The sequence below is a fragment of the Halococcus sp. IIIV-5B genome, from assembly GCF_003602035.1.
Classification (GTDB): Archaea; Halobacteriota; Halobacteria; order Halobacteriales; family Halococcaceae; genus Halococcus; species Halococcus salsus.
In genome coordinates this window covers 1-55,047 of sequence record NZ_QZWE01000006.1, presented here as the reverse complement: position 1 = coordinate 55,047, position 55,047 = coordinate 1, and the positions used below count along the sequence as shown (strand labels likewise).

The following is a 55,047-nucleotide window of genomic DNA, read 5'->3' as shown; positions in this document are numbered from 1 at the left end:
GGATGAAGTACGACCGCCAGCGAAAGCAGAACCAGTTTCTGGGTGGGAAGGCCTTCGAGATCGTCAACAACGACGACCCCGCTCACGCCTTCCTTCAGGAGTCGAACTCCCTCGCGGACCAGAAAGCCGTGATCACCCACGTCGAGGCCCACGCCGACTTCTTCGCCCACAACCAGTGGTTCGGGCTGTTCAGCGGTGGGCGGACCCCGAACGCCGCGGCGATGCTGGCGCGCCACGCCGACACCATCGCCGGCTACATGGCCGACCCCGAGATCGAACGCGAGGCCGTCGAGCGCTGGATCGACACCATCCAGTGTCTCGACACCAACATCGACCGACATCGCCCCTTCGCGAGCGCGAGCGCCAACGAACCCGCCGACATCGAGATCGACGACATCGCCGACCAGCTCGCGGAGCTCGACCTCGAATCGACGGTGGTCGAGGAGGTCTTCGACGACGAGTGGCTCGACGCCCAGCGCGCCGAGGAGGAGTCGGCCACGATACCGCCCGAACCCGAGGCGGACCTGCTGGCCTTCTTCTGGCGACACGGGATGGCCTACGACGAGGAGTCGGGGAAGGCCGTCGAGATGACCGACTGGCAGCGCGACGTGCTCGAACTCCTCCGGCGCGAGGCCTACTACTTCGCGGCCCAGCGGATGACGAAGGTGATGAACGAGGGCTGGGCGGCCTACTGGGAGTCGATGATGATGGGCGAGGAGGCCTTCGCCGGAACTGATGAATTCCTGAGCTACGCCGACCACCAGGCGCGGGTGCTCGCCTCACCGGGGCTCAACCCCTACAAGCTCGGCAAGGAGCTCTGGGAGTACATCGAGAACACCGTCAATCGTCGCGAGGTCTGCGAACGCCTGCTGCGGGTCGAGGGGATAACCTGGCGGAACTTCCACGACGTCGTCGATTTCGCGGCGGTTCAGGACGGCCTCGAACCCGACCCGATGGTCGCGGCGGTCGACCCGGACCGCCTCGACGCGCTCGACCCTGCCGACCCGCGGGTCGACGACGAAGCGCTCGCGGAGGCGAGATCCGGTGGGATAGACGTCGAGCGCTACCCGTGGAAGCTGTTCACCTACCGGGGGATGGCCGAGCGCCACTACTCGCTGGTCAAACCCCAGAACCGGGGCTTCCTCGCGCGGACGAGCCGGGAGGAGCTCGAACGGATCTCGCGCTACCTCTTCGACGATTCGCGCTACGCAAGCGTCGCCGAGGCGCTCGCGGACGTCGAGTACGCCGCGGGTTGGGACCGGCTGTTCGAGATCCGCGAGAGCCACAACGACGTGACGTTCCTCGACGAGTTCCTGACCCAGGAGTTCGTCGACGACAACGACTACTTCACCTACGAGTTCACCCGGACCACGGGCGACTACCGGGCGACCTCGACCGACTACGAGGACGTGAAGAAGAAGCTCCTACTCCAGTTCACCAACTTCGGGAAACCGACCGTCACCGTTCACGACGGCAACTACAACAACCGCAACGAGTTACTCCTCGCTCACCACTACAACGGCGTGATGCTCGACCTCGAACAGGCGCGTCAGACCGTCGAGCGCGTGTTCGACCTCTGGGGGCGACCGGTGAAGCTCAAGACCATCGTGAAGGAGCTCGACGACCACGACCTCGAGGTCGCCAAACGCCGCCAGCGCGAACCGGAGCCGACCGAGCGCGGCAAGCTGATCCGCTACGACGGGATGGACTTCTCCGTCGAGGACCTCCCCTGGGAGGCCGTCGAGGACATCGCCGCCACCGACGTCGACTACGACACCAAACCCGACGAGTGGTTGGCCTGATCCACGCTCGACGCTAACTCGTTGGTGCCGTAGTCGGTGTCAGACCCAGTCTCGGTAGCTCGGCTCGAACACGTTCGGCGAAAGCACGGCAACGTCGAGCCGTGCCCCACAGGACGTTTGTCCGGGAACGAGTGGTACGCCGAACGCGACCTTATCGGAGGCTTGCGCCGTCGAACTCGCCGCGGTCGTAGTCGACGTCCATGTAGTCGAGCAGCGTCGGCGCGATGTCGAAGAGGTTGGTGTCGTCGCCGATCGAGACACCGGGTTCGTCGACGAACAGCGAGGTGTTGTCGAAGCTGTGCATCCCGTTTCGCGGGCCGGTGGCGAAGACCGAGTCGTGCCCGGAGAAGCCGGCCTTGAGGTCGAAGCCGTGGCTCGGGATCGCCACCAGGTCCGGCGCGATGTCGTCGTGGTCGCCGCGGAAGGCCTCCTCCTTCTCGACGACGCGCTCACAGACCTTCTTCCCGTCGGGCCCTTCGAGCACTTCGAGTTCCGCCTTGAGTTCGGCACGTTTCTCCTCGTACTGGTCCTCGGGAACACCACCCCGGGGCTCGCGACCTTCGAGGTTGATGTAGAAGCGACCGGGGATGAAGGCGTAGGCCTCGGCCTCTTCGGAGATGTCGGCGAGGCTGTCGTGGTCGTCGTCCTCGTAGGAGAGCCATCCCTCCTGTTCGAGCCACGCGTTGAAGTGGACCTCGTGGTCGAGGGTGGTGAAGCCGTGGTCGGAAGCCACGACCATCGTGACGTCCTCGGGGAGCATCTCGCGGAGCCGACCCAGGTAGTCGTCGACCTTCTTGTAGAAGTCGAGGAACTCCTCCTTGTACTCGCCGTCGCGCTCGTAGTCCTTGAACAGGAAGTGGTTGACGCGGTCGGTGGTCATGAAGACGCCGAAGAACAGGTCCCAGTCGTCCTGTTCGATGTAGTGGCTGAAGCCCTCGAAGCGCCCGTCGAGCACGTCGTGGGCGTCCTCGATGAACTCGGTCTTGTCGTCGTCGTGACCGAGTTTGGCGTTGTTGTCGATCCGGTAGCCGGTGTTGTTGAGGGTGTTGCGCATCTCGTCGGGGTAGGCGGCCTCGTCGACGCCCGGCGAGAGGAAGCCCGAGACCATCCGCTGGACGTCGCGCTGGGGCGGGAAGGTCACGGGGACGTTCATGACGGTGGCGTCGCGACCCGCGTCCTCGACGCGGTCCCAGACGCGGTCCGCCTGAACGTCGCGCCCCATCGGGACGTAGGTCTCGTACGAGCCGACCTCGCGGTCCTGGAAACCGTAGACGCCCGTCTCGCCCGGGTTCACGCCGGTCGTGAGCGAGGGCCAGCACGCGCTGGACTCGGGCGGCACGATCGACTCGATCGCGTTCGAACTCCCCTCGTTCGCGATCGCGGTGAGGTTCTCGAAGACGTCCGGGTTGTCCTCGATCAGGCTGTACGGAACGCCGTCGATACCGAAGAAAGCGACCCGTGGGGCGTCGTCGTCGCCGCGGATCCGGTCGAACAGTCCCATGGAGGCCTAACTCCGGAGGGACACAAAGATGGTTCGTTTTCGGTCGTCGTTTTCGGAGCTGTGAGGCCGGAAAAAGAACCGCTCCGAGGACTACCCGAACTGCTCCTCGTAGAGCTCTTGGGCGTGCTCGATCGCGTCGTAGGCCGCCTGCTTGTCCTCCCAGCCGAGGGTCTCGACCTGCTTGCCCGCTTCGAGGTTCTTGTAGGTCTCGAAGAACTCCTCGATCTCGTCGAGTTGCTGCTGGGGGATGTCCTCCAGGTCCTCGATGTGGTCGAATCGGGGGTCCTCGACCGGGACGGCGATGACCTTGTCGTCCTGCTCGCCGTCGTCGTCCATCCCCATCAGCGCCACCGGCCGCACCTCGATGACGCAGCCGGGGAAGGTCGCGTCCTCGACCAGCACGAGCACGTCGAACGGGTCGCCGTCGTCGTAGTAACACTGCGGGATGAAACCGTAGTCGTGTGGGTAGTGGACGTTCGAGTGGAGCACCCGGTCGAGCACCATCCCGGGGATCTCCTTGTCGTACTCGTACTTGTTGCGCTCACCCTTGAGACACTCCACGACGGCGTGGATCGTCTCGGGCGCGTCCGGGCCGGTTTCGAGGTCCGTCCAGAGGTTCACCATCGTCCCCCCCTCCGGAAGGCAGCCAAAAAGTATTTTCTATCCGGACGTCTGCTCCACGGTATCGCGTTCGTGAGCGGGCGACGGCTTCGGTTCCCGGTCGGATCTCCCCGTTTTCCGATATAGTTAGGAAGTATTAAATAGTTAGATGACATCTGTCGGCCCGATGTCAGAGACACGAACGGTAACGGACCGAAGCGTCGCCCGCGACCTCACGGCGTTCCAACAGAACATCCTCGCGATACTGTCGGACGACGCGATGTACGGGCTGGCGATCAAACGCGAGCTCGAATCCTACTACGACTCGGAGGTCAACCACGGGCGGCTCTACCCCAACCTCGACGACCTCGTCGAGCTCGGGCTGGTCGAAAAGAGCGAGCTCGACAAACGAACCAACCAGTACGAGCTGACCGACGAGGGCTACGACGCCGTCATCGACAAGCTCGAGTGGACCCTCTCGAAGTTCGTCACCGACGACGACCGCGCGGAGACGGTGCGCGACCTCGTCGAGACCCAGTAATCGGACCCCGCTTCGGGGTCACTCGTCCTTTTCGAGAGCGGTAGCCACGTCCGCGACCAGCGACAGCGAGGTCTCGACCGCCGCCCGCTGGTCGTCGGTGGGCCACGCGTTCCGCACGAAGTACTCGGTTCGGAACTCCGTCCGGTCGGCCTCGGTCGCCGTCCCGACCCGGCGGGCGCGGTGGTTGCTCATGAAATCCGCGAAGACGCGTGCGTTCGCGCCGTGGACCGGGCCGTGGGCGTCGGCGACGCGCTCGGCGACGCGGTTGTTGTGCGTCGCGAGCGCTTCCCAGTCCCCGCCCGGCTCGGTCCCCGAGAGCCGGCGCTCGACCGCCCGGTCCGTGTCTTCGATCCGGTCGGTCCGAACCTCCCCGTCCACGATCCACTCGCTCGGATAGCAGACCAGGACGTCGCCGTCGGGGTCCTCGCGGACCCGTGCGGTGAACCCGTGCTCGGCGAGGCGGTCGTCGCGGCGCTCGCGGCGGGCGGCGCGCTCGTCGGGGTCGGTCGCCGTCCGCGCGAGCCGGGTGAGCCGTTCGGCTTCGTCGGCGACCTCGGTCGGGAGCTCAGCCATCGAAGGCCTCGTTCGCCAGCCGGTCGGCGCGTTCGTTGACCTCGCGCGGGACGTGTTCGATCGACCACTCGTCGAACCCGTCGAGGAGTTCGCGCGCCCGAACGCGGCGCTCGCGGAGCCCGGGGTCGTTGGTATCCCAGGCCCCCCGCACCTGCTCGACGACGAGTTGTGAGTCACCACGGACGTCGACGGTCGAGAAGCCGTACTCCCGGGCGAGTTCGAGCACGCGGAGCAGGGCCTCGTACTCGGCACGATTGTTGGTGGTCTCGCCGATCCGCTCGCTGCCCTCGGTGACGATCCCCGAGCTGTCGACGATCACCCAGCCGACCGCCGCGGGACCGGGGTTGCCGCGCGACGCGCCGTCGAAGTAACAGTGGGCGCGGCCGCCGGCCTCGCGAACGATCGCTTCGAGTTTCGCCGGGTTCGCGCCCTGGATCACGAGCTTTCCCTCGTAGGCCACCGCGGTCGCCCCCTCGTGGGTGGCTCGCCAGCGCTCGTGGTCGGTGTTCCCCGGCTCGACGGCGATCCCGGCGGTTTCGAGGCGCTCGCGGGCGTGCTCGGTGTCGCACTCCATCACGGGCATCACCCCGAGTCGAGCCAGCGCGGCCAAAGCGATTCCGGTCGGTCACCGGACGCCGACCCGGACCGAAACGACGACGTTCGGTCGGCGAACACCGGCAAAGCCGCCGGACAGCGCGGGAAAAGCGGGCCGAACGCGAACCCGCACAAGATTTATAAACTGCCACGATACTACTATAAAAGTGCAATGACACGGTCCACTCGTCAGCGGGAGCGGCAGGCCGAGACCGAAACCGAAGACGACGAACGAGAGGGCGTGCGGGGGTGTCCGGAGTGTGAGTCCGAGAACCTGGTCAAGAGCGCGGACCGGGGCGAGCTCATCTGTGAGGACTGTGGACTCGTTGTCGAGGAGGAGAACATCGACCCCGGTCCGGAGTGGCGGGCGTTCAACCACGCCGAGCGCCAGCAGAAGAGCCGCGTGGGTGCGCCGACCACCCAGACGATGCACGACAAGGGGCTGACGACGACCATCGACTGGAAGGACAAGGACGCCTACGGTCGTTCGATCTCCTCGAAAAAGCGCTCCCAGATGCACCGCCTCCGGAAATGGCAGGAACGGATCCGGACGAAGGACGCTGGCGAACGCAACCTCCAGTTCGCCCTCTCGGAGATCGACCGGATGGCGTCCGCGCTCGGGGTTCCCCGCTCCGTTCGCGAGGTCGCTTCGGTGATCTACCGCCGCTCGCTCGCCGAGGACCTCATCCGCGGGCGCTCGATCGAGGGCGTCGCCACCTCGGCGCTCTACGCCGCCTGCCGGAAGGAGGGCATCCCGCGCTCGCTCGAAGAGATCTCCGAGGTCTCCCGTGTCGAACGCAAGGAGATCGGTCGGACGTATCGCTACGTCTCCCAAGAGCTCGCGCTCGAGATGCGACCCGTCGATCCCAAGAAGTACGTCCCGCGTTTCTGCTCGGAACTCACGCTCTCGGAGGAGGTCCAGTCGAAGGCCAACGACATCATCGAGACCACCGCCGAGAAGGGCCTGCTCTCGGGGAAGTCCCCGACCGGCTACGCCGCCGCCGCCATCTACGCCGCCTCGCTGCTCTGTAACGAGAAGAAGACCCAGCGCGAGGTCGCCGACGTCGCGCAGGTGACCGAGGTCACCATCCGGAACCGGTACCAAGAACAGATCGAGGCGATGGGCATCCACAGCTAACCACCCACTTTTTTCCACGGGGGCATCGCGCTCGCTCCGCTCGCGCTCAACCCCCGCGCAAAAACCTGGACTAAAAAGGGCCGCTCGCTCACCGTCGGCTCGCTCGCGGTACAACTACTAACCACTCCCGCAACAGCTACACACCGCCAACCGCTCCGCCACGGCCACGAGCCTCCCCAGCCGATTGCGCTCCTCGATCGCTCGCTTCGCTCCCTCTCTGCGGTGCTCATCCCTCGCACGCCGGTTCGCGCCCGGTGCTCACTATCGTTCGCACACGGGCGACGAGCGCGCGCCGGCCCAAGGGTTCAAATTCACGAGGGTTCAATCCAAAGCTAAGACGACTCGGTCGCTGACCCGACGAAACGAACCCATGTCCCACAACAGAACGACGATCCGGACCGGACTGAAGGGCGCGCTCGGCGGCGTTTTCGGGGCGCTCGTCGGTGGCGTCGTGTTGTTCTCGTGGTTCGGTCCTCCGTCGAAAGCGCCGCAGTCGCCGCCCTCGTCACGGCCGTGTTCGCTGCCATCGGCGCGGGCATCGGTGCCACCCTGCGCGAGCAGGAAACGTAGCGGTACGCGTCGCCCTCGGGCGATCTTGTCGGCCGGCACTGTCCACCCAAGCGTTCAAAGCCGCTCGCCCCCTCCCTTCTCACGATGCGACTCGACGAGTACTTCGAGGAGATCGAACGCGACGAGGCCGCCGAGCGTCGCGAACTGGTGAAGGAGAAGTCCTACGCCATCACCGACTACCTCGACGACGTCGAGTACGAGTTCAACAAACGCGTTTCGGGTGACGCACTTCTCGGAAGCACCTCACCCTCCATCTTCGTCGGTCGGTCGTCCTACCCCAACGTCTCGACCGGACTGCTCTCGCCCGTCGGCCACGAGGAGCGCGCCGCCGACTTCGAGACCAGCGGCCAGTGGTACGACCAGGGTTTCTCGATCGAGGACGTCTTCCAGCACCGTACTGGCCTCGTGAACACCTCCCAGAAGACCGACGTCGGCAACGTCGCCGACGCCTGGAACGGCTTTCTGGGAACCCAGCGCGAGATCGCCATCGCCGACAAACCGGTCGACATCGAGGTCGGCCTCGACGGCCCGCTCGACGTGGACTTCTCGGTCTCGGAGGCGGACGTCTCCTCGCCGACCGGCCCGCGCGCCCACGCCACGAGCGCGACCCTCACCGAGAACCCACACGTTCCGCGCCCGGTGAAGAAGACGCTCGAAGACGACGACTGGCGCGCCGAGGGCGCGATGAATTACCTCTACAATCGGGGCTACGACGTCTACGACATCAACACCATTCTCTCGGCAGGCGCGCTCGGCGAGACCGAGACCCGGCGGCTCGTTCCCACCCGCTGGTCGATCACCGCGGTCGACGACACCGTCGGGAAATTCCTCCGCGGCGGGATCCACAACGCCACGGCGGTCGACAAGACGGAGGTCTACTACAACGAGTACCTCGGGAACAAGTTCTGGGTGCTCCTCACGCCCGGCGACTGGGAGTTCGAACTCGTCGAGCTCAAAGCCCCGGGCAGCGTCTGGAACCCCGACCCCGACAGGGGAATGTGGATCGCCGCCGACCGCGAGGGCTACGACGGCCGAACGGGCTACGTGGCCGAGACCGCGGGTGCGTACTACGCAGCTCGGTTGGGTGTGCTCGAACACCTCAAGGAACGCGGTCGTCAGGCCTCTGTGCTCGTCCTCCGGCACGTCACGCCGGACTACTGGGGCCCCACGGGCGTCTGGCAGGTCCGCGAGACGGTTCGCAACGCCTTCGACGCCGAGGGCGGGGAAGCCGAGTCGTTCGGGAACGCGCTCCGCGACCTCGAACCACAGCTCCCGGTCTCGCTCGGGCGGCTCCGCCGGAAGTCGACGATGGTGGCCGGCGTCCAGTCGCGACTCGACGCGTTCGCGTGAGACGATACCCGGATTTTTGACCCCCCGCGACCGACTGCCGTCATGGTAACGACAGCCGGACTGCTGGGCCGTCTCCGGGCGATCGTGGTCGCCGTGTTGGTCATCGTCGCCGGATTCATCCTCGGGGGGATACTCAGCCTCGCCGTTCTGTTGGGGCTCCCCGCCCTCGGCGTACGACTCTCGTTGACCGCCGAGACCGTCCTCGGACTGGTCGTCCTCCAAGGTATCGCCTTCCCGCTCACCACGCTCGCGTATCTCCGGCTTCGGGGTGTCCGATTCGGCTCGTTCGTTCGAACCAGAACGCCGACGCTCCGCGATATGGCCTGGACCGTCGGTGGCTACTTCCTCGTCCTCCTATTGGTCTTCACGCTGTTGTTCGCCGCCGTCGCGGTCGGCGCGCCAATGGCCGAACGGACCGACCAGGCCGCCCTCCAGGACCCGGGAACCCTGCTGTGGCTCATCCCGCTCGCCTTCCTCCTGATCGCGCCCGGCGAGGAACTGCTGTTCCGCGGTGCCGTCCAGGGACGCCTCCGCGAATCGTTCGGCCCGGTCGGGTCGGTCGTGCTTTCGAGCGCGAGCTTCGCACCGGTCCACATCCTCGCGCTGAGCGGGTCCGTGCGGGCGCTCATGGTCACCGTCGCGGTTCTGTTCGTCCCCGCACTCGTCTTCGGCGCGACCTACGAACGCACGAACAACCTCCTCGTCCCGATACTCATCCACGGGGCCTACAACGCCACGCTCTTCGGGATCGCCTACCTCGCGTTCAGCTACGGTGCGCAGGGAGCCACCGTGCTACAGCTACTGGTCGGCTAAAGAAAGGTAGTCAACAAACGGATCCCTCTGGGGGTTCCACGGTCGTCTTCTCAAACGAACGGACGACGGCTCTGTCCGCGCAGCTGCTGGATGAGTTCGGTGCTCTACGAGTCGTCGTCCGCCGTCGGCACGGGCCCGGTTCCGACCACCTCGCGCACGCTGGCTTCGAACTCCTGGCGGCGCTCGAAGTAGGTGATGTCGACGTCGCTCAGGGCGTCGCTCACCGTTCGGGGGCCGTCCGGGGTTCGGATCTCGATGTCGCCCACTCTGCGTTCGAGGTCCGACCGGGTGATACCCCACGTGAGTCGCGCGGCGACCCGCGCGAGCGGTGCACCCTCGACGGCGTTTCCCTCGCCGAGCTCGACGACCGGCTCGTTTTCTTCTTCCTCGTCCGCCTCGTCGTCGGCCATGCGCCATCCTCGGACGGGACCCGATTAGAGCTTTCGGACCCACTTTTTTACAGGGGGTCCTCCGTCGCGCCTCCGGCGCTCCGTCGAACCCCCTGCAAAAACCTGGACTAAAAAGGCCGCTCATTCACCCCTTCGGGGTTCATTCGCGGTGAACCACACTCGCTTCGCTCGTGTGGACGCTATCACGTTCCGCGACCGCACCGCACGGCACCGCCAGCGCCGAAGCCCTCGCGCCCTCCGGGCGCTCGCCCTTCATCCACCAGGACAGCACCGCTCTCCTGAGCCTCGGCTCGCTCCCGCTCGCCGAGACACCAGGCCCGCACCGCAACCGCGGCCGCACCGACCGCACAGCGGCCGCTATCCGAGACATCGAGTATAACCGTCGGCAGGGGCTGGGGGCGATATGGCAGACACCGAAGCCGCCGTCGAGACGTTCCTCGACAAGGCCGACGCCGTGTTCGCGGACTACGAGAACGGTTACACCGACCCCGACGACGCGCTCGCGGTCCTCGAAGCCCACGTCGACGCGCTCCGCGACGACCTGGAGTGACGACGAACATCAACAGTTATCGCCGCGCGGCCGTCCTGTAGAACCATGACCGACTTCTCCGACCGCGTCGAACGGATCGCCATCAGCGGCATTCGCGAGGTGTTCGAGGCGGCGGGCGGCGACGCCATCAACCTCGGCCTCGGCCAGCCCGACTTCCCCGCACCCGAGAACGCCCGCGAAGCCGCGATCGCGGCCATCGAATCGGGAGCCGCCGACGGCTACACCTCGAACCCCGGTGTCCGACCGCTCCGGGAAGCGATCGCCGACAAACACGCTCGCGACAACGGGATCGACCTCCCTCCGGAGAACGTCATCGCGACCGCGGGCGGCAGCGAGGCGCTCCACCTCGCCATCGAAGCCCACGTCAGCGCCGGCGAGGAGGTCATCATCCCCGACCCCGGTTTCGTCTCCTACGCCGCACTGACCCACCTCGCGGGTGGCGTCCCGAACCCCGTCGGCCTCCGCGAGGACCTCACGATGAGTCCCGAAGCGGTCGAGGCGGCCATCACGGACGACACCGCGGCGTTCGTGGTCTGCTCGCCCGCGAACCCCACCGGTGCCGTCCAATCCGAGGAGGACATGCGCGAGTTCGCCCGGATCGCCGACGAACACGACGTGCTCTGTATCTCCGACGAGGTCTACGAGCACATCGTCTTCGAGGGCGAACACCACAGCCCGATGGAGTTCGCCGAGACGGACAACGTCGTCGTCGTGAACGCCTGCTCGAAGACCTACTCGATGACCGGCTGGCGGCTGGGCTGGGTCGCCGCCTCCGAGCGCCGCGCCGACCGGATGCTCCGAGTCCACCAGTACGTCCAGGCCTGTGCCTCCGCACCCGCCCAGTACGCCGCCGAGGCCGCCATCTCGGGCCCCCAGGACCGCGTCCACGAGATGGTCGACGCCTTCGAGGAGCGCCGCGACGTTTTGCTGGATGGGCTCGCCGACGCCGGCCTCGAAACCCCGACCCCCGAGGGCGCGTTCTACGCGATGCCGAAGGTCCCCGAGGGCTGGGTCGACGAGTGCCTCGCGCGCGACATGGTCGTGGTCCCCGGCGACGCGTTCGGCGAGCGCGGTGCGGGCTACGCCCGGATCTCCTACGCGACGGACGTCGAGGAGATCAAGGAAGCGGTCGAAGTCATGGACGACGCCGCGGCGGCGGTTCGCTGAACGCAGTCGCCCGGCGAGCGATCGCGCTCCCTGGGAAGCGACGAGCCGATCCACGGTCATCGATCGTTTTGAAGAGAGCGCAACCTACACAGTGACGAACCGGTTAGGCAGTGTGTGGAGAGACCTCCCGTAGTCAGTATCGACGACGGTCGGTGTTTTGTGGCGAAACGACGGACGCACGGTCGCCGTGCGGCCGGCGGTGGACGATGAGTTTCCTCGACAGGCTGGCGAACGCCGACCGGGAGCACCCCCGGTTCGTCTACGTCATGGCGTTCGTCGGTGCGCTCAACGGCCTGCTGTTCGGGTTCGACACCGGCGTGATAGCGGGGGCCCTGCCCTACATCCAGGAGTCGTTCACGCTCTCGACGTTCCTCCAGGAGGTGGTCACCGTGAGCGTCCTCGTCGGCGCGATGATCGGTGCGGCGACCGGCGGACGGCTGGCCGACCGGTTCGGTCGCCGTCGGTTGACACTCGTCGGTGCGGTGATCTTCTTCGTCGCGGCGCTCGGGCTCGCGACCTCGCCGTCGGTCGAGTGGTTGATCGGCTGGCGGATCGTGCTCGGCGTCGCGGTCGGGATCGCGTCGCTGATCGGGCCGCTCTACATCTCCGAGACCGCGCCCGAGGACATCCGGGGCACGCTCGGCTTCCTCCAGCAGCTGATGATCGTGGTCGGGATCCTCGTGGCGTACATCGTGAACGCGCTCTTCGCACCGTCGCTGCTGGGGGTCATCGGGTGGCGCTGGATGCTCGGGTTCGCCGCGGTGCCCGCGGTGATCCTCGGGGTCACGATGTTCTTCCTGCCCGAGAGCCCGCGGTGGCTGGTCGAACACGACCGGCGCGACGAAGCCCGGGACGTGCTCTCGCGTATCCGGAACGAGGCGGACTTCGAGAGCGAGATCGAACGGATGGAGGAGATCAGCGAGCGCGAGTCCCAGGGGAGCTGGCGGGACGTCCTCGAACCCTGGATCCGGCCCGCGCTCACCGTCGGGGTCGCGCTCGCGGTGCTCCAGCAGGTCACCGGGATCAACACCGTGCTCTACTACGCCCCGACGATCCTCCAGAACATCGGTCTCGGCTCGGCCGCGTCGCTGTTCGGGACGATCGGCATCGGGATCGTGAACGTCGCGCTCACGATCGTCGCGGTCTACTACGCCGACCGGATCGGCCGGCGACCCCTCCTACTCGTCAGCGTCGGCGGCATGACGGTGATGCTCGGCGCGCTCGGCCTCGGCTTCTACCTCCCCGGTCTCTCGGGCGTCGTGGGCTACTTCACGCTCGGCAGCATGATCCTCTACGTCGCCTTCTTCGCGCTCGGCCTCGGACCGGTGTTCTGGCTGCTGACCTCCGAGATCTTCCCGCTCCGCGTCCGGGGGACCGCCGAGGGGATCACGACCTTCTTCAACTGGTCGGCGAACCTCATCGTCTCGCTCACCTTCCTCTCGCTGATCGAGCGGTTCGGCCAGACGGTTTCGTTCTGGGCTCTCGGGGTCTTCGGGGTGCTCGGCTTCGTCTACATCTACTTCCGCGTCCCCGAGACGATGGGTCGTTCGCTCGAAGACATCGAGGACGACCTCCGGTCGAACGCCATCATGGGGAGCGACGCCGAGTCGTCGGACTGACCGGCTACGCGCCCCGAATCGGTTTCGGTGCGTTTCGTGGACCGACCAGAACCTTCATCTCGGTCGCTTTCGACCCCAGAGCGTGCGACAGATACGGACCCGGGTGCCGGGCGAGTCGCGGTCGGCGGTCACGACCGCGCTGACCGACGAGGACATCGATTATCACCTCACCGAGGAGGTGAGCGGTCGCGGCGCGGTGATGCTCGACGTCCCGGTGCCCGGCGGCGGGGTCGAACCGGTCCTCGACCTGCTCTACGACGCGGGGCTACCCGAGGACGCTCACACCGTCGTCACCGAGGTCGAGACGCGGGGGGCGACGACCCAGGACGTCGACGACCTCGCGGACCGGTTCGTCGCGGGGCCGAAGGGCGATTCGGGGATCTCCTATTCGGAGATCCGCGAGCGCGCGGCCGACCTCCAGCCGGACCGCCCGACCTACATCGCGTTCGCGGCGCTGAGCGCGGTCGTCGCGGTCGCGGGGCTCCTCCTCGACTCCGCGATCGTGATCGTCGGCGCGATGGTGGTCGCGCCGTTCGCGGGCTCGTCGCTCTCGGCCGCCGTTGGCGCGGTGATCGACGACCGCGAGATGGTTGTCGAGAGCGTCGTCTCCCAAGTGCTGGGTCTGGTGGTCGCCTACGTCGGCGCGGTGGCGATGAGCTTCGTGCTCCGTCGGACCTTCTTCGTCCCCGCGTCGCTCGCGATCACCAGCGTCGACCAGGTGTCGGCCTTCCTCACCCCGAGCCTGCTCGCGGTGGTCGTCGCGCTCGCGGCGGGCGCGGCGGGTGCGCTCGCGCTCGCGACCGACCTCCCGGTCTCGATCGCGGGCGTCGCGGTCGCGGCGGCGATCGTTCCCTCGGCGGGGACGGCGGGCATCGGTACCGTCTGGGGGCAGCCGCTCGTGGTGGCGGGTGCGTTCGCGTTGCTCTTCATGAACGTCGTCTTCATCAACGTCAGCGCCTACGTCGCGCTCGTCGCGCTCGGCTACCGCGAGTCGGTCGTCGGGAGCGTCCGCGAGAACCTCTCCGTCTCGCTTCGGACGGGTGCGTACGCCCTCGTCGTGCTCGCGTTCGTCGCCAGCATCGTCGTCGTGAGCGCCGCGACGGCGAGCTACGTGAGCTTCGAGGGCTCGGTCAACCAGGAGGTCCAAACCGCGATCGACGGCCCGGCCTACGATGGGTTGGACCTCACCGACGTCTCGACGAGCTACGACGCGGGCGACGTGTTCGGCGGCGAGGTGACGGCCACGGTGACGCTCGACCGAACGACCGGCACGGCGTACCCGGGGCTCGCGGAAACCCTTCAAGAGCGCATCAGCGCGGCCACCGACCGGCCGGTCACGGTGGAGCTCAGATACGTCGATTACGAGTCGGCGTCGCCCGGCGACTGAGCCGTCACCCACCGACGGTCGTTTCGGCGCTCGGCGTACCGAGGAAAGGTTCGTTCGCGAGACGTCGATCCACAGCCGTAAGACGCCTGCGTGTGCAGGCCATCTCGTGCGGCTCATCAAGCTCGTCGTGCCCGATGGACAGCGTGAAACCGTCCTCGACGTTCTCCGGACCGAGAACATCGATCGGGTGGTGACCGAGGACGCGAGCGAGCGCGACGCTTCGACGCTGGTCGAGTTCCCGCTGCCGACACAGGCCGTCGAGTACGTTCTCGGCGAGCTCCGCGAGGCCGGGCTCGACGACACGAACTACACCGTGATCGCCACCGCCGAGACCGCGAAGACCACCCACTACAACGAACTGGAGAACCGGTTCGTCGCGGGCGTCGAGGAGGACGACAGCGTCGCCCACGAGGAGATCCGGGCGAAGGCGCTGGACATGCACCGGAACCCGCTGACCTACTACGCCATGACGCTGTTCAGCGCGGTGGTGGCGGCCGCGGGACTCCTCCTCAACTCCGCCGCGATCGTCGTCGGTGCGATGGTGATCGCTCCACAGGTCGGATCGGCGATGATGAGCAGCGTCGGGATCGTCCTCAACGACCGCAAACTCATCGGTTTGGGACTCAAGTCGCTGGCGGGCGGGCTGACGGCGGCGGTTCTCGCGGGAACGGTGCTGGCGTTCGCGCTGAAGGCCGGTGGGGTGGTACCCACGGCTCTCGACGTCTCGGCGGTGGCCCAAGTGAGCCAGCGAACGTCGCCGGGACTGTTGGCGCTCGCGGTGGCGGTCTGTGCCGGCGCGGCTGGCGCGTTCGGGCTCTCGACCGGGCTCTCGGAGGCGCTCGTGGGCGTGATGATCGCCGCGGCCCTGATCCCGGCCGCGGCAGCGGTGGGTATCGGGGTCGCGTGGGGACTCCCGGCGGTGGCGCTCGGTGCGCTCGCGCTCTTAGTCGTGAACACCGTCGCGGTCAACCTCGCGGGCGTGCTCGCGCTCGTCTACCTCGGCTACCGACCCTGGATGGGGAACGGCACTCGAAGCGGGTTCCGACGGCTCGCGCCCGCACTCGGCGCGCTCGCGGTGTTGCTCGCCGTGTTCGCCGTCTCGGGAACCGTGATGGCGGGCCAGGTCTCGTTCGACCGGGATATCAACGACGCCGTGGAGACGACCCTCGATCGGCCGGCCTACGCGGCCGTCGACCTCGAAACCGTCCGGACACAGGTGATACTCACGAGCCTGTCCGACGACCGACGCGAGGTCGCCGTGGTCGTGAGCCGACCCACCGGCGAGTCGTATCCCGGCCTGCCGCAGGCACTCGCTGAGCGGATCGAGACGCGAACCGGCCACGCCGTCGACATCGAGCTCACGATCCACGACCGCCGTCGGTTCTCGCCGGACTGAACCGTTCCCGTTCGGCTTCCGGACGGTCACGTGACCTCCATCGGTAGCCGCACATCTATGTGACTGGCAACCGAACGAGGGACATGGCCGTCGCACGCCACGATTCGGGGACCGGGGCGGCGCTCTCCGCGCTCGCCTCACAGGTCCACCCGGTGTTCATGCTGCCGCCGCTCGCGGCCTCGGTCTTCGGTGCGGTGCTCGCGCCGACGGCCGTGCCAGCAGTGGCGGCCGTCCACGTGGCGGCGATGTTCTTCGCCGTCTACACCGCCCACGTCAAGGACGGCTACGTTGACTTCTACGTTCGCGGGGAGGACGACGACCACCCGCTCACGGCCGGTGGCTGCCGCCTCGGGCTCGTCTGTGCCACCCTCGGCTTCGCGGCGTGCTGTAGCTGGCTCTGGCTGACCGTCGGTCCCGGTGCGGCGCTCGTCACCCTCCCGACGTGGCTGGTCGCCTACCTCCACGCACCACAGCTCGACATGCACCCCGTGAGCGCCACGATGGGCTACCCGCTCGGGATCACGCTCGCCATCCTCGGTGGCTACTACGTCCAAGCCGCCGGGTTCTCGGTCCCGGTCCTCGGTTTCGCCGCCGTCTTCCTCGTGTTGCTCTCGGGGATCAAGGTCATCGACGACGCGAAGGACTACGACTACGACCGCTCGATCGACAAACGGACCGTCGCGGTCGTCCTCGGGCGGGCCCGCGCCCGCCGGAGCGCCTACCTCCTGTTGGCCCTCGCGCTTCTCGGAACCCTCGCCGGCGCGCTTCTGGGGACCTTCCCGCCGAGCACCGGGCTCGCCGTCGTCGCCTTCGCCGGCGTGGCGCTCACCACCCGACGGCTCGACTCCCGGCGCGCGACGGAGGTCCTGATGCGGGGGTCGTATCTGTTCCTCGGACTGCTCTTCCTCGCAGTCCTGATCGAGCCGTTCTCGTGGATCTGATCAGGATGGGTGTGGTCGGCGCGCGGGAGCGCGTCGGAGACGCGCGACTCGCGCGAGGGATGACTGAGCGAGTGAACGGAGTGAACGAGCGAAGGAATCGGCTGGGGAGGCTCGTGGTTTGCGGTTCTCGTTTGCACCGGGCGAGTCGCCGTTGACGCGATAGCGGACCGAGAAATCGCGCGCCCAAGTCGTGCTATCTTAGCCTACTTCGCAAACACGAGCGGCTAACGAAACGAACAAACCCTCGTCGTCAGGTCGCCGTGCTCACGATCTTCACCACGTCGCCCTCCGAGAGCTCGTGGTCCTCGCCCACCCGCCGGTTCGAGCGCGCGTCCACCGCATGAAGATAGCCATCCCCGATGTCCGAGTGGACCGCGTAGGCCAGATCGCGTGGGGTCGAACCCCGAGGAACGAGAAACGCGTCGGGCAGGACGTTGCCCTGGCCGTCGGTCCACTTCGTCTCGTTCTGGACGGGGTACACAGTGATGTGATCGAGCAGGTCGTAGACGGCGGTGTCCAGCGCCGTCTGGATCCCGGTGCCGCCGTGGTCGGCCATGAGTTCTCGGACCTGGTCGAGCCCCGCGCGCTGGCCGTCGGTGAGGTCGCCGGTGATGGAGAAGTCGGGGTCGCCGGGGCGGTAGTCGATCGCGCCCGCCTCCGCGCCGCGCCGGAGCGCGAGTTCGCCCTCCGCGGTCGCCGGGATCGCCTCGCCCGCGGCCTCACGGAGCGCGTCGAGCGCGCCTGCGGGCGCGATGTCGGCCTTGTTCGCCACCACGACGAGGGGTTTGGTTCGCTCGCGGACCTGGCGGGCGAGGGCGATTCTGTGCCCGTCGGTCCACTCGCGCGGGTCCGTCGGATAGTCGAGCTCGCGGAGGGTCGCGGTGATGGCTGCCTCGCCGACACCGATCCCCGAGAGCATCTCCCGGAGCGCCTCGTCGATCGAGAAGTTCGGCGCGCGCGACCCGCGGGCGATGGTCTCCCAGTTCCGGTCGACGATACCGGCGAGCCACTGCTCGATCTCCTCGGTGATGAAGTCGACGTCCTCCGTGGGGTCGTGCTCGCCCACCTCGACGGGTTCGCCCTCGGCGTTGGTCCCCCCCGACGAATCCACGACGTTCAGGATGACGTCGGCGTTCGTGAGTTCGTCGAGGAACTGGTTACCCAGCCCGCGGCCCTCGTGGGCCCCCGGTACGAGGCCCGCGACATCGAGGAGTTCGACGGGCACGTAGCGCGTGCCGTCGTGACAGTGTTCGTCACCACAGCGCTCCTCGCGAGCGAGACAGGGACAGTCGGTGCGAACGTGGGAGACCCCACGGTTCGGGTCGATGGTCGTGAAGGGATAGTTGGCGACGTCGACGTCGGCCATCGTCGCCGCCGCGAAGAACGTAGATTTGCCGGCGTTCGGCTTGCCGGCGAGCGCGAGCGAGAGCATGGGCCGACTACTTCGGCGGCGTGAAACTGCCTTTCGATCCGTCGGGTTCGGTTCGCTCGTCGTCCGACTCGACCGTTCCGTCGACGTCGTCGGCGTTCGTCACCGTCTCGGTTTCGGTATCCGATGCCGCGGTATCGACCCCGCGCTGGGCCCGGACGACCGTCATCTCGCCGCGGGCGCGCATCTGCCCCTCGACCACCGCGCCCTCGTGGAGGCGGAGCCGTTCGCACGCGATGTCGCCGCGGATGTGGGCCCCCGCCGCGACCTCGACCGCGCCGTCGCTGGTGGTGACGTCGCCGTGGACGACGGTGCCCTCGTCGAGGCTGATCGACTCGCGCGCCCGGAGGCTCCCGAATATCTCGTCGTTCGCACCGACGGAGATACTCTCGGCGCGGAGGTTGCCGTGGAGCCGACAGTCGTCGCCGACCCGGGCGGGCGTCGAGACCCGCCAGGCGTCGTCGCCGAGCGTCGCGTTCTTCGGGACGACGAGCGGCTGGTCGTCGTGGCCCTCGAACACCTCCGAGAGCACGTCGTCGGCGAGTTCCTCCTCGCCGCGCCGGAGGAGGTGGGTGAGGTAGGTGAAGAGGAAGACCAGCGTCGGCACGGGGTTCCGGATGACGATCCAGCCGTTGGCGTCGAACCCCTCCTCGATGGTGACGTCGTCGCCGATGTCGAGGTCGCCCGCGACGACGAGCTGGCCACCGATCTCGACGCGCTCGCCGATGTAGGCGTCCGCGCCAACGAGCACGTTGCCGTTGACTTCACACCACATGTCGAGCCGGCAGTCGCCGCTCGCCTCGATGTCCCCGTCGAACGTGACGCGCTCGCCCGCGACGACGTTTCGACCACGGACGCCGAGCGCTATCGTGCTCTGTGTTCCGACGATCACGTCGGCATCGGCCACGATATCGTGTTCCTCGACCGTGGTCCCATCGGGGACGACGAGTTCGGAGAGGGGGTCCGAGCGGAACGACACACGGCAGAATCGGGGGCCATCCCTAATAAATCCAGTCTCCGACGCGAACGCGAGTCGTTTTTATTCGTCAACCGCGCTACGGTGGGTATGACCCTCCTCTCGTTCGACGAACAGGGTGTGGACGTGGTCTATGAGGGTACCGAGTTCCGGCTCGAACGCGCGCTGATCGAAGAGGCCATCGGCAAGACCTATCCCGAGGTCACCGACCACGAGGTGCTCAAGATCGTCGAGCCCGACCCGACCCTCTCGGGCGAACCCCGCCGCATCGCAGAGATAACCGCCTGAAACCCCGTCGCCCTCAGCGTTCGGTGACGGAGTCGACGTCGAACTGAACGACCTCGGGTTCGCCGGTGAGATACTCGCCGACCGCGTCCTCGAAGGTCCCGAAGTGGTCGGACTGGCCGTGGGCCGCGAACGCCTCCTCGTCCTCGTAGCGCTCGAAGAAGCGGATGATATTGGGGTCGGTGACGTCCGTCGTCGCCCGATACTCGATCACGCCGTCCTCGGCCCGCGACCCCTCCACGAGGTCGGGGAGGAGTTCGAGCGCGTCGTCTCGGTGGGCCGGGTCGACCGGAAAGCTCGCGTGAACGACTAACATCGACGTTCCTTCGGCCGGCCGCGGGAAAGCCGTGGCGCTTCGGGGACCGGGTCGACGGTCGCGCCGCGAACGGTGTCGCGAGCACGAGCGTTTAAGCCCCGACGCGCACTGTCTCCGTCATGAGCACGAGCCTTCCCGGCCGATTCGACCATCCGTCGTGGCTCACGGCCGCTGGAACCCTGGCCGCTTACGGTGTCATCCTGCTCCTCCTGACGGTCGTGCTGTTCGCGGTTCCCTATCTGGTCTTCCTCGCGCTCTGAATCGACTTGGACGGCTCTCGTTCCGAGCGCTATCACCCGTCGAGACGGCGGCGCATGAAGACGAGGTCGTCGAGGAGCGGGTCGGGAACGTCGGTGACCGACGCCCCGCCTTCGTAGGTATCGAATCCCAACTCCCGATAGAGGTGTTGTGCGCCCTCCATGTACGGGGCGGTGTCGAGACGGAGCGAGCGGTAGCCTTCGTTCTCGGCGACCTCGATCAGCCGTTCGAGAAGCCGGCGGCCGAGTCCGCGGCCGCGATACGCCTCGCGAACGTAGAGTCGTTTGATCTCGGCCTCGTCGTCGGTGAGCTCGTACAGGTAGACACAGCCGACGACGTCGTCGCCGTCCACCGCGATCACCAGCGGTCGCCGGGGTCCTTCCGTGCCGAGATACGCGAGATCCGTCTCGGTCTCGTCCCGGACGTACGCGGCCGGGGAGAACTCGTACTCGGGCGCGTGACGAGCGAGGTAGTCACGATGGCCGTCCGCGACCGACCGATGATACTCCCCGAGGAGCGTCTCGATAGCGGTCTCGTACGCCTCGAATCCACTGCGCTCGACCGAAACACCGCCTTCGTTCCCCGTCATCGATGCCGCTCCGTAGCCGGGTTCGAACGAGATACTCGGGTGTCGTCCATCTAGTCACATCCCCATGTCGGCGGCGGCGTCGGGCACCGGGAGGTCGTGCGGCGAGACGCCGAGGAGTTCGGCGGCGTGGTCGAGCGCCATGTCGAAGCCGTAGTAGCGTTCGAGTTCGTCGCCGTCGGCGGTCGGGCGCACCTTGAGCATGGCGTAGCCGTCGACGTTCTGGGCGACCGCCGCGGTCGCGCCATCGCGCGAGAATTCGAGCACGCGCTCGCCGTCGGTCTCGGTGTAGCGCGCGGTGATGCCGTCGGCGCTGGCTTCCGCCTCGGGGGTCATACTCCTGCTTCGCTCGCCGGCTAATCGAAGCTATCGGTTCTCAATCGAGCAGGTTGCCCGCGATGGTGTTTCTGAGGACCTCGCTGGTCCCCTCGTAGATCTCGTTGAGCTTGGCGTCGCGGTAGAACCGCTCGGCGGGGAAGTCCTTCGTGTAGCCGTAGCCGCCGTGGATCTGGACGCCCTCGTTCGCGACCTCACGACTCACCTCGCTGGCGTAGAGCTTCGCCTGGGCGGCCTCCTTCCGGAAGTCCTCACCGCGCATCTTCAGGTCCGCCGCCTGGTGCATCAGGAGTCGTGCGGCCGAGACCTTGGTGTCCATGTCGGCGAGTTTGTGCTGAATGGTCTGAAACTCCGAGATAGACTGACCGAACTGCTCGCGGTCCTGGGCGTAGTCGAGCGCCGCATCGAGCGCGGCCTGGGCGATCCCGACCCCGCGGGCGGCGATGGTGATCCGCCCGCCGTTGAGGGTCTTGAGCGCGTGGACGAATCCCCGACCCTCCTCGCCGAGCCGTCGGTCCTCGGGGAGTCGCATGTCGGAGAACCGCAATTCCGCCGTCGGACAGCCCTTGTCGCCGAGTTTGTCCTCCGTTCCCTCGACGTGGAAGCCCTCGTCCTCCTCGGGCCGCACGACGAACGAGGAGATGCCCTTGTTGCCGGCGTCGGGGTCGGTCTTGGCGAACAGGGTGACGGTGTCGGCCACCGAGCCGTTCGAGATCCAGAGCTTGCCGCCGTCGACCACGTACTCGTCGCCCTCCTTTCGGGCCGTGGTCGTCATCGCCGGCACGTCGCTGCCCGCGCCGGCCTCCGAGAGCGCGAACGCCCCGATGTCGCGGCCCTCGGCCAGCGGGGTCAGGAACTCCTCTTTTTGGTCCTCCGTTCCGAACTCGTAGAGCATGTTGCCCGCGAGGCTGATGTGGGCGGCGACCACGGTCCCCAACCCACCCGAGCCGCGCGCGATCTCGGCGAGGCCGAGCGCGTAGGAGTGATAATCGAGCCCTGCGCCGCCGTACTCCTCGGGGAAGGGCATCCCCATCAGACCGAGCTCGCCCATCTCGCGAACGAGGTCGGCCGGGAATTCGTCGTCGTGGTCGATCTCGGCGGCGCGAGGCACGACCTCCTCGTCGACGAACTCGGTGACCATCCCCTGGATCTGTCGTTGCTCGGCCGAGAGGCTGAAGTCCATAACCGTTCCTCACGTCGCGTCCGCATTACTGTTGTGACACGGGGGAGTGACGAAGCCTCGACGCGCTCGGGGCACCGGGTTTCGGTGGACGCATGGTTTATGCTCACTCGTCACGGATGTTCCCCATGATCGGTCTGGGAAAACGGATCCGAGAGGACATCGAGACGGCGCTGGCGAAGGACCCGGCGGCGAAGTCGGCCCTCGAAGTCGTGCTCGCGTATCCGGGGCTCCACGCGCTCTGGGCCCACCGTCTCGGCCACGCCGCGTGGGAGCGGGACTTCCACCTCACCGCACGGCTGATATCGCACCTCGCCCGGTTCCTCACCGGAGTCGAGATCCACCCCGGGGCCGACGTCGGCCGGCGGTGTTTCATCGACCACGGCGCGGGCGTGGTGGTCGGCGAGACGACCGACATCGGCGACGACGTGATGCTCTATCAGGGCGTCACGCTCGGCGGTGACTCGCTGGCGGACGAAAAGCGCCATCCGACGCTCGAAGACGGCGCGACGATCGGCGCGAACGCCACCCTGCTGGGTCCGATCGTCATCGGCGAGAACGCGAGCGTCGGTGCGGGGTCCGTCGTCCTCGAATCCGTGCCCCCGAACTGCACCGCGGTCGGCAACCCCGCGAAACTCGTCGGTCGCTGTGCGGAGGACGAATCGATCGAACTCGGGACCGGCTTCCCGGAGTAAGGAGTTACTCTTCGAGCGCGTCGGCGATGCGGTCGAGCGTGCGTCGGACGTCGTGAACCTCGTCGCGGAGCTGTCGAAGCTCGCGAACCATCTCCTCGTTGCCCGCGTCGCTCTCGCCACCCGGACCGCCGGGACCGGCACCGGGCGGGCCGCCACCCATGCCACCGGGACCGCCCATGCCGCCACCGGGACCGCCGCCCATCATCCCGCCCATCATCTGCGCGAACGGGTTGCCACCGCCGCCCATCCCGCCGGGGCCGCCGCCACCCATCAGCTCCTCCATGCGTTCCTCGCGGCTCTCGCCGTCGCCCTCCGCTTCGGCCTCGCGCTCCTCGCGGATCTCCTCGACGCGCTCGCGGAAGGACTTCTCCTCGCCCTCGCTCTCGTCGATCTCGGGTTCGGAACTCGACTCGTCGGTGGGTTCGGGTTCGTCGTCTGCCATGCGCCCGGGTTGGCTGGCCCGCCGGAAAAGCGTTCGGTACATGAGCGAGGATATACTGTTGCTCAGAATTTGGTATAGTGAGGTCACCTCATGAGCTCGTAGGCGCGTAGCTGCCAATCTATAATATATTCGACTGCTTGGAAGGATCTACGAGGATTGGTGCTTATACCGCGTAAGTCCAAAGACGACTGAACTAGAATGATGTAGAAACGTACCGTAGGGTTAGATTTACAGCTAATTGGTGCGGTTGTCAAACATGGCACTAATCGGGTTTTACAGCACACTTGCGACATCTGCAAGTATCTTTATAGGCATACTCACAGCCTACCTAGTGCAACGTTTGTCCGATATGAAGGCGAGCCGGACACGGCTCCGAGATAGATATGATGCTGTTGTTGCCGAACTTCAGTCGCTGAAAGTGAGTCGCACAGCTCGGGTTGAAAATCTCAGGATGACAGAAAACAAATGGGAATTGCAAGAAGCAGAAGAAGATGTAGATAGCTTCATCAAGTTCGATGTTGGTCACCGATGGTCACCTAACCCAGATGCTGTTGGAGTAGTAGATGCACTCGATGGATTGGTACAATACCAAGATCTTGAGGAGTCAGACGTGTGGCAACATCATTATGACGAACTAGAAAGACGTTGGGATGAGATCGAAAAGAAGCTTCGGCCAAGCCCGCTTGGTATCTCAGAACCATTTATCCCTAGAGAAGATTTTTCGTATATCACCGAGGCGTTGTGGAAGATATACGACCGAGAACGGTATGACAGCCGTAGCCGTCGTGTGACGGACACAACTCATGAAATCCAAATGCTTGAAGATCGTAGAGAGGATTTAATAATAGAATATGACTCATTGAACCCCTCTCAGCTACAAAAGAGCTTGAAATCTACACTTATTCCGATCTTTTCATCAATTATTTTCCCTCTTTCTGTAGTATTTCTGCATGAGACCGGTTTTGTGGTTCATGGATTTGCACAGATGTCGTTCTTAGAACCAGTGTTAGTATTTGGTTTCTGGATGTTTGGGGTATTGTGGACTTTGTTTTTTGTTTGGGAACGGATCCATGATGTGAATGAGCATTCTCTTAGAGAGCGCTCTCCCCGTAAGGAGTCCGACGAGAATCCAGCAGAAGCACACGAAGATGCAGTTGAGATGAATCAAGAAAGAACTTGATTTTTTACCACGCATTAAAAATGGATTGTTTCGCTTGGTCCTTCCGATCAAATTTGAGAGGGAGACGTAGAACTACCCGAATCCGCCGAGGCTCGCTTGGAGGTCGCGGTCGGGCGCGCCCGGTTCGAGGTCGTAGCCCACGAGGTCGCGACAGTCGACGGCGTAGGTGGTACCCCGGTAGGAGAGGAGGAGGATCCGACCCTTGAGACCGACGACGGTCCCACAGAGGAGGGTCTCGGCTACCGGTCGTTCCTCGGGGTCGAGGCCGTACTCGAACGTGAACGCCTCGTGGACTTCGAACGAGTCGAGCAGCGCGTCCCACGCTACCTCGTCGAACGGCTCGGCGAGTCCTCGGATCTTGGTCGCCACGCGAACCCGCTCGGTAACCCCGTACTCCGTCGATATCTGCGTCTCGCGGTCACGCGCCGCTCGGCCGTCGGACGTAGTGAGGACGTGGGCGGCCCGGTCGGCACCTTGTTCGCGGAGACGGGTGTCGAGCCGCCACGAGCGCGTGACGCCCACCTTGAACGTTCGCGGGGCGAAACCCGCGAGGTAGACCGCGTGCTCCTCCTCGGAGTCGGCGTTGTTCGCCACCGACCACGGCGTGCTGTGGAGTTCACAGTACGGCGCGCGCTCGCGCTCGCAGGGGTGATGAGTCCCGTCGTCGGTCGTCGTTCCCGCGCAGTGGCGCTCGCCGAGGGTGTAGGCGAGCTCCGTGCCGGGGGCGAGGTCCATCCGCTCCACCGACCCCGCCTCGGCGACGAACAGCGCGGGGTCGAGCGACGCGTAGCCGACGATCTGCACGCACGCCCTCGACGGCGACGGCTCAAAGCACCACCGTTCCGGACCGCCGGACGGGGGTTCGCGGTCGCCCGGCAAGCGAGAGAGCTTTCGGACTGGTGAGGCGAGTTTATCAGTATCGAGTAGAAACCCCGAGTATGAGCAACGCACAGGTCGTCAGGGGCGAGATACCCGCCGAGGAGTTCGCGCTCTACGAGGCGCTGCGGTCGCTGCCGGACGTCGAGTTCGAGATCGAACGGGTGGTCCAGAGCGGCGACGACGCGGTCATGCCGCTGGTGTGGGTTCGCGGGGCGGAGGCCGACGCGGTCGGCGAGGCGCTGGAAGCCGACCCGAGCACCCGCGACATCTCCCTGCTCTCGACGTTCGAGAACGAACAGCTCTACCGGATGCAGTGGGTCTCGGAGGTCGAGGTCGTCCTCCAGATGATCACCAACTCCGCCGCGACGGTGATGGACGCGTTCGGCCGGGACGGGCGGTGGTACCTCCGGGTGCTCTATCCCGACCAGGAGTCGCTCACGAAGACCAACGACTTCGTCGAGGAGAACGGGTTGACCTTCGACGTGAAGGCCATCCGACAGATGCAGGGCAAACCGGTGGGTCGCTACGGGCTCACCGAGGCCCAGTTCGAGGCGCTCGACGCCGCCCTCGATGCCGGCTACTTCGCGATCCCGCGCGAGACCAGCCTGAGCGAACTCGCCGACCGACTCGATATCTCCCATCAGGCGCTTTCCGAACGGCTCCGTCGCGCGACCGCGGCCCTCGTCGAGGACGCCCTGATACCCGGCGCGGCCGGGGTGCTCGACGAACGGGAGTGACGCGGGTCAGAACGTGGCTATCTCGCCGTCGATCACCCGTTCGGTCAACCCGGTGACGTCGGCGAGTTCGCGGTCGACGATCCGGTCGATCTCGTTCTCGACGTCGCCGAGCGCGACGCCCGCCTCGGTGGCGACCCGGACGTCGGCGACGTGGGGCTGATCGATCGGCCGGCCGATCTGCGAGAGGAGTTTGATCCGGAGTTCCGCGATGCCGTCGACCTCCTCGACGACGTTCTCGGCGATGTCGGTCGAGAGGAGGTTGTAGATCTTCCCGATGTGGTTGACGGGGTTCTTCCCGGAGGTGGCCTCCATCGACATCGAGCGGTTGGGCGTGATCAGCCCGTTCGCGCGGTTGCCCCGCCCCACGGAGCCGTCGTCGCCTTGTTCGGCGCTCGTGCCGGTGGTCGTGAGGTAGATCGAGTCCGTCTCGTAGTCGTCGGCGGTGTTGACGTGGACGGTGACCTCGCGGTCGGTGTGTTCCTCGGCGATCCCGGTGACGTACTCCCGGACGTCGGTCACCGCGCTCGCGTAGGCGTCGACGTCGGTGAGGTAGGTGTCGATCATCGCCGCCGCCACCGTGACGTCGATCGTCTCGCCCTCGCGCTTGCCCATCACCTTGATGTCGGGGCCCAGGTAGGGATGGTCGGCGGCGTACTCGCCGTTGAGCCTGTCCTCGACGGTGTGGACGATGGTCTCGGTCTCCGAGAGCGGTGCGTGGCCCACGCCGTAGCTGGTGTCGTTCGCCATCGGCACCCCCGATTCGTCGAACACGCCGCGGAGGTCGCCGCTGCCCTCGCCGAGTTTGGCGTCGACCACGACGTCGGTGCCGACCTCGAGTTCGGGGACGTGGGTTTCGAGGTACTCGCGGGCGGCTTCGAGCGCGATGGGCTCGGTGGGGATCGTGGTCCCCTCGAACTCGCTGGTCGCCCGGCCGACGACGAGGATGTAGATGGGTTCGACCACCTCGCCGCCGCCGAAGGCGGGCGCGGCGGTGCCGGCGACGAGCTGGGTCTCGTCGGTGTTGTAGTGGAGCACCCGCCCGACACGGTCGAGGTAGGCCGACGCGAGCGCGCGCGAGACGCTCTCGGCGATCCCGTCACACAGCGAGTCGGGGTGGCCGATCCCCTTTCGTTCGACGATCTCGACGGCGGTCTCCTCCGCCGCCGGCCGGTCGAGTCCCTCGATACTGACGTTTCGCTGGGTCATGGCCATCCTTCGACAGCCGCCCGCCTATAACTTGCGGAAACCTTCGTCCGGCGATAAATTACGCTCAGTTATCACCGGTGGGTGGCGAGTCGGCGTCGGCGTCGAGGAGGAGCCCGAGATAGGAGGTCCGGATCTGGGTGTCGGGGTCGCAATCGAGGTCGGTGAGGAGGTCGCACGCGCCGTCACGGGCGTCCGCGACGGCCGACTCGTCCGCGACCTCGCGTTCGACCTCCACGAACTCGCCGAGCCCGCGGATGGTATCGAGCGCGACGGTGTACTCCCCACACGAGAACCGATCGCGGTCCTTCTCGACCGTGGCCGCGGGCGAGAAGCCGAGCCCGTCGAACACGCCCGCCATCGCTTCGCGGTCACCGACCCCCGTCTCGTGCTCGATGCGGGTCTTCGAGGCCGCCTCGACCAGCGGTCCCTTGTAGGTCACCCGAGTCCGCTCGTCGTCGTTCGTCGACTCGGTTCTGATGCGGAGGGCCTCGTCGGTCTCGGCGAACGAGCGGTCCGGGGCGTCGTAGTAGGTGTCGACCTGCCGGACCGTGCCGAGCGGCTCCGCGTCGAGCGAGGCGAGCCGTTCGCGAACCGGGTCGTGGGCGGTGCGGACTTTGAGTTCGACTTCGTACATCGGCGGTTAGCGGTGGTCGTACGGGCTCACTCGTCGGTCGTCCATTCGAGCTCGATGGTGACCGATTCGTGCTTGCTGCCGAGCATCGGTTCGCGCTCGGCGACCTCGATGTCGTAGTCGATGTTGCCCGAGGGGGCGAGCGAGACGGACTTGTTGCCCACCTCGACCTGGATCCCGTCGTCCTCCTGCCGGAGTTCGCTCGCGAGGGCTTCGAGCCGCTCGGCGGCCGCCTCGTTCGAGAGGGACTCGCTCGCGGTGGTGGTGTCGGCCATGGACGGTCGAGGTCGGGACGCTACAAAAACCAACCGTCCGACGAGCTCGATCGTGTGGCGTCGTCCGTCGAGACCGGTCCGAGCAGAGCGTCGAGCACAAGGTATAAATCTACGGTTAACCACGTAGTCAGTGATCGAAATGGGGGACACGACCGACGAAGCGGGATCGGCCGACGGTGCGGAGGACGGAACGGGCACCGAACACGAGGCGATCATGCGGGCGACCTACCGCGCGTTGTGTCGTCACGGCGCGGTGGACCTCACCGTCCAGTCGATCGCCGACGAGTTCGAGAAGAGCAAGTCGTTGATCTTCTATCACTACGACTCGAAGGAAGACCTGCTGTCGTCGTTTCTGGGCTACCTCATCGCGCGGTTCGAGACGCAGGTGGCCGTGACCGAGAACGACGACCCCGCCGAACGACTTCGGGAGACGATCGACGCGCTGGTCTACGGTCCGGACGACCACGAGGCGTTCCAGACCGCGATGCTCGAACTCCGCTCCCAGGCCGCCCACAACGAGGTCTACCGCGAACAGTTCCGGACGAACGACGTCTACGTCCTCGACCTGTTCGAGGCGATGATCGAGGACGGCATCGAGCGGGGCGTCTTCGCCCCCGTCGACCCCGAGCGCACCGCGACGATGCTGCTCACCATCATCGACGGCGCGCGAACCCGCTGGGTGGTGCTCGGCGACGAGGCGGTACTCGAAACCGCCCACGGGCTGCTCGAAGAGTACCTCGAAACCACGCTCTACGCCGATGCGGACACGTGATCGGGGGCGGTTCGCCGGGGCGGGAGCGAAGCGTTGTTCTTAAACGTCGAACGGGACTTGATGGGGGTATGACCGACGACGAGGCCGAGACGGACGCCGACACCACCGAGACCGAGGAATCGGCGGCCGCCGACGAAACCGAAGCCACGGGGATCCAAGAGGGCGATTTCGTCCGACTCTCCTACACCGCACGCACCGTCGAGAACGACCAGCTGGTCGACACCACCGACGAGGAGGTCGCCGAGGAGGAGGGCGTCGCCGACCAGCAGGAGAGCTTCGAGCCCCGCGTCATCGCGGTCGGGGCGGGCCACCTCTTCGACGCCGTCGAGGAGGACTTCATCGGCGGCGAACCCGGTGACTCGGGGACGGTCACGGTGCCGGCGGTCGAGGCCTTCGGCGAGTACGACGAGGGTGAGGTCAGAACTGTGAGCGCCGACCGCATCCCCGAGGACGACCGCTATCCGGGCGGCCACGTCGACATCGACGGCCAGCACGGCCACGTCGAGACCATCATCGGCGGGCGGGCACGGGTCGACTTCAACCACCCGCTCGCGGGTGCGGACGTCGAGTACGACTACGAGGTGCTCGACGTGGTCGAGGACCGCGTCGAGCAGGCCAAGGGTATGCTCTCGATGTACTTCGACGCCGACCTCGACATGCGGATCGAGACGGACGAGGTCGAGGAGGAGCAGCTCGTCGAGTCCGAGGACGACGACGAGGAGAGCGAGCCCGAGTTCGAGGACGACGACGAGGAGAGCGAGCCCGAGTTCGAGGACGACGACGAGGAGAGCGAGCCCGAGTTCGAGACGGAGACGGTGGAAAAGGAGACCCTCTACATCGAGCAGTCGCCCCAGCTCCAGTTCGACCAGCAGTGGATGATGGGCAAACAGCAGATCCTGGGCGACCTCATCGATCGGCTCGACCTCGACCGCGTGGTCGTCGAGGAGGTCATCGACGGCTCGGGCGGCATGATGGGCGGCATGGGTGGGATGATGGGCGGCATGGGCGGCGGTGGTGGCGAGGCCGACATGGAAGCCATCGAGGAGGAGCTCGCGGACGCGGACGTCGACCTCGACGACGTCACCGAGGAGCTCGACGAGGCCGACGCGAGCGAGTAACGCCGACGACTTTCTCACGAACTCGTCGTTTCGTCCCAGCGGTAGCCCCACCCGCCGGTGGAGGCGAGGCCACCGAGAACGAGGAGCACCCCACGCGGCGGCGAACGACGGGTTTCCGAAGCCGGTAAGTACCAGGACGAGCACGAGCTCGACGAGCCGACGAAGCCCGAAGCCCTCCGTCGCGGCCATCGAGTCCTGGTCGGATGATTAGATCATAAGCGCTCCGCCGGTTGCTACCGGGGCTACTATCCGCCCGGATCGTCCGCTACGCGATGTCGCGGCTCGTGTCCACCGTGACCCGGTCGGTGAGCTGGAGCTTGAGGGTCTCGGTGAGCGCGCGGCCGCCGCGGACCTTCGGCACCGCGAGCCGGGTGTTGACCGTCGCCCCCACGACGTCGACGGTGAGCCGGAAGACCACGTCGGCACTATGGAGGGTGGTCGCCCGGCGTTCCGGGACCGGGTCGCCGTCGAGACAGTAGAGCACCGCGACGCCCCCGGTGTCCGTGAGATGGCGGCGGAGCCGGGTCACGAACTCGGAGACGCGGTCGCGTTCCTCGGTCTCGATCACGGTGTGGTGGTCGACGATCACCGTCGAATCCCGGGGACGGTCCTCGAGGTGTTCGAGCGCGTGGTCGACTCGATTCTCGTCGAGAACGGCCCGAACGTCCGGGTCGCCCGTCTCGGTCGTGGTTCGACGGAGGCCGTCCGTGACCGCGCGCTCCGTCCGGTCGAGGGTGAGATACAGCGTCTCGCGCGGGCCCATGAACTCGGCGAGCAGGAGTTCGGCTTGGCTCGCCGGCGGCGCACACAGCGCGATGATGCTCCCCGGCGGGACGCCGCCGTCAAGGCGCTGGTCGAGCACGTCGATGCCGGTCGGCAGAGGGGTCGCCATGGGACCGTTCGTCGCCGGATCGCGGATAAACCCTCGTCAGAATCGGGTGTTCGGTCGCTCGAACCCACGCGCGAACGCCGCCTCGTCGATCCGGAGCACGGTCGGTCGGCCGTGGGGACACGCGAAGGCCTGTTCGCACGCTCCGAGCCGTCGCACGAGCCGGGTCGCCTCCTCGGTCGTCAGCGCGTCGCCGGCCTTGAGCGAGGGGTGACACGCGAACGCCTTCAGGAGCTCGTCGCGCGGGTCCGTCGGCTCCTCGCCCGCGGCGAGCGCGTCGAGCGCGTCGCGGAGCGCCTCGGGGCTCGCGACCCGACCGAGGGGCGCTGGCACGCCCGTGACCCGCAGTGACGCCCCATCGGTCTCGAACCGGAAGCCGATCGCGGCGAGGTCACCCCTGTGCGTTTCGGCGAGCGCCGCCTCGCTCGCCGTGAGCGGGAGCCGTCGCGGTTCGATATCGGCGGACTCGACGCCCGCCTGACCCGTTTCGTCGTCCGAACCGCCATCGCCGACCGCCGCCCGGAGGCGTTCGTAGTTGATCCGCTCGTGGGCGGCGTGCTGGTCGACCACGAGGAGGTCGTCGTCGGCCTCGCAGAGCAAGTAGAGCTCGCGGAACTGGCCGATCACCGCGATGGACTCGAACGCCGACTCCCCGACGTCGTCCACCGCGGCGTCGAGGTCGAGGGCGAGGTCGGCGGTCCGCGCGAGGTCCTCGGTCGAGAGCGCCCCCGAGACCGCCCGCTCGACGGCGTCCGCGACCGCGTCCGGGTCGTGAAACGCGACCGCCTCCTTCGCGGGATGGACGTTGGCGTTGACCTCCTCCGGGGGGAGCGAGACGTCGACGACGGCGACCGGATGTCGGCCGTCGGGGAGCAGACTGCCGTAGCCCTCCCGAACCGCCCCTCTGATCGTGCCGTCCCGGAGCGTGCGGCCGTTGACCGCGGTGGTGACGTGGGTGGGGCTCGCCCGGGTTGTCGACGGGTAGACGAAGAGCCCACGCACCTCGATCCCGTCCGTGCGGTGTTCGACGGTCGTGCTCTCGCCGGCGATCTCGCGACCGTAGACACCGAGGACGGCGTCGGTGTAGCTCCCCGACCCAGGCGTCGAGACCACGCTTCGGCCGTCGTGGGTCAGCGAGAACCGCACTTCGGGGTGGGTCAGCGCGTAGCCCGTGACCGCCTCGCTGACCCGCGCGAACTCCCGTTTGGGCTGGGCCAGCGACTTCCGTCGGGCGGGGATCCGCTCGAACAGGTCCCGCACGGAGACCGTGGTCCCCACCGCTCGTCCCGCCGCCGTCACGCGTTTCTCGTCGCCGTCGACCACCACCCGCGTGCCGGCGACGCCGCTCTCCTCGTGCTTCGTGGTGAGTTCGAGCCGCGCGGCGTGGGCGATGCTCGGGAGCGCCTCGCCCCGGAAGCCGAGGGTCGAGATCCGTTCGACGTCCGCCACCCCGCTGATCTTGCTCGTGGTGTGGCGCTCGACCGAAAGCGCCGCGTCCTCGCGGGCCATGCCGTGCCCGTCGTCGGCCACGCGGATCAGGTCGAGCCCCGCGTTCTCGATGGTTATCTCGACCGACTCGGCCCCCGCATCCAGCGCGTTCTCGACGAGCTCGACCACGACGCTCGCGGGTCGGGTGACGACCTCGCCGGCCGCGATGCGTTCGACCGTCTCGGTGTCGAGTTCAGTTATCCTGGTCATCGAATCGTCGTTTGAGCGCGTCGAGCCGGACGAGCGCCTCCACCGGCGTCAGTTCGGCTACCCGAAGCTCGCGTAGCTCGGCTACGGTCTCCGGCGGTATAGCGGCTTCGTCGCCCGCTTCGGCCCCATCCTCGACCGGTCGCTGCTCGTCACCTGGCTCGTTCGTCTCGTCGGTCGTCGGTTCGGAACCACCGGTCTCGCGGGCGACGAGGTCGCGCGAGCGCTCGACGACCGACTCGGGGACGCCCGCCAGCCGCGCGACCTCGATCCCGTAGGAGGCCGACGCGCTCCCCTCGGCGACCGTATGGAGGAAGGTCACGCCCTCCGACCCCGTCCCGTCTCCCGCGTCGGGGTCGCCCTCGACGGCGAAGTGGAGGGTCCGCACCGCGTCGAGCTCGTCGCCGAGCCGCGCGAGGTCGTGGTAGTGGGTCGCGAACAGCGTGGTCGCGCCGACCTCGTCGTGGATGAACTCCGTGACCGCGCGGGCGATGGCCTCGCCGTCGGTGGTCGAGGTGCCCCGCCCAACTTCGTCGAGGAGGACGAGCGAGTCACGCGTCGCGTCGTGGAGCACCGCGGTGAGTTCGGTCATCTCGCGCATGAAGGTCGACTCCCCGCCCGCGATGTCGTCGGAGGCCCCGATACGGGTGAAGATCCGGTCCACGACCGGAAGGTTTGCCTCGCTCGCCGGCACGAAACTCCCGACCTGGGCGAGCAGCTGGATCAGCGCGACCTGACGCATGTAGGTCGACTTCCCCGACATGTTCGGCCCGGTGATGACCGCGAACCGCTCCTCGCGGAGGTCGACGTCGTTCGGGACGAACTCGGTTCCGCGCTCGACAACCGGATGGCGACCGTCCCGGATCGCGACCCCGTCGTGGCCGAGTTCGGGTCTGGTGTATCGGTTCTCGACCGCGACGTGGGCCAACGTCGCGAGGGTGTCGAGCGCGGCGAGGGTGTCGGCGAGCGCCTGGAGGCGTTCGGTCTCACTTGCGACCTCCTCGCGAACCTCGCGAAAGAGGCGGTGTTCGCGCGCGTCGGCGCGCTCGGAGGCCCCCAGGATCTCGTCCTCGCGGCGCTTGAGTTCGGGGGTGTAGAACCGTTCTGAGTTCTTCAACGTCTGTCGGCGGGTGTACTCCTCGGGCACCGCGTCGAGGTTCGGGTTCGTGACCTCGATGTAGAAGCCGTGGACCTCGTTGTGACCCACCGAGAGCGAGTCGATCCCGGTCCGCTCGCGCTCGCGTTCCTCGAGCCCCTCGACCCACTCGCGGCCCTCGCGCGCGTTCGTCCGAAGCTCGTCGAGGTCGTCGTCGAACCCCCGTGCGATGACACCGCCCTCCGTGATCTCGGTCGGTGGTTCCTCGCGGATCGCCCGGCCGATCAGCCCCCGGACGTCGTCGAGCCCGTCGAGGTCGGTCCGCGAGTCGGCGAGCAGGGTCGAATCGGCCTCGGAGAGGGTCTCGCGGATCGCCGGGACGACGTCGAGGGTGGCTTTCAGCGCGCGGAGGTCGCGGGCGTTCGCCCGCCGACGCGAGACCGTCCCGACGAGACGTTCGATGTCGTAGACGTCCCGGAGCAGGTCGCGGAGCTCCTCGCGAACCAGCGACGCGTGCGTCAACTCCGCGACGGCGTCGAGGCGGGCCTCGATCTTCTCCCGATCCCGGAGCGGTCGTCGGAGCCACCGGACGAGCTTACGGCGGCCGAGCGCACACGAGGTCTCGTCGAGCACGTCGACGAGGGTGTGGTCGTCGCTCCCGGATGGGTTCTCGAAGACCCCAAGGCTCCGGAGCGCGGTGGCGTCGAGTTCGAGGCGGTCGTGTGGGTCGTCCCGGGTGAGTCGGGTGACGTGGTCGAGCGCGCCGTCGGTGGTCTGGGTGTGGGCGGCGTAGGCGAGCAGCGCGCCCGCGGCGCGGAGTTCGGCGTCGTTCTTGACGACGGCCTCCGGACGGGAGACCACGCTTTCGAGCCGCTCGCGGGCGGTCCCGACCCCGAACGCGTCCGGGTCGTGGGGTGTCACCATGCAGTCGAGGTCGAACTCCCCGTCGAACTCGGGCGCGAGCAGGGCCTCCTTGGGGGCGAACCGGTCGAGTTCGTCACGGACCCCCTCGCGCGAGTCGGCGCTCGTGACCCGGAACTCCCCCGTGGAGACGTCGACGACCGCGACGGCGCACGCACCCTCGCCGTCCTCGGTCTCGCTCGCGAGGCACGCGACGTAGTTCGCGGTGCCGGGGGCGAGGAGTTCGTCCTCGACCACCGTTCCGGGAGTCACGACCCGCGTGACGGCCCGATCGACCACCCCCGTGGCCTCATCCGCGTCCTCGACCTGCTCGGCGATCGCGACACGATAGCCCGCATCGAGCAGGGTTTCGACCGACGAGGCCGCGCTTCTGACCGGGACCCCGGCCATCGGGTAGGTGCCGGTGCTGTCCTCGCGCTGGGTCAGCGCGACTTCGAGTTCGCGCGAAACCACTTCCGCCGCGTCGCAGAAGGCCTCGTAGAAATCGCCCATCTGAAAGAGCACCAGAGCGTCGTCGTAGCGCTCGCACAGCTCGACGTACTGGGTCATCATCGGCGTGAGGTCGTCGCCGTGGTCGGCCATCGCGGCCGGCGGTCCGAGCGCGGCGTCCATGCCCCTCCCTGGTCGTGAACGGTCCAAAGGCTTGCGGACCCGTCGCCGCGGGGTGGTTTTCCGGCGAGCGCCGGCGAACGCTTTTGTGAGCCCGCCCGGAGGGTCGGGTATGTTCCCCGAGCGCATCGAGACGGACAGGTTGATTCTCGAACGGCTGTGTCACGAGACCCTCGACGTCTTCGAGTTTTACGACATCTGTTCGGACGCCGACGGCCCGGAGGCGATGGACGAGGTCACCCGTTACATGCCCTGGGAGCCCCACCAGACGCTCCTCGAATCGAAAGAGTACATCGACGGTGTGGAGGAGCGCTGGGCGGACGGCGAGGCGGCGGGCTACGTCGTTCGGCCACGCGGTGGTGAAGCGGGTGCTGGCGAGTACGCCGGCAACGCCGCGCTCCGTATCGACTGGGACCGCCGAACCGGCAGGCTGGGAACGTGGCTCCGCAAGCGCTTTTGGGGCCGGGGCTACTCGGGCGAGCGCGCCGGCGCGCTGCTGGAGCTCGCCTTCGAGCGGCTGGACCTCGAACTCGTCTCGGTGACCCACCACGCGGACAACGACCAGTCGCGCCGCGCCATCGAGAAGTACGTCGAGGCTTACGGTGGACGCTGTGAGGGACTGCTCCGAAACTGGCTGCCTCACGGCGATGCGGTCAGCGACGTGTACCGATACACCATCTCGCAAGCGGAGTACCGCGACGCGACGGAGTAACACTCACCGTGTATCTCGCGAGTCCACACAAACTGGGCCGCGGTGGCGCGCGCTCGCAGTCGTGGGTGAACGGAGGTGAACCCACGGCTGCGGACATTGTGCGAGGGATGAGCACCGCAGGGAGTGAGCGAAGCGAACGAGCGAGGAGCGCAGTCGGTTGGGGAGGCGTGTGGCCGTCGCGGTGCGGTCTGCGGTTCTCGTTTGTGTCGGGATTCGCCGTCGACGAACCGGCATCCGAACCCGAAACAAGCGAAAAGCGTCGAATGGACGAACGAAATCACACACCCGATCTGCGCTCGATTCTCGACTATCAAAAGCGCTATACTCGGACTCCCGAAACCTCGCCCATGCCCCTCGCCGACGACGACCGCCGCCGGATAACCGAGCGGCTCGGTCGCGAGCCGACCCCCACCGAGAGCGTGCTGTTCGAGAACCTCTGGAGCGAGCACTGCGCCTACCGCTCCTCGCGGCCGCTCCTCACGAACTTCGAGAGCGAGGGCGAGCAGGTCGTGGTCGGCCCCGGCGACGACGCCGCCGTGGTCGGGTTGCCCACCGACGACGATGCGAGCGACCTCGCGATCACCCTCGGCATCGAGAGCCACAACCACCCCTCGTTCGTCGACCCCTACGACGGCGCGGCGACGGGCGTGGGCGGCATCGTTCGTGACACCCTCTCGATGGGGGCCTACCCCATCGCGCTCACGGACTCGCTTTACTTCGGCGACTTCGACCGTGAGCACACCCGCTACCTCCTCGACGGCGTGGTCGAGGGGATCGCCGACTACGGCAACGCCATCGGCGTGCCGACGGTGGGCGGGAGCCTCGCTTTCCACCCGGGTTACGAGGGCAACCCGCTGGTCAACGTGGCCTGTGTAGGCCTGCTCGACACCGAGCGGCTCGTCACCGCCGAGGCGCAGCGGCCCGGGAACGCGCTCGTGCTGGTCGGCAACGCGACCGGTCGCGACGGCCTCGGCGGGGCGAGCTTCGCGAGCGAGGACCTCGCCGAGGACGCCGAAACCGAGGAACGGCCGGCGGTGCAGGTGGGCGATCCCTACACCGAGAAGCTCCTGATCGAGGCGAACGAGCAGTTGATCGACGAGCGGTTGGTCGAGTCCGCCCGCGACCTCGGCGCGGCGGGACTCGGTGGGGCCTCCGCCGAGCTGGTCGCGAAGGGCGACCTCGGGGCCGACATCGACCTCGAAGCCGTCCACCAGCGCGAACCAGGGATGAACGCGGTCGAAATCCTGCTCGCCGAGAGCCAGGAACGGATGTGCTACGAGGTGGCTCCCGAAAACGTCGAGCGAGTGAGGGAAGTCGCCGAGCGGTTCGACCTGGGCTGTTCGGTCATCGGAGAGGTCGTCGAAGGGAACTACACCTGCTCGTTCGACGGCGACGCCGTGGTCGACGCCCCCGCCGAGTTCCTCGCCGACGGTGCGCCGGCCTACGACCTGCCGGCCGAACCACCCGCCGAACCCGACCGCGACCTACCGAACCCCGACCTCGAAACCGCGTTCGAGGAAGTAGTGGGGAGCCCGAACACCACGAGCCGGGAGTGGGTCTACCGCCAGTACGACCACGAAGTCGGCCTCCGGACGGCGCGCGGACCGGGCGACGACAGCGCGGTGCTCGCGATCCACGAAGCCAGCGAGGACGGCGAGGGGATCGGTCTCGCGCTCTCGGCGGGCGCGGAACCGAACTGGACCACCGCGAACCCGGAGGTCGGTGCGCGCGCGGTCGCGCTCGAAAACGCCACCAACCTCGCCGCGAAGGGCGCGACACCGCTCGCCGCGGTCGACTGCCTCAACGGCGGCAACCCCGAGAACCCCGGAACCTACGGCGGGTTCTCGGCCATCGTCGACGGCCTCGCGGGGATGTGTGCCGATCTGGATATCCCCGTCGTCGGGGGTAACGTCTCGCTCTACAACGACTCCACCGCGGGTCCGATCCCGCCGACGCCGACGCTCGCGATGGTCGGCGTCCGCGAGGGCTACGAAGCCCCGCCGACCGCCCTCCGCGGGGCCGGCGATCTCCTCTTGGTCGGCGGCGAGCTCGACGGCGATCCGGGCCTCGGCGGGTCCGAGTACCTCGCGCGGTTCGGCGGGTCCGACCGCTTCCCGAGCCTTCCCGACGATCCCCAAGCGTTCGTCACGGCGCTCGCGCGGGTGGCGAACGAGGAGACGACGACCGCGGTTCACGACGTGAGCCACGGCGGTCTCGCGGTGACGCTCGCGGAGATGGTCACGGCCGAAGCGGGGGCGGAGATCGACCTCGACAGCTGTGAGAACTCCGCCGCCGCACTGTTCGGCGAACGACCGGGTCGTGCCGTCGTCGAGACCGATGACCCGGAGAGGGTCAGAGCGGCGTTCGACGGGGTCGCGCCCGTCGACTCGATCGGGCGGAGCACCGACACCGGGCGATTCGACGTTCACGTGGACGGCGAGCGTCTCTCGATGGCTGCGGGAGCGATCGCGGAGCGCCGGGCGGTGCTCGACGCCGCGATGGAGTGATCACTCGGCGAGCGCCCGGCGGATCGCCACGGTCACCGGGGTCCGCTCGACCGGCACCAAGTCGCGGGGGCACGGATCCCGAACCACGACGGTGTTGTCGAGTCCCTCGATCAGCGAGGCGATCATGACCGTCGGAATACCCGTCAGCCGGTCGAGACAGTAGGTCGCGGTCGACCGCGGGAGCCACGAGACGGGCACCGTCAGCACCGTTCGGCCGGTGGCGCGGGCGACACGCAGGAGGAGTTCCTCGTAGGTCAGTACCTCTGGACCGCCGATATCGTAGGTCTCCCCACGGGTCTCCGGGGCGTCGAGCACGCCCGCGAGCGACGCCACGGCGTCGTCGATCGCGATCGGCTGACAGGTCGTCGTCACCGCCGCCGGGAGCGGCAGGACGGCGAACTGCGGGAGGCGTTCGACGAACTGTCGGAGGAGTTCGAAGCTCGCACCGCCCGCGCCGAGAACGACCGCCGCCCGGAGCACCGTGAGGTCGTAGTCGCCGTCCCGCAGCACGCCTTCGAGCGAGCGGCGCGACTGCAGGTGGGGAGAGAGCCCCTCGCTCGTTTCACCGAGCCCGCCGAGGTATATCACGCGCGAGACGTCCGCCGCGCTCGCCGCCCGCGCGAAGTTCCGGGCTGCACGCCGGTCGCGTGCCTCGAAGTCCGGCGACTCCATCGAGTGGACGAGGTAGTAGGCCGCCGTACAGTTCTCCAGAGCAGCGTCGAAGCTTCCGGGTTCGAGGAGGTCGCCCTCGACGACGTCGACTCCGTCGGGGCCATCGTAGCGTTCGGCGTTCCGGGTGAGCACGACGCAGTCGTGGCCGGCGGCGCGGAGGGCCGGGAGCAGCCGGCCGCCGATGAATCCCGTCGCGCCGGTCACCAGAACTCGCATACTCACCCGTCCGGGGGCGGGCGCATAATTCCTCGCCCCCAGGCAGACCGCGAGGCGCGGCTCGTGAGGACGAGGGTCGCAGAAGCGGGGAAGGGGACGGACTGGGATGGGTGATGCCAGCGAACGGGTCGTCCCCGTCGGTCCGGAGCCGGTCGGGCTCCATCGTATCCGTTTTCGAGACCCCGTAATAAACTTTCTGCACCGCTCCGGAGCCTTGTTCGTTCGGCGAGCCGCGCGGATCAAACACCCGGCAGCGGTGCCGTCGGGCACATCGACCGTGGGCTACGCGTCGGGTTCGTCGTCGTCGATGGAGTGGTCGAGGAACCAGCAGGGGTCCGCGGCGGTGAGGAAGTAGCCGGCGGTGTTCTCGGCCCGCAAATCCATCGGCTCCAGCGACGCCCCCGACGGTCAGTCGTCGGCGGTCGCCGAGGTACCGACCTCGATCTCGCCGGCGTCGAGTTCGTGTTCGACCTCGCGGGCGGCCTGGACCATGTTCGCGGTCTTGCCGTAGGCCACCTCGCGCGGCAGGAGCTTCAGCCCGCAGTCGGGGCTGACGGTGAGGCGTTCGGGCGGGACGAGTTCGAGTCCCTTCTTGATGTTCTCCTTGATCTCCGGAACGGACTCGACCGCCGCGACGTGGGCGTCGGTCACGCCGAGCGCGAGGTCGACCGTGAACTCGGGCTCTTTGAAGACGTCGAGCTGTTCGTAGTCGCCGTTGGCGAGCTCGACGTCGAACTCGTCGATCGGGAAGTCAAGGATCTCGGGGTAGATCCGGGAGTAGTCCCCGTAACAGACGTGGAGGCCGATCCGGACGTCCTCGGGGAGGTCGGCGACGATCCGGTCGAGCGCCTCGCCGACGATGGCGTGGTCGTCGGGCGTGGTGGCGAGCGCGGGCTCGTCGATCTGGATGTAGCGCGCACCCTGTTCGACAAGCTTCTGGATCTCTTCGTTCACGAGGTCCGCGAGCGCGAGCGCGAGGTCGCGGTCGTCGTCGTAGGCCTCGTTGAAACTCCAGCTCGCGAGGGTGTAGGGTCCCGTGATCGGTACCTTGACGGGCCGTTCGGTCGCCTCGTCCGTGAACTCGAACTCCGAGACCAGCCAGGGCTCGTCGTAGGCGACCGTGTCCGTCACGGAGGGTTTGTCGAAGTAGTTGTGGCCCCAGACCTTCACTGGTCCATTGAATTCGTAGCCCTCGATCCGCTCGGCGAAGAACTCCACCATCTCGTTCCGCCGCATCTCGCCGTCGACCACGACGTCGAGCCCCGCGCGCTCGTGCTCGTCGGTGATGACCCGAGCGGCGTCGTCGGCGGCCTCGGCCCAGTTGTCGTCGTCGAAGGGTCCGTCGGGGTCCTCGTACTGTTCGCGTACCCGGTCGAGCCACTTGGGTTTCGGGTAGCTCCCCACCACGGTGGTGAGGATGAAGTGCTCGTTCGGGTGATCGGCGGGTCGGAACTGCTCGCGGTTGTCGCTCATGCGTCGGCCTCCGCGAGCGCGGCCCCTTCGGCAAGCGCCTCGAATTTGGCTTTGGTTCGGTTCACTGGGAGGTAGAACAGCTCGGTGTTGGTGGTGAGGTAGGTCGTCTCGAAGTCGGCGGCCGGCACGTTCGACTCGACCCACGCGACCCGTTCGGCCACCTTCTCGGGGTCCTCGACCAGCGTGTTCTGGCCGTCGACGAGCCCGAGGGCGATGTCGTCCTTCGTGCCGTACTCGTTGATATTGTACAAATTGTCCTCGTGGTTGGTCACGAAGTCGTAGCCGACCGCGTCGACGTCGGCGTCGAGGACGTGGGCGTGGACCTTCTCGGTCAGCGCGCCCCAGTAGGTCTGGACCACCACGTCGGCGCTGGTCGCGTCGGCCACCGAATCGAGCGCCTCGCTCGCGCGCTCGGCGAGGTCGTCGTTCGGTGGGGCGGTCACCAGCGAGGGTTCGAGCACGAACACCGTCTCGACGTCGGGGAACGCCCGAACCTCGCCCGCGAGGAAGTTCGCGATGGCGTCGAGGAAGGCCGCCTCGTCGCCGTAGAACTCGTCGGTCGCGAGGTCGGCGAGGGAGTACGGCCCCGGAACCACGGCCTGAACGCTTTCGGGCGCGTTCGCCATCGCCACGAACGCGTCGAGGTCGTCGGCGAGGTCGCCGTCGAAGGTGAGCTCGCCCGAGACCACCGGCTCCCGGTAGAAGTTGTTGTTGTCGTAGTAGCGCACGATACCGCGCGTCTCGACCGCGTCGTGGACGCAGAGCGGGTGGGCGAGCATGTCGTCCCACCGGAGCTGGCCCTCCCCAACCCTGTGGAGCCCGGCGGTGGTCTGCCAGTCGGCGACCGCCGCGCGCGCCTCGTCGTAGACGTCGGTTATCTCCGCGCCCTCGTCGCCGTCGACGAGGTCCTCCTTCTGGTGGCCCTTCAGACTCCCCAATCGGTCCTTCGCCCAGTCCGGCAGCGGAAGGACACCCGGTGTCGTCGCAACGAGTTCCGTCATTGCCGACCCGACGTGATGCGGGTCTTTAATATTTTCTACTCCGAGTTATGCCCGATGGTTATCACACCGGATCGAGTCGGAGTATCACGAGCGTCTCGAAGGGGAACGAGTCCTCGGCGACGGCCGTCGCCTCGAAGCCCGCGCTCGCCGCGCGCTCGCGAACCACGTCGATGTCGGAGAGGCTGCTCACGAGGAGGAGAACGCGGCCGGACGGGGCGAGCACCCGACCGACGTCGGCGAGGAACGGTTCGATCACGGCTCGGCCCGTCTCGCCACCCGAGAGGGCGACCCCCATCCAGTCGTCGGCCTCGTCGTCGGGGTCGGTCGGGAGATACGGCGGGTTGAACGTCACGAGGTCGAACGAGTCGGGCGCGAACGGGGCGGTGAGGTCGCCACGGACGGTCTCGATACCGTGGTCGCGGGCCTCCCGACAGGCGTGGGGGTTCCGGTCGACGCCGATGGCCCAGGCCCCGGTCTCGGCCATCTCGTGGGCGACGTAGCCCGACCCGGTCCCGACGTCGAGCACGCGGTCGGTCGACGACGCGGCCTCGCGCGCGGCGCTCGCGAGGAGGGCCGAATCCTCCGCCGGCTGATAGACCCGGTCGCGTTCGCGGCGGGCGTCGAGCCCCATCACTCGCCCCCATCGGTGGCCGTGTCCGACCTCGGAACCGCCTCCGAAGCCATCTCGTCGATTTCGAAGGTGGCCTCCTCGCGCGCGCTGAGGGTGCGCTGTGGGTAGGGGATCGAGATCCCCTCGCGGTCGAAGGCGGCTTTCACGTCGGTGATGACGGCGGTCTTCGCCTTCCAGAGCCGCTGGGCGCTCGGGTCGCCGATCCACCACCGGAGTTCGAGGACGACCCCCGACTCCGCGAACCGTTTCGAGATGACGCGCGGGGTCGGTATCTCCCGCACCGCCTCGACGTCGGTCATCGCCTCCTGGGCGACCTCCATCGCTCGGTCGAGGTCGGTCTCGTAGTCGACACCGACTTCGAGATCGATCCGGAGGCGGTCGTTCTCCGAACGGTTCACCAGGGGATTGGAGGTGATCTCGTCGTTCGGGATCAGGACGTGCTCGTCGTCGAACGTCCGGAGTTTGGTGTTGACGATGGTGACGTCGCGCACGACGCCCTCGTGGTCTTCGACCTCGATCCAGTCGCCGACGTGGAACGGCCGCGAGAAGAGCAGGACGAAGCCCGCGGTGACCGCGCCGATTGTCTCCCGGCCCGCGAGCCCCACGACCGCCCCGAGAACGCCCGCGCTGAGGAAGAGGTTGCCGAGGCTGACGCCCCAGACCGCGAGCGAGATGAAGCCCGCGAGCACGAACACACCCACGTCGGCGACGTGGTAGGCCACCTCGCTCTGGTGGTCGGTGATCGCACCGTGTTCCTCCGAGAGACGGTCGATCGAGCGGTTCAGCAGTCGGACCAAGAGGTACGCGATCACGACCACCGAGATGATGAGGAGGATCCGGATCCCCGTCCAGGGTTTGATGCTCAACGCCCTTGTGATGAGGTGGGCGGCCCCGTCGGCCCGCCGCCAGATCACGGTGAGCAAGTAGACGGTGGCGACCACCCAGACCGCGACGAAACCCGCCTGGGAGGCCTCGGTGAGCCGGGAGCTGTAGCGGTTCTTGAACGGCCGTCCTGCACGGTCGACGAGGTAGACCACGATCCCGAGCAGTACCAACGCCCCGAGGGTTCCGAGCACACGTGCGCCTACCGAGGAGAAGTACGTCGTCTGGAGCCACCTGACGAAGCCGGTCGCGAGGATCACCGGCGACCACCCCCGGATCGCACGGTCGCTGTCGCGGGCCATCGGTTGGCGGGGAACGACCCCGCTCGTCCCGACCCGCTACAGCCGGTCGAACTCGGCACCGCCACACTTCGGACAGATCTGCTTTTGCTCGTCGAACTCCGTGAGACAGTCGACACACCGGTACCGCGTCGTCTCGTCGTCGGTGGACGCCGGGGAGAGGCTCTCCCGGATGTCCTCGATGATCGCCATGGGGCGTGGTAGGGTATCGGGGTCCTTCGGGTCGTTGCTTGAAACTGCCAGGTTCGAACGGTTGAGGGGGGCTTCAGCCACGGACCGGACGACGGCGTTCGAGTGGGGTGGCCGGAACGCGGGCGGTGCGGACGGCGTGGACCGCGAGCCGTCACACCGTGAGCCCTCCGTCCTCGATCGCGAGGGTCGTGAGCGCGGCGAACTCGTTGGGACGGAGCTCGCCCGCGCGGCTCCCGAGCAGGTCGTCGTCCGCGGCCGCGACGACGGCCGCCGCGTCGTCGATACCGGTGATGTGGGTGGTGTTGCGGATCGCGTTGCGCATCGTCTTTCGGCGCTGGGTGAACACCCCGCGGACGAACGCGAAGAAGGCGTCCTCGGGGACCTCGTAGTCGGGCTCGCGCGGCGTGGTCCGTACCACCGCGCTCTCGACGGCGGGCGGTGGCGAGAACGCCTCGCGCGGGACGCGCTCGACGATCTCGGCGTCGGCGTAGTGACCCGCCGTCACCGACAGCCGGCCGTATTCCGAGGTTCCCGGCTCGGCGACCATCCGCTTGGCGAACTCCGCCTGCACCATCACCACCAGCGGGCGCTCTCGCGGCAGGAGACGGAACAAGAGCTCGCTCGAACTCCCGTAGGGGAGGTTCGAGACCGAGGCGGAGAACTCGGGCAGGTCGACGTCGAGCGTGTCGCCGGCGACCACGTCGAGCCGCCCGGCATCGACCGCGCTCGCGAACTCCTCGCGGAGGAACTCCACGAGGCGGACGTCCCGCTCGACGGCGGTCACGTGCTCGGCGTCGGCGAGCAGTCGGTCGGTCAGCCCGCCGGTGCCCGCCCCGACCTCGAGGACGTGGCTCGTGTCGAACTCGGTTGCGTACTCGGGAAGGCGGTCGAGCACCCGGTCGTCGACGAGGAAGTGCTGGTCCTGGTTCCGGTCGCCGCGGACGCCCGCCCGCGCCAGCAACGCGTCGGGGTCGCGCCGGGCTCGCGAACCCTCGGGTTCGGTCATTGAGTGGGTTTGTTGCCCGCCAGATGTAAAACCTCCCGCTCTCGGTCGTGCGCGTGGTCTCGGCGGCCAACACTGATACCGCCCGACCATCGAAACGGGACATGCCGGTTCCGAACTATCCCGACAAACACGGTGCGTCGGCGTATCTCACGCCAAGCGCCTTCCACGAGGCGAAGGACGTTGCCGTCAGCGACATACCGGAAGCGGTCGTCCTCTGTTATCAACCACCGTTCTTCGACCACGTCGTCGAAGCACACACCGAAGCCGAGGTCGAATACCCGGGTGCCGGTCGACTTCATTCGCTATCGGGAACCGACGGCCGGGTCGGCGTTCTCGGCGGCTTCGGGATCGGCGGACCGGTGACGGCCATCGCCATGGAACACCTCATCGAGCTCGGAACCGAGCGGTTCTGTGTCCTCGGTGGCTGCGGTGGTCTGGGCGGAAACGTCGCACCGGGTGAACCGGTCGTCTGTGACCGCGCGATCCGTGACGACGGCGTTTCACACCACTATCTCCCGCCGGAGCGGTACGCCGACGCGAGCGAACGACTCGTGAGCGTGCTGGCGGACACGTTCGACGACACCGACGTCGACCACCGAACCGGTTCGTCGTGGACCACCGACGCGATCTTCCGCGAGACGGTCCCCGAGATCGAACACTACCGCGACGAAGGCGTGCTCGCCGTCGAGATGGAGGCCGCGACGGTGTTCGCGGTCGCGGAGTACCGGGACGTGGATGCCGCGGCGGTGCTCCGTCCGTTCGACCTCGTGCTGGCCGATGACTGGGAACCGAAAACGGGGTCGACGATCGACGGATTAGCGGCCCTCTTGACACCGGTTCGGGATGCGCTCGTCGCGGATATCGAAACACACGGCTCGGTGTCGAACGCCGCGTGACGTCACTCCTCGACCGGTTCGCGTCCCACGAAGATCCGATACTTCAGGTCCTCGTCCCGGAGCTCTTCGAGGATCCGTTCGACGAGGATCTCCTTCGGGCGGTGGAGGCCCGCGACGCGTTCTTCGAGGTCGTCGAAGCTCTCGAACGGGGTTCGTTTCCGTTCGTCGAGGATCGAGTTCCGGAGCTTCTTGCCGATCCCCGGGAGGAGGTTGAGCTGGTGGAGCCGGAGGCTGATCGGCTGGGCGTCGTTGTAGAAGTCGACGAACCGGGTCTCCTCGCGGTCGATGAGGTCCTCGACGGCGTACTCGAGCTCCGAGCGCGCGGCGCTCGAGACGTCCTCGAAGGTCACGGTCCGGAAGCGCTCGACGCTCTCGCCGTCGGTGCGAACCCGGTCGCTGAAACCGATGTCGGTCTCGCCGGCGAGCGTGAGTTCGACGAGCGAGAAGTCGGTCTCACGGAGACAGTAGGCGAGCGGGGACTTCCGATTGGGCGGGCGGTCGTCGTCGGCACGGCCGTTCGGGAGGAGGTCGAGCACGACGACACGGCGGTCGTCCGTATCACCGCTCTGTTTGGCGTCGCTCATGCCGGTCCCGTACGCCGAGGACGCACTTAAATTCGCGCCGGCTCAGGCGTACCGAGCGACGACGTCGAGCACCTCGTCGAGCTCGTCGCCCGAGAGGGAGTAGCGCTCCTGGGCGAACACCGCCCGGAGCTCGTCGCGGTTGGCGGGTTTGAGGTTCGCGATCTTGTACGCCGTGGGCTCGTTGATCTTCTCGAAGTCGTCGAGTTCGTCGACGAACTCCTGGGACTCCTCGACCGTGAGCTCGGAGAACCGGTTGACGTGCTCGATCGCGCGGTGGAGCTCGTAGCGCAGCTCCCGGTCGGGGTCGGCGGCGCGTTCGGCCTCGATGTCGGCGAGGAGCTCCTTGGTCTCGGCGAGCGTGAGGTACTCCTCGTCGAGTTTCCGCTTGAAGATCGTCATTCCTGGCGGCGGAGGTGGGCGGGGATCGCGATCAGGGTCTTGTCCTTGCCGCCGTCGTTGATCCGAACCCGGTAGGCCCGACCCTGTCGACCGAGCACCTCGCCGGTGTGGCCGTTGAAGCGGGGGTGGAACCGACCGTCGGGAACGCTGGGGTCAAGACGAAGGTGGACGCGTTCGCCCTCGTCGAAGTCCTCGATGGCGCGCTGGGGCGGCGAGGTGCCGCGGTCGCGCGGGTCGTTCGAGAGCTTATTCCGGGTCTTCTTGAGGGGTCCCTTGGAGTTGGGCATGGTAGAACCGGGTTATGCGTCGGCGGCCATAAAACGTGCGTTCTCCCGTCGCTCAGATCCGGCCGACGTTCTCGACCGCGACGCTCTCGACACGGTCGAGGGCGGCGAAGGCCTCCTCGACGGACTCCGTCCCGCCCGCGTCGTCGGGAACGATGACGGTGGGGAGCAGCGCGACCAGCCCGAAGGCGACGTCGTCGCGCTCGAAGCCGTTGATCTTCGCGCCCTCCGGCAGGCTCTCCTCGAGCTCGTCCTGGAGGTCGTCGAGGTCGACGTCGGGACTTTCGGGCATCACCTTGAGTTTCGCGGCGACTTTCCCCATTTTACGGCCCCGTGAAGCCACACCGCGGGCATTCGTAGAGGGTGCTCTGCTTGCGGCAGTTGGCGTCGCGGTAGATCTGGTGGCCACAGTCGGGACACGGGAACTTCGCGGCGTTGGTCCCGGAGATGTTGGTCCCACACGAGACACAGGTCCGCGCGGGCGTACCGTCGGCATCGCTCTGACTCATACCGGGACGTGTGTACCCGCGGGTTAAATCCTGTCGAAACCGCGCGGACCGGAGCCGTGACGGCGACGGCACTGCTGGCGGGTGTAACGGCCAAAAAGCGGTGAGTTGGGTGTTCTACGAGTCGATGAGCGGCGTGACGATGCCGAGCACCTGGTCCTTGTCGCGGGCCGGGTTGAACGCGTTCGGCGCGGCGCGCTGGAGGTTGAGGACGTTGAAGAACGTCGAGTGGTTGGCCTCCACGCTGTGGATCGAGAGCGCCGCCGCGAGCACGTCGTCGTTCTCGATGTACGGCGCGGCACCTGCGTAGGCCGAGACGCCGACCGCCTCGATGCGGTCCGAAAGGGCAACGAACTCCTCCATCGAGTCGTAGGGGAAGGTGTACTCCGCGGCCTCGACAGGCGTGCCGCCGAGGTCGGAGATGGTCTGGCTCAGCGCGTCGACGTGCTGGGCCTCGTGATCCGCGACGTCCTCGATCTGCTGGTAGAGCGAGTAGCGGAGGGTGGGTCGAGCGAAGTACTGGGCCACTGCCGACCTCTCGACGTCGCTCTCGGAGTGCTCTTCGAGGAACTCGGCGTAGTAGGTGGCTTCGAGGTGTTCGAGCGTCAGCGCGTAGTTCAGGATGTCGACGTCGCTGGACTCGTGGAATGCGCTCGCGGTCCCGGCCCCCACGGCCGAGAGCGCGACGGCACCGACGCCGACCTTCGCGGCGTCGCCCATGAACTTTCGGCGCGAACCCAGCTTCTCGGTCATCGTCTCGAAGAAATCGAGCGGTCCGTCGGACTCCTCACGTACGGTGTTTTCGTCTGTCATTTGAGTCACGTGCGTTGCCGCACGGTTATCATCCGCCGAACGAGGGTATGAAAGTATGCCACAAACACACCCAAATTCATCCAGATTTGATGGGTTCGGGGCTCCGTCGCGGGAACCGGACGGCTTTTGCGCGCGAGTTCGAAAGGCCACCCCATGACAGAGGGATGGTTCGCGGGGCTCGCGTCCGACGACCCCGCGGCCCGCGACCGCATCCGGGAGGGGAGCGCGGACGTCCCGGCCGACTGGCCCGCGCTGGCGGTCGAGGCCGGCTTCGCCGCCGACGAGGACGAGTACTACGCGGCGCTTCACGACACGGCCACCGAGGCGGCCCGGACGGCCGCGACCGAACGCGAGCGCGCCGACGACCGCCAGGTCATCCACGCGGTTCGCGCGATGGACGACACCGAACGGACGGCGAACGAACTCGCCGAACGCGTCGCCGAGTGGGCGGGGAGCCGCTCGGACGACGCGGGAACCGGGGTCGAGTTCTGCCGCGAACTCGCCCACGAGGACGCCGACGACCCCACGGACGAACGGGTCCGGTCGCTCGCGGGTCGCGCGGTCGCGCTCGACGACGAACGCGCCGCGCTCGAAACGTTCCTCGAACGGGCCCTCCCGACGGTCGCCCCGAACCTCACGGCGCTCGCGGGACCGACGCTCGCGGCCCGCCTCCTCTCGCTCGCCGGTGGGCTGAAATCGCTGGCGAGAACGTCGAGCAGCACCGTCCAGCTCCTCGGTGCGGAGGAGGCCCTGTTCGCCCACCTTCGAGGCACCGCCCCCTCGCCGAAACACGGCGTGATCTACGTCCACGAGTCCGTCCGCGGGACCCGGCCCGAAAAACGCGGGTCGGCCGCGCGGGCGCTCGCCGGGAAGCTCACGATCGCCGCCCGGATCGACCACTACGCCGGCGACCGCCGGCCCGAACTCGACGACGAACTGGCCTACCGGATCGCCCAGATCAGGGGCAATACGGAGGCAACCGATGGATCTGCCTGAGGGGGTCGAATATCAAGAATTCGACGGCGAGGAGCGCCTCGCGACCCGTGGCGAACCGGTGTACGGCGAACCGACCGCCGAGGGCTGGCGCGCGTGGGACGCCCGGCGCTCGAAACTCGGCGCGATGTACGAACGCGGGATGGATCCCGGACTCCAGGACGGCGACCGGGTACTCTACCTCGGCGCGGCGAACGGCACCACCGCGAGCCACGTCGCCGACGTCGCGCGGGTGGTCTACGCGGTCGAGTTCGCCGCCCGCCCGATGCGCGACCTCGTCGACGTGGCCGGGACACGTGATGCCCTGGTCCCGCTCCTGAAGGACGCGCGGAAACCCGCGAGCTACGGTCACGTCGTCGAGGCCGACCTCGACGTACTCGTTCAGGACGTGGCGACTCGGGGGCAGGCGCGCGTCGCGTGTGCGAACCGACGGTTCCTCGCCGACGACGGCCGGCTGGCCGCGGTGGTCAAGGCTCGAAGCGAGGACACCGTCCGCGACCCCGAGGCGGTCTTCGAGGACGCGCTCGACGACCTCCGGAACGAGTATCGGGTCCTCGAAACGAAACGGCTCGACCCGTTCCACGCCGACCATCTTGCGGTGGTCGCCGAGCCGCGCTGACCCGTCGCTTCGCCGTCCGCTGTTTTGGGGAGCCGGCTCCCCTCACCACAAAGCACTTACCAGATGGGTAGTTCCTTCGAGGCAGACGCCGACGAATGATGCCACGACTGCCCCCCGATCGCCAGTCCACGGACCAGCAGCCGCTGCAGCCGGGAGCCGCGAATCGCGGAACCGCCGACGGTCACCGTGCGGACCGACCGTGACGAGCCCACGACGCCGTCGGATCGGCGTGGCGCTCGTCGCGTTGGTCGTTCTCGCGACGGTCGCCGGCGTGATGGCCCTCCCGACGAGCGCTCAGGACGCCGGTAACGCGACCGAAACCGCGACCTTCAACCGCTCGACCGTCGCCGAGCACCGCGGCGATATCGCCGCGATCCCGGTGACCCTCGCGGGGACGACGAGCGCGACCGTCACGGTCGGGAGTGGGGCGGTCAACTACGCGACCAACGTGACGGTCAACGACACCGACGGCGACGGGCAGGTCACGCTGCGCATGAACACCTACCTCGCGGGGACGGGGGAAAACGAGAGCGAAGTCTACCGCGCCGGCAACGACACTGTGACCGAGACGAACCGCACCACTGAACCGCTCGACGCCCCACTCGAAGTCAGCACGTACAACCTCTCGGTCGCGGTCGACGGTCGCGAGACCGACACCGCGTCGCTCGAACTCATGGGTCGGACGGACGGCGACCTCGCGACGTGGACCGCGCCGGCGGCGAGCTTCGACAACGTCACCACCGCGCGCGACGTGGCCACCGCGGTCAACGCCGGCCGGATCACGACGACCGACTCGGTCGCGAACGGCGACGTCGCGGTGAACCAGTTCCGCGTCTCCGGGGTCTACGGTGTGCTCGCGGCCTCGAACTTCTCGACGCTCGTCGAGACCGGGACGCTCGACTTCTCGATGGTGCAGACCAACCCCGAGACCAACCGACCGCCCAAACGCCTCGACCTGGCACGGAGCCTCGAAAACGACTCGATACGGGTGATCCCCGACGGCGGGAACGACGTGCTCTACGTCAACGTCAACACCACCACGGCGGTCTTCGAGAACGGGAGCCTCGCCGCGGGCGACGAGTTCGAAACCGCACTCACGCTCAACGGCAGCGAGGGCTTCGCGGGCGACGACCGAACCGTCTCGGCGAACGTCACCGTGGTCGGGGCCGAACTCGGGTTGGGGGCGCTCTCGCTCTCGGCCGACACCAATCAGACGGTGCGGGGAACAACGAGCGTCGCGCCCGGCAGCGAGGTGACGGTCCGCCTCCAGCGGAACGCCTCCGACTCGTTCGTCAAGACCAACACCACGCGGGTGAAGCCCAACGGAAGCTTCGCCGCGACGTTCAACCTCTCGCAGGTCGGGGCCAGAACGCCGGTGATGGTCGAGGCCACCGGGCCGCTCAACACCAGCGACAGCACGAGCACGATCGTCCGGGCGAGACAGTCGACCGACACCGCCGGCGGGACCGCCGCGGTGTCGCTCGCCGACCAGACCACCGGCGGCGAGACGATCCGCCTCGACAGCGTGACGCTGCCCGCCGGCGGCTTCGTGGTCGTCAACGCCTCGAACGGCACCACCGAACGGCTCGTCGGGGTGTCGAGCTACCTCGAGAACGGCACCAGCCGGAACGTGACCGTCCAGCTCGATCGGCCGCTCGACGACGACGCTCGGGTACGCGCGGTGGTCCACACCGACTCGAACGAGAACCAGGTCTACGACTTCGCGAGCGCGAACGGGACCCAGGACCGCCCGTACACCGTCGACGGAACCCCGGTGGCGGCGAGCGCGCGGGCGACCGTCGTGGAGACCACCCAGCGCCCGGACACGGGCGCGAACGCGTCGACCGCCCCGAACGCGACGGGGACGCTCGTGGCCACGACGGCTGGCGGTGACACGGCGGGGACGACGATGGGAGCCGGGACGACGGACGAGACCGGCCCCGGTCTCGGTCCGGTAGTCGCCGTTCTCGCGGTGCTGGTCGCGGGCCTGGTCGCGTGGCGCGTGCGCTGAGACGAGTCGGAGCGGCAGGAGTGACGCCGGCGCGAGGGGACGATCGTGGTGGCGAAAACGACAACACCTATTGCCCGCATCGACCTACCACCGGTGAATGATCGACGCGGTGCTCTCGGCGCTCGCGTGGGTGGGTCGGTTCGCCGACGCGCTCGCGTGGCTGTCGGTTCTGACCTTCGTCGCCGGCGCGCTCCTCGCGTGGCGCGACAGCCGGTTCGCACGACCCGTCACGGTCGCGGGGTGGGTGGTCTTCGCCGCGTTCTGGTTCTCGGTGTTCCATCACTTCGCGTTCGTCCAGAAGAGCATCATCGAGGGGATCGGAACGCTGGTCGCGGTGCCGGCGAGCCTCTACGCGGGGCTGTTGCTCGCCCGCGGCCGTGATTCGCTGTTCGTGCTCTCGCGGGCGGTCGCCGCGATGGGGGTCGTCTTCTTCCCGTTCGAGTCGATCCCGGTCCTGACGGAGTTCCTGATCGAGACCGTCACCGCCCAGACCGCCTTCCTGATGGGGCTGCTGGGGGCCGACCCCACGGTGGTTCCGGGCACGATGGTCCCGAGCGGCGGTCACCCAGACTACCACAGCACCTTCTGGTTCGTCACCGACGGCCACACCATCACCTACACCATCCTGATCGCGTGTACGGGCATCGGCAGCATGGCGATCTTCGCGGGGCTCATCGCGGCGGCCGACGCGCCGCTCTCGCGCAAGCTCCGCGCGCTCGCGGTCTCGATCCCCGTTATCTACGGGCTGAACCTCGTCCGGAACGTCTTCATCGGGCTCGGGTTCGGCCTCCAGAAGTTCGACGTCTTCCCGAACCTCGTGATGACGGTCTTCGGCACCGACGACCCCTACAAGGTCTCGTACTTCGTCGCGGACCGCGTGCTCGCCCAGAGCCTCTCGGTGGTCGCGCTGGTCGCCATCACCTGGATCGTGGTCCGAGAGCTCCCCGAGGTGATGGTGGTGATAGAGGACGTGCTCTTCATGGCCACCGGCACCGAGTACGACCTCCGCGGACAGCTCGGCTGACCCGAAGTAGCCGTATTCGACCCGGTAATGGGCGGAGCGCCGGGTGCGCCGCTCACCGACCCTCCTGGTACCGCAGGACCGCCGTGACCGCGCGCACGACCACGTAGGGCAGCACGACCGGCATGGTCAGCAGGCACGCGAACGCGGCGAGCAGCACGGCCACGCCGGGAGCGGAGAGCGCGAACGCCATCACCCAGACCAGACCAGTCGTGACGGCCACGACCGCCAGCATCCTCGTGGGACGTTCGGCCGCCGTGGCTCGTCGGACAGCGCCCGCGCGCCAGTCGTTCGTCGCGTTCGATTCGAGCGTCGAGTCGTCGGTTCGTTGCATGGATTCTCCGTCGGGTGCGTCGTTCGTGCGGCCCCGCTCGACCCACCCGCGACCCTCGGACGACACAGCGATGCCTCTCACGGGACCACTGCGCCGTCGCGAACCGGCAGCGAGTCGTCGCCGGTTCGTGGTCGCGGGCTGGCGAGGGACCGAGCCCTCCCCCGACATCGAGGCAGGGGGGTCGATCCCGGATCGAGCGGGGCGGTGCGTTCGTCCCGCCGTCGAGGAACCGTCGCCGTCGAGGGCGGGACCGATCCGTCATCGGACAGTCGGCCCGAACGGCCGCGCGGCTCCGGTTCGGGACCCAGTCACGACAGGAAGCAGACGAGAACGCCGCAGTCCTCCCCGACACTTCGAGGCTTCGCTCGCCGGTCGATGGCGAGAGAAACCGGCCGCGTGGGTTCGAAACCGGGTGGCCTACGCGGACCGGGTGGGGACGAACTGCGCGAGGTGGACCGTGACCGAGTCAGCCCGCATTCCACCGCGTCCCGTCGCCGGGGAACCGCGATTGCCGTTCCAGCAGGTATCCGAGGGCGTGCCGGACGTGGGTGTGCCGTCGAAAGCACACCAGTCGTGTGGAATGCGGGTCATCGTCGGTCGGTGTCACCTCGTGCCCGGCACAGCGCCGGGCGGATGACGTAACCTGATCGATTCGAGTGTCAGTAATAAAACTACTGCGGGACGCGATAGCGTGACAGGTCCACGAACGAACACGAGCCGACAGATCTGGCTATCTCACCCGAGTACCGTGAGGAAGACGAACAGCGACCCCATCGAGACCAGCGTGGTGAGGAAGACGTTGAGCGAGGCGAACGCCTCGTCGCCGCCGAGCTCGTTGGCGAAGACGAACGTCGAGACCGCCGTGGGGGTCGCGAACATCACGACGCCGGCGGTGAACGTCGCGGTGTCGGCGTGGAGGGTCGAGAAGACCGCCCACGCGAGCGCCGGCATTACGAGGATCTTGAGGCCGACGACCCCAGCGACCGCGCCGACGTCCACCGCCGGAAGGTCGATCTCGAGCGACGAGCCGACACACAGCAGCGCCAGCGGGAGCGCGAACTGGCCGAGGAGGTCGAGCCCGCCGGCGACCGCGCCGGGAACCGGGATCCCGAGCGAGCCGACGCCGAGACCGGCGACCAACGCGATCAGCACTGGCGTGGTGAGGATCCGACGGATCTCGTGCCGAAGCGTGGTGTCGGCCCCGTTGATCGACGAGAGCACGAACACCGTCAGCGGGATCTGCACCAGCGAGACCATCCCGAGGATCGCGCTCGCGGCGGCGGTGACGTGGTCGTTGAACGTCGCGGCGACCAGCGGGACGCCGAGATAGCCGAGGTTCGAGTGGTAGGACTGCACCGTCGCGACGCTCCGTCGGGCGCTCGCGTCGTGGCGACGGTGGACGACGAACGCGACCGCCACGGTCCCGAAGAAGACGGCGAACACCCCGACCACGAGCGCGGGCGAGAGGATCTCGCTCACCGAGCGGGAGTAGGTCGAGACGAAGATCAGCGCCGGGAGCGCGACGTAGTAGGC

60 protein-coding genes (1 of these 60 only partly in view) are annotated in these 55,047 nt (G+C 67.5%); 26 read left to right on the top strand and 34 right to left on the bottom strand.

Features of this window, described 5'->3' with window-relative positions; genetic code table 11:
• A protein-coding gene (locus tag D3261_RS06210; RefSeq protein WP_120070352.1) for a SpoVR family protein crosses the window boundary here: on the top strand, positions 1-1,802 show its 3' portion. Its footprint begins 196 nt before the window's first position; 1,802 of the gene's 1,998 nt are visible here — the last part of the coding sequence; the start codon falls outside the window, past its left edge; it ends in the stop codon at positions 1,800-1,802.
• Positions 1,803-1,953: 151 nt separating this feature from the next.
• Here the strand turns inward: D3261_RS06210 and D3261_RS06205 are convergent, their stop codons facing one another.
• Both D3261_RS06205 and D3261_RS06200 read right to left on the bottom strand, forming a co-directional pair.
• Entirely contained in the window at positions 1,954-3,303 is a 1,350-nt protein-coding gene (locus D3261_RS06205) for an alkaline phosphatase family protein (protein ID WP_120070349.1), read from the bottom strand.
• A gap of 90 nt (positions 3,304-3,393) precedes the next feature.
• Complete coding sequence (locus D3261_RS06200) at positions 3,394-3,927, bottom strand: inorganic diphosphatase (RefSeq protein WP_120070346.1); 534 nt, start codon at positions 3,925-3,927, stop codon at positions 3,394-3,396.
• 163 nt (positions 3,928-4,090) lie between these two features.
• Here D3261_RS06200 and D3261_RS06195 point away from each other — a divergent pair, with 163 nt between their 5' ends.
• Positions 4,091-4,444 carry a PadR family transcriptional regulator gene (locus tag D3261_RS06195; RefSeq protein ID WP_007692983.1) on the top strand — a complete coding sequence of 118 codons (354 nt, stop codon included), beginning with the start codon at positions 4,091-4,093 and terminating at the stop codon, positions 4,442-4,444.
• 18 nt (positions 4,445-4,462) lie between these two features.
• On the opposite strand, the gene D3261_RS06190 is transcribed toward D3261_RS06195, so the two are convergent.
• The gene (locus tag D3261_RS06190; protein ID WP_120070343.1) at positions 4,463-5,017 is read right to left on the bottom strand and encodes a rnhA operon protein; all 555 of its coding nucleotides are present in this window, start codon (positions 5,015-5,017) and stop codon (positions 4,463-4,465) included.
• Positions 5,010-5,600: a ribonuclease HI gene (gene rnhA / locus D3261_RS06185; protein WP_120070340.1), complete on the bottom strand. Its 591-nt coding sequence runs from the start codon at positions 5,598-5,600 to the stop codon at positions 5,010-5,012. The genes D3261_RS06190 and rnhA overlap by 8 nt, the downstream gene beginning before the upstream one ends.
• 183 nt (positions 5,601-5,783) lie before the next feature.
• Between rnhA and D3261_RS06180 the strand changes: the two genes are divergently transcribed.
• From D3261_RS06180 to D3261_RS06165, 3 genes are all read left to right on the top strand, one after another.
• Entirely contained in the window at positions 5,784-6,749 is a 966-nt protein-coding gene (locus D3261_RS06180) for a transcription initiation factor IIB family protein (RefSeq protein ID WP_120070337.1), read from the top strand.
• 654 nt (positions 6,750-7,403) lie between these two features.
• Positions 7,404-8,669 (top strand): DNA repair protein NreA, encoded by a 1,266-nt coding sequence (gene nreA / locus D3261_RS06170; protein WP_120070335.1) that lies wholly within the window; start codon positions 7,404-7,406, stop codon positions 8,667-8,669.
• A gap of 42 nt (positions 8,670-8,711) precedes the next feature.
• Positions 8,712-9,482, top strand: coding sequence for a CPBP family intramembrane glutamic endopeptidase (locus tag D3261_RS06165; protein WP_233553906.1), 771 nt, complete (start codon positions 8,712-8,714; stop codon positions 9,480-9,482).
• A 104-nt stretch (positions 9,483-9,586) separates the two neighbouring features.
• On the opposite strand, the gene D3261_RS06160 is transcribed toward D3261_RS06165, so the two are convergent.
• The gene (locus tag D3261_RS06160) at positions 9,587-9,892 is read right to left on the bottom strand and encodes a DUF5789 family protein (protein ID WP_120070333.1); all 306 of its coding nucleotides are present in this window, start codon (positions 9,890-9,892) and stop codon (positions 9,587-9,589) included.
• A 403-nt stretch (positions 9,893-10,295) separates the two neighbouring features.
• Between D3261_RS06160 and D3261_RS20315 the strand changes: the two genes are divergently transcribed.
• The 6 genes from D3261_RS20315 to D3261_RS06135 all read left to right on the top strand — a co-directional run bounded on the left by D3261_RS20315 (position 10,296) and on the right by D3261_RS06135 (position 16,952).
• Positions 10,296-10,442 carry a hypothetical protein gene (locus D3261_RS20315; protein WP_199693933.1) on the top strand — a complete coding sequence of 49 codons (147 nt, stop codon included), beginning with the start codon at positions 10,296-10,298 and terminating at the stop codon, positions 10,440-10,442.
• Between the two features lie 45 nt (positions 10,443-10,487).
• Positions 10,488-11,609 (top strand): pyridoxal phosphate-dependent aminotransferase, encoded by a 1,122-nt coding sequence (locus D3261_RS06155; protein ID WP_120070330.1) that lies wholly within the window; start codon positions 10,488-10,490, stop codon positions 11,607-11,609.
• A gap of 206 nt (positions 11,610-11,815) precedes the next feature.
• The gene (locus D3261_RS06150; RefSeq protein ID WP_120070327.1) at positions 11,816-13,228 is read left to right on the top strand and encodes a sugar porter family MFS transporter; all 1,413 of its coding nucleotides are present in this window, start codon (positions 11,816-11,818) and stop codon (positions 13,226-13,228) included.
• 82 nt (positions 13,229-13,310) lie between these two features.
• The gene (locus D3261_RS06145; protein WP_120070324.1) at positions 13,311-14,615 is read left to right on the top strand and encodes a DUF389 domain-containing protein; all 1,305 of its coding nucleotides are present in this window, start codon (positions 13,311-13,313) and stop codon (positions 14,613-14,615) included.
• 106 nt (positions 14,616-14,721) lie between these two features.
• Complete coding sequence (locus D3261_RS06140) at positions 14,722-16,011, top strand: TIGR00341 family protein (protein ID WP_120070321.1); 1,290 nt, start codon at positions 14,722-14,724, stop codon at positions 16,009-16,011.
• A gap of 83 nt (positions 16,012-16,094) precedes the next feature.
• Entirely contained in the window at positions 16,095-16,952 is an 858-nt protein-coding gene (locus D3261_RS06135) for a UbiA family prenyltransferase (RefSeq protein WP_120070318.1), read from the top strand.
• A 250-nt stretch (positions 16,953-17,202) separates the two neighbouring features.
• On the opposite strand, the gene D3261_RS06130 is transcribed toward D3261_RS06135, so the two are convergent.
• Entirely contained in the window at positions 17,203-18,384 is a 1,182-nt protein-coding gene (locus D3261_RS06130) for a redox-regulated ATPase YchF (protein ID WP_120070316.1), read from the bottom strand.
• Between the two features lie 7 nt (positions 18,385-18,391).
• Positions 18,392-19,360, bottom strand: coding sequence for a polymer-forming cytoskeletal protein (locus D3261_RS06125; RefSeq protein ID WP_120070313.1), 969 nt, complete (start codon positions 19,358-19,360; stop codon positions 18,392-18,394).
• An 87-nt stretch (positions 19,361-19,447) separates the two neighbouring features.
• On the opposite strand from D3261_RS06125, the gene D3261_RS06120 reads away from it, so the two are divergent.
• On the top strand, positions 19,448-19,645 hold the full coding sequence (locus tag D3261_RS06120; protein WP_120070310.1) for a DUF5800 family protein: 198 nt from the start codon (positions 19,448-19,450) through the stop codon (positions 19,643-19,645).
• Between the two features lie 13 nt (positions 19,646-19,658).
• Here D3261_RS06120 and D3261_RS06115 read toward each other — a convergent pair whose 3' ends face one another.
• A complete protein-coding gene (locus tag D3261_RS06115) occupies positions 19,659-19,958 on the bottom strand; it encodes a putative quinol monooxygenase (protein WP_120070308.1) in 300 nt (99 codons plus the stop codon).
• A 119-nt stretch (positions 19,959-20,077) separates the two neighbouring features.
• Between D3261_RS06115 and D3261_RS20310 the strand changes: the two genes are divergently transcribed.
• On the top strand, positions 20,078-20,218 hold the full coding sequence (locus tag D3261_RS20310; RefSeq protein ID WP_192927955.1) for a hypothetical protein: 141 nt from the start codon (positions 20,078-20,080) through the stop codon (positions 20,216-20,218).
• A gap of 32 nt (positions 20,219-20,250) precedes the next feature.
• On the opposite strand, the gene D3261_RS06110 is transcribed toward D3261_RS20310, so the two are convergent.
• From D3261_RS06110 to D3261_RS06100, 3 genes are read right to left on the bottom strand one after another with little or no spacing between them, the layout of a single operon-like run.
• Entirely contained in the window at positions 20,251-20,805 is a 555-nt protein-coding gene (locus tag D3261_RS06110) for a GNAT family N-acetyltransferase (RefSeq protein WP_120070305.1), read from the bottom strand.
• A gap of 54 nt (positions 20,806-20,859) precedes the next feature.
• A complete protein-coding gene (locus D3261_RS06105) occupies positions 20,860-21,138 on the bottom strand; it encodes a hypothetical protein (RefSeq protein WP_120070303.1) in 279 nt (92 codons plus the stop codon).
• A 40-nt stretch (positions 21,139-21,178) separates the two neighbouring features.
• On the bottom strand, positions 21,179-22,321 hold the full coding sequence (locus tag D3261_RS06100) for an acyl-CoA dehydrogenase family protein (RefSeq protein ID WP_120070301.1): 1,143 nt from the start codon (positions 22,319-22,321) through the stop codon (positions 21,179-21,181).
• A 125-nt stretch (positions 22,322-22,446) separates the two neighbouring features.
• Here D3261_RS06100 and epsC point away from each other — a divergent pair, with 125 nt between their 5' ends.
• Entirely contained in the window at positions 22,447-23,013 is a 567-nt protein-coding gene (epsC, locus tag D3261_RS06095; protein WP_120070629.1) for a serine O-acetyltransferase EpsC, read from the top strand.
• Positions 23,014-23,017: 4 nt separating this feature from the next.
• On the opposite strand, the gene D3261_RS06090 is transcribed toward epsC, so the two are convergent.
• On the bottom strand, positions 23,018-23,455 hold the full coding sequence (locus D3261_RS06090) for a hypothetical protein (protein ID WP_120070299.1): 438 nt from the start codon (positions 23,453-23,455) through the stop codon (positions 23,018-23,020).
• A gap of 256 nt (positions 23,456-23,711) precedes the next feature.
• Between D3261_RS06090 and D3261_RS19695 the strand changes: the two genes are divergently transcribed.
• On the top strand, positions 23,712-24,635 hold the full coding sequence (locus D3261_RS19695) for a hypothetical protein (RefSeq protein ID WP_147464934.1): 924 nt from the start codon (positions 23,712-23,714) through the stop codon (positions 24,633-24,635).
• A gap of 72 nt (positions 24,636-24,707) precedes the next feature.
• On the opposite strand, the gene D3261_RS06085 is transcribed toward D3261_RS19695, so the two are convergent.
• A complete protein-coding gene (locus D3261_RS06085) occupies positions 24,708-25,439 on the bottom strand; it encodes a DUF2797 domain-containing protein (RefSeq protein ID WP_120070296.1) in 732 nt (243 codons plus the stop codon).
• A 134-nt stretch (positions 25,440-25,573) separates the two neighbouring features.
• On the opposite strand from D3261_RS06085, the gene D3261_RS06080 reads away from it, so the two are divergent.
• Entirely contained in the window at positions 25,574-26,251 is a 678-nt protein-coding gene (locus D3261_RS06080; RefSeq protein ID WP_120070293.1) for a helix-turn-helix domain-containing protein, read from the top strand.
• A gap of 6 nt (positions 26,252-26,257) precedes the next feature.
• On the opposite strand, the gene D3261_RS06075 is transcribed toward D3261_RS06080, so the two are convergent.
• The 3 genes from D3261_RS06075 to D3261_RS06065 form a co-directional block, all read right to left on the bottom strand.
• Positions 26,258-27,457, bottom strand: a complete 1,200-nt coding sequence (locus tag D3261_RS06075) for a methionine adenosyltransferase (protein WP_120070292.1) — start codon at positions 27,455-27,457, stop codon at positions 26,258-26,260.
• Between the two features lie 64 nt (positions 27,458-27,521).
• The gene (gene cyaB, locus D3261_RS06070; protein ID WP_120070289.1) at positions 27,522-28,091 is read right to left on the bottom strand and encodes a class IV adenylate cyclase; all 570 of its coding nucleotides are present in this window, start codon (positions 28,089-28,091) and stop codon (positions 27,522-27,524) included.
• Between the two features lie 26 nt (positions 28,092-28,117).
• Entirely contained in the window at positions 28,118-28,363 is a 246-nt protein-coding gene (locus D3261_RS06065) for an amphi-Trp domain-containing protein (RefSeq protein ID WP_120070287.1), read from the bottom strand.
• A 139-nt stretch (positions 28,364-28,502) separates the two neighbouring features.
• Here D3261_RS06065 and D3261_RS06060 point away from each other — a divergent pair, with 139 nt between their 5' ends.
• Both D3261_RS06060 and D3261_RS06055 read left to right on the top strand, forming a co-directional pair.
• Entirely contained in the window at positions 28,503-29,135 is a 633-nt protein-coding gene (locus D3261_RS06060) for a TetR/AcrR family transcriptional regulator (protein WP_120070285.1), read from the top strand.
• Between the two features lie 68 nt (positions 29,136-29,203).
• Positions 29,204-30,253 (top strand): peptidylprolyl isomerase, encoded by a 1,050-nt coding sequence (locus tag D3261_RS06055; RefSeq protein WP_120070282.1) that lies wholly within the window; start codon positions 29,204-29,206, stop codon positions 30,251-30,253.
• Positions 30,254-30,518: 265 nt separating this feature from the next.
• Here the strand turns inward: D3261_RS06055 and D3261_RS06050 are convergent, their stop codons facing one another.
• Genes D3261_RS06050 through mutS form a run of 3 tightly spaced genes read right to left on the bottom strand, consistent with a single transcriptional unit; the run spans position 30,519 to position 35,466 of the window.
• A complete protein-coding gene (locus D3261_RS06050; protein WP_120070280.1) occupies positions 30,519-31,145 on the bottom strand; it encodes a transcriptional regulator in 627 nt (208 codons plus the stop codon).
• Between the two features lie 36 nt (positions 31,146-31,181).
• The gene (mutL, locus tag D3261_RS06045) at positions 31,182-32,840 is read right to left on the bottom strand and encodes a DNA mismatch repair endonuclease MutL (RefSeq protein WP_120070277.1); all 1,659 of its coding nucleotides are present in this window, start codon (positions 32,838-32,840) and stop codon (positions 31,182-31,184) included.
• Entirely contained in the window at positions 32,824-35,466 is a 2,643-nt protein-coding gene (gene mutS, locus D3261_RS06040) for a DNA mismatch repair protein MutS (protein WP_120070274.1), read from the bottom strand. The genes mutL and mutS overlap by 17 nt, the downstream gene beginning before the upstream one ends.
• A 109-nt stretch (positions 35,467-35,575) precedes the next feature.
• Here mutS and D3261_RS06035 point away from each other — a divergent pair, with 109 nt between their 5' ends.
• Together D3261_RS06035 and purL are read left to right on the top strand one after the other, a co-directional pair.
• A complete protein-coding gene (locus D3261_RS06035; RefSeq protein ID WP_120070272.1) occupies positions 35,576-36,175 on the top strand; it encodes a GNAT family N-acetyltransferase in 600 nt (199 codons plus the stop codon).
• A 347-nt stretch (positions 36,176-36,522) separates the two neighbouring features.
• A complete protein-coding gene (gene purL, locus D3261_RS06030) occupies positions 36,523-38,682 on the top strand; it encodes a phosphoribosylformylglycinamidine synthase subunit PurL (protein WP_120070269.1) in 2,160 nt (719 codons plus the stop codon).
• On the opposite strand, the gene D3261_RS06025 is transcribed toward purL, so the two are convergent.
• From D3261_RS06025 to D3261_RS05995, 7 genes are all read right to left on the bottom strand, one after another.
• Complete coding sequence (locus D3261_RS06025) at positions 38,683-39,570, bottom strand: NAD(P)H-binding protein (protein ID WP_120070266.1); 888 nt, start codon at positions 39,568-39,570, stop codon at positions 38,683-38,685.
• Positions 39,571-39,978: 408 nt separating this feature from the next.
• Complete coding sequence (locus D3261_RS06015) at positions 39,979-41,043, bottom strand: methionine synthase (RefSeq protein WP_120070264.1); 1,065 nt, start codon at positions 41,041-41,043, stop codon at positions 39,979-39,981.
• Positions 41,040-42,044 (bottom strand): 5-methyltetrahydropteroyltriglutamate--homocysteine methyltransferase, encoded by a 1,005-nt coding sequence (locus tag D3261_RS06010; protein ID WP_120070262.1) that lies wholly within the window; start codon positions 42,042-42,044, stop codon positions 41,040-41,042. The genes D3261_RS06015 and D3261_RS06010 overlap by 4 nt, the downstream gene beginning before the upstream one ends.
• 61 nt (positions 42,045-42,105) lie before the next feature.
• Complete coding sequence (locus D3261_RS06005) at positions 42,106-42,675, bottom strand: HemK2/MTQ2 family protein methyltransferase (RefSeq protein WP_120070259.1); 570 nt, start codon at positions 42,673-42,675, stop codon at positions 42,106-42,108.
• Positions 42,675-43,859 carry a mechanosensitive ion channel family protein gene (locus D3261_RS06000; protein ID WP_233553905.1) on the bottom strand — a complete coding sequence of 395 codons (1,185 nt, stop codon included), beginning with the start codon at positions 43,857-43,859 and terminating at the stop codon, positions 42,675-42,677. The genes D3261_RS06005 and D3261_RS06000 overlap by 1 nt, the downstream gene beginning before the upstream one ends.
• A gap of 36 nt (positions 43,860-43,895) precedes the next feature.
• On the bottom strand, positions 43,896-44,129 hold the full coding sequence (locus tag D3261_RS19690; protein ID WP_147464933.1) for a hypothetical protein: 234 nt from the start codon (positions 44,127-44,129) through the stop codon (positions 43,896-43,898).
• Between the two features lie 70 nt (positions 44,130-44,199).
• Positions 44,200-45,054 (bottom strand): 16S ribosomal RNA methyltransferase A, encoded by an 855-nt coding sequence (locus D3261_RS05995; protein ID WP_120070257.1) that lies wholly within the window; start codon positions 45,052-45,054, stop codon positions 44,200-44,202.
• Between the two features lie 101 nt (positions 45,055-45,155).
• On the opposite strand from D3261_RS05995, the gene D3261_RS05990 reads away from it, so the two are divergent.
• Positions 45,156-45,950, top strand: coding sequence for a phosphorylase (locus D3261_RS05990; RefSeq protein WP_120070254.1), 795 nt, complete (start codon positions 45,156-45,158; stop codon positions 45,948-45,950).
• Positions 45,951-45,952: 2 nt separating this feature from the next.
• Here D3261_RS05990 and D3261_RS05985 read toward each other — a convergent pair whose 3' ends face one another.
• The 6 genes from D3261_RS05985 to D3261_RS05960 form a co-directional block, all read right to left on the bottom strand.
• Positions 45,953-46,534 carry a DUF655 domain-containing protein gene (locus D3261_RS05985; RefSeq protein WP_120070251.1) on the bottom strand — a complete coding sequence of 194 codons (582 nt, stop codon included), beginning with the start codon at positions 46,532-46,534 and terminating at the stop codon, positions 45,953-45,955.
• Positions 46,535-46,576: 42 nt separating this feature from the next.
• Positions 46,577-46,933 carry an RNA polymerase Rpb4 family protein gene (locus tag D3261_RS05980; protein WP_120070248.1) on the bottom strand — a complete coding sequence of 119 codons (357 nt, stop codon included), beginning with the start codon at positions 46,931-46,933 and terminating at the stop codon, positions 46,577-46,579.
• A complete protein-coding gene (locus D3261_RS05975; RefSeq protein WP_120070246.1) occupies positions 46,930-47,220 on the bottom strand; it encodes a 50S ribosomal protein L21e in 291 nt (96 codons plus the stop codon). Before D3261_RS05975 ends, D3261_RS05980 begins: the two co-directional genes overlap by 4 nt.
• A 52-nt stretch (positions 47,221-47,272) precedes the next feature.
• Positions 47,273-47,539 carry an elongation factor 1-beta gene (locus tag D3261_RS05970; RefSeq protein ID WP_120070243.1) on the bottom strand — a complete coding sequence of 89 codons (267 nt, stop codon included), beginning with the start codon at positions 47,537-47,539 and terminating at the stop codon, positions 47,273-47,275.
• A gap of 1 nt (position 47,540) precedes the next feature.
• A complete protein-coding gene (locus D3261_RS05965; protein WP_120070240.1) occupies positions 47,541-47,726 on the bottom strand; it encodes an HVO_2753 family zinc finger protein in 186 nt (61 codons plus the stop codon).
• Between the two features lie 114 nt (positions 47,727-47,840).
• On the bottom strand, positions 47,841-48,536 hold the full coding sequence (locus tag D3261_RS05960; protein ID WP_120070237.1) for a ferritin-like domain-containing protein: 696 nt from the start codon (positions 48,534-48,536) through the stop codon (positions 47,841-47,843).
• Between the two features lie 153 nt (positions 48,537-48,689).
• Between D3261_RS05960 and D3261_RS05955 the strand changes: the two genes are divergently transcribed.
• The 4 genes from D3261_RS05955 to artA all read left to right on the top strand — a co-directional run bounded on the left by D3261_RS05955 (position 48,690) and on the right by artA (position 53,183).
• The gene (locus D3261_RS05955) at positions 48,690-49,532 is read left to right on the top strand and encodes an NOP5/NOP56 family protein (protein WP_120070235.1); all 843 of its coding nucleotides are present in this window, start codon (positions 48,690-48,692) and stop codon (positions 49,530-49,532) included.
• Positions 49,519-50,148, top strand: coding sequence for a fibrillarin-like rRNA/tRNA 2'-O-methyltransferase (locus D3261_RS05950; RefSeq protein WP_120070233.1), 630 nt, complete (start codon positions 49,519-49,521; stop codon positions 50,146-50,148). Before D3261_RS05955 ends, D3261_RS05950 begins: the two co-directional genes overlap by 14 nt.
• A 199-nt stretch (positions 50,149-50,347) precedes the next feature.
• Entirely contained in the window at positions 50,348-52,159 is a 1,812-nt protein-coding gene (locus D3261_RS05945; RefSeq protein ID WP_233553904.1) for a BGTF surface domain-containing protein, read from the top strand.
• Positions 52,160-52,256: 97 nt separating this feature from the next.
• On the top strand, positions 52,257-53,183 hold the full coding sequence (gene artA, locus D3261_RS05940) for an archaeosortase A (RefSeq protein WP_120070228.1): 927 nt from the start codon (positions 52,257-52,259) through the stop codon (positions 53,181-53,183).
• A 52-nt stretch (positions 53,184-53,235) separates the two neighbouring features.
• On the opposite strand, the gene D3261_RS05935 is transcribed toward artA, so the two are convergent.
• Complete coding sequence (locus D3261_RS05935; RefSeq protein WP_120070624.1) at positions 53,236-53,514, bottom strand: hypothetical protein; 279 nt, start codon at positions 53,512-53,514, stop codon at positions 53,236-53,238.
• Positions 53,515-53,971: 457 nt separating this feature from the next.
• On the opposite strand from D3261_RS05935, the gene D3261_RS20655 reads away from it, so the two are divergent.
• Positions 53,972-54,151, top strand: coding sequence for a hypothetical protein (locus D3261_RS20655; protein WP_233553903.1), 180 nt, complete (start codon positions 53,972-53,974; stop codon positions 54,149-54,151).
• Positions 54,152-54,249: 98 nt separating this feature from the next.
• On the opposite strand, the gene D3261_RS05930 is transcribed toward D3261_RS20655, so the two are convergent.
• Positions 54,250-55,047, bottom strand: a 798-nt coding sequence (locus tag D3261_RS05930) for an AEC family transporter (protein ID WP_120070225.1), incomplete at its 5' end; no start/stop codon positions are given.

Coding starts and splice junctions, on each gene's coding strand:
- D3261_RS06130 (WP_120070316.1), bottom strand. CDS start 18,384: ATGCTCTCGCTCGCGCTCGCCGGCAAGCCGAACGCCGGCAAATCTACG.
- cyaB (WP_120070289.1), bottom strand. CDS start 28,091: ATGTACGAAGTCGAACTCAAAGTCCGCACCGCCCACGACCCGGTTCGC.
- D3261_RS06115 (WP_120070308.1), bottom strand. CDS start 19,958: ATGTTAGTCGTTCACGCGAGCTTTCCGGTCGACCCGGCCCACCGAGAC.
- epsC (WP_120070629.1), top strand. CDS start 22,447: ATGATCGGTCTGGGAAAACGGATCCGAGAGGACATCGAGACGGCGCTG.
- D3261_RS06200 (WP_120070346.1), bottom strand. CDS start 3,927: ATGGTGAACCTCTGGACGGACCTCGAAACCGGCCCGGACGCGCCCGAG.
- D3261_RS06065 (WP_120070287.1), bottom strand. CDS start 28,363: ATGGCCGACACCACCACCGCGAGCGAGTCCCTCTCGAACGAGGCGGCC.
- mutS (WP_120070274.1), bottom strand. CDS start 35,466: ATGGACGCCGCGCTCGGACCGCCGGCCGCGATGGCCGACCACGGCGAC.
- D3261_RS06165 (WP_233553906.1), top strand. CDS start 8,712: ATGGTAACGACAGCCGGACTGCTGGGCCGTCTCCGGGCGATCGTGGTC.
- D3261_RS06080 (WP_120070293.1), top strand. CDS start 25,574: ATGAGCAACGCACAGGTCGTCAGGGGCGAGATACCCGCCGAGGAGTTC.
- D3261_RS06035 (WP_120070272.1), top strand. CDS start 35,576: ATGTTCCCCGAGCGCATCGAGACGGACAGGTTGATTCTCGAACGGCTG.
- D3261_RS06100 (WP_120070301.1), bottom strand. CDS start 22,321: ATGGACTTCAGCCTCTCGGCCGAGCAACGACAGATCCAGGGGATGGTC.
- D3261_RS06135 (WP_120070318.1), top strand. CDS start 16,095: ATGGCCGTCGCACGCCACGATTCGGGGACCGGGGCGGCGCTCTCCGCG.
- D3261_RS06010 (WP_120070262.1), bottom strand. CDS start 42,044: ATGACGGAACTCGTTGCGACGACACCGGGTGTCCTTCCGCTGCCGGAC.
- D3261_RS06110 (WP_120070305.1), bottom strand. CDS start 20,805: ATGACGGGGAACGAAGGCGGTGTTTCGGTCGAGCGCAGTGGATTCGAG.
- D3261_RS05935 (WP_120070624.1), bottom strand. CDS start 53,514: ATGCAACGAACCGACGACTCGACGCTCGAATCGAACGCGACGAACGAC.
- D3261_RS05985 (WP_120070251.1), bottom strand. CDS start 46,534: ATGAGCGACGCCAAACAGAGCGGTGATACGGACGACCGCCGTGTCGTC.
- D3261_RS05950 (WP_120070233.1), top strand. CDS start 49,519: ATGGATCTGCCTGAGGGGGTCGAATATCAAGAATTCGACGGCGAGGAG.
- D3261_RS05970 (WP_120070243.1), bottom strand. CDS start 47,539: ATGGGGAAAGTCGCCGCGAAACTCAAGGTGATGCCCGAAAGTCCCGAC.
- D3261_RS06155 (WP_120070330.1), top strand. CDS start 10,488: ATGACCGACTTCTCCGACCGCGTCGAACGGATCGCCATCAGCGGCATT.
- D3261_RS19695 (WP_147464934.1), top strand. CDS start 23,712: ATGGCACTAATCGGGTTTTACAGCACACTTGCGACATCTGCAAGTATC.
- D3261_RS20315 (WP_199693933.1), top strand. CDS start 10,296: ATGGCAGACACCGAAGCCGCCGTCGAGACGTTCCTCGACAAGGCCGAC.
- D3261_RS06075 (WP_120070292.1), bottom strand. CDS start 27,457: ATGACCCAGCGAAACGTCAGTATCGAGGGACTCGACCGGCCGGCGGCG.
- purL (WP_120070269.1), top strand. CDS start 36,523: ATGCCCCTCGCCGACGACGACCGCCGCCGGATAACCGAGCGGCTCGGT.
- nreA (WP_120070335.1), top strand. CDS start 7,404: ATGCGACTCGACGAGTACTTCGAGGAGATCGAACGCGACGAGGCCGCC.
- D3261_RS05980 (WP_120070248.1), bottom strand. CDS start 46,933: ATGACGATCTTCAAGCGGAAACTCGACGAGGAGTACCTCACGCTCGCC.
- D3261_RS05995 (WP_120070257.1), bottom strand. CDS start 45,054: ATGACCGAACCCGAGGGTTCGCGAGCCCGGCGCGACCCCGACGCGTTG.
- D3261_RS05965 (WP_120070240.1), bottom strand. CDS start 47,726: ATGAGTCAGAGCGATGCCGACGGTACGCCCGCGCGGACCTGTGTCTCG.
- D3261_RS06025 (WP_120070266.1), bottom strand. CDS start 39,570: ATGCGAGTTCTGGTGACCGGCGCGACGGGATTCATCGGCGGCCGGCTG.
- D3261_RS06050 (WP_120070280.1), bottom strand. CDS start 31,145: ATGGCGACCCCTCTGCCGACCGGCATCGACGTGCTCGACCAGCGCCTT.
- D3261_RS06005 (WP_120070259.1), bottom strand. CDS start 42,675: ATGGGGCTCGACGCCCGCCGCGAACGCGACCGGGTCTATCAGCCGGCG.
- D3261_RS05960 (WP_120070237.1), bottom strand. CDS start 48,536: ATGACAGACGAAAACACCGTACGTGAGGAGTCCGACGGACCGCTCGAT.
- mutL (WP_120070277.1), bottom strand. CDS start 32,840: ATGACCAGGATAACTGAACTCGACACCGAGACGGTCGAACGCATCGCG.
- D3261_RS05975 (WP_120070246.1), bottom strand. CDS start 47,220: ATGCCCAACTCCAAGGGACCCCTCAAGAAGACCCGGAATAAGCTCTCG.
- D3261_RS06190 (WP_120070343.1), bottom strand. CDS start 5,017: ATGGCTGAGCTCCCGACCGAGGTCGCCGACGAAGCCGAACGGCTCACC.
- D3261_RS06055 (WP_120070282.1), top strand. CDS start 29,204: ATGACCGACGACGAGGCCGAGACGGACGCCGACACCACCGAGACCGAG.
- D3261_RS06180 (WP_120070337.1), top strand. CDS start 5,784: ATGACACGGTCCACTCGTCAGCGGGAGCGGCAGGCCGAGACCGAAACC.
- D3261_RS06150 (WP_120070327.1), top strand. CDS start 11,816: ATGAGTTTCCTCGACAGGCTGGCGAACGCCGACCGGGAGCACCCCCGG.
- D3261_RS05955 (WP_120070235.1), top strand. CDS start 48,690: ATGACAGAGGGATGGTTCGCGGGGCTCGCGTCCGACGACCCCGCGGCC.
- D3261_RS06105 (WP_120070303.1), bottom strand. CDS start 21,138: ATGACCCCCGAGGCGGAAGCCAGCGCCGACGGCATCACCGCGCGCTAC.
- D3261_RS06000 (WP_233553905.1), bottom strand. CDS start 43,859: ATGGCCCGCGACAGCGACCGTGCGATCCGGGGGTGGTCGCCGGTGATC.
- D3261_RS06195 (WP_007692983.1), top strand. CDS start 4,091: ATGTCAGAGACACGAACGGTAACGGACCGAAGCGTCGCCCGCGACCTC.
- rnhA (WP_120070340.1), bottom strand. CDS start 5,600: ATGCCCGTGATGGAGTGCGACACCGAGCACGCCCGCGAGCGCCTCGAA.
- D3261_RS06160 (WP_120070333.1), bottom strand. CDS start 9,892: ATGGCCGACGACGAGGCGGACGAGGAAGAAGAAAACGAGCCGGTCGTC.
- D3261_RS06060 (WP_120070285.1), top strand. CDS start 28,503: ATGGGGGACACGACCGACGAAGCGGGATCGGCCGACGGTGCGGAGGAC.
- D3261_RS20310 (WP_192927955.1), top strand. CDS start 20,078: ATGAGCACGAGCCTTCCCGGCCGATTCGACCATCCGTCGTGGCTCACG.
- D3261_RS05990 (WP_120070254.1), top strand. CDS start 45,156: ATGCCGGTTCCGAACTATCCCGACAAACACGGTGCGTCGGCGTATCTC.
- D3261_RS06015 (WP_120070264.1), bottom strand. CDS start 41,043: ATGAGCGACAACCGCGAGCAGTTCCGACCCGCCGATCACCCGAACGAG.
- artA (WP_120070228.1), top strand. CDS start 52,257: ATGATCGACGCGGTGCTCTCGGCGCTCGCGTGGGTGGGTCGGTTCGCC.
- D3261_RS06090 (WP_120070299.1), bottom strand. CDS start 23,455: ATGGCAGACGACGAACCCGAACCCACCGACGAGTCGAGTTCCGAACCC.
- D3261_RS06120 (WP_120070310.1), top strand. CDS start 19,448: ATGACCCTCCTCTCGTTCGACGAACAGGGTGTGGACGTGGTCTATGAG.
- D3261_RS06205 (WP_120070349.1), bottom strand. CDS start 3,303: ATGGGACTGTTCGACCGGATCCGCGGCGACGACGACGCCCCACGGGTC.